This is a genomic window from uncultured Xanthomonas sp. (genome assembly GCF_964278005.1).
GTDB lineage: Bacteria > Pseudomonadota > Gammaproteobacteria > Xanthomonadales > Xanthomonadaceae > Xanthomonas_A > Xanthomonas_A sontii.
Map to the genome: position 1 here is coordinate 57,672 of NZ_CAXYKF010000025.1, position 56,533 is coordinate 114,204.

General features: G+C 70.5%; 49 protein-coding genes (1 of these 49 running past the window's edge). 27 read left to right on the top strand and 22 right to left on the bottom strand.

What is annotated here, in order from left to right:
- Positions 1-365 precede the first annotated feature (365 nt).
- The gene (locus tag ACHWVH_RS18425) at positions 366-2,174 is read left to right on the top strand and encodes a DUF885 domain-containing protein (protein ID WP_394687754.1); all 1,809 of its coding nucleotides are present in this window, start codon (positions 366-368) and stop codon (positions 2,172-2,174) included.
- A gap of 57 nt (positions 2,175-2,231) precedes the next feature.
- Here the strand turns inward: ACHWVH_RS18425 and ACHWVH_RS18430 are convergent, their stop codons facing one another.
- The 4 genes from ACHWVH_RS18430 to ACHWVH_RS18445 are packed head-to-tail and all read right to left on the bottom strand — an operon-like array spanning position 2,232 to position 8,275.
- Entirely contained in the window at positions 2,232-5,441 is a 3,210-nt protein-coding gene (locus ACHWVH_RS18430) for an efflux RND transporter permease subunit (RefSeq protein ID WP_394687722.1), read from the bottom strand.
- A gap of 10 nt (positions 5,442-5,451) precedes the next feature.
- The gene (locus ACHWVH_RS18435; RefSeq protein WP_394687723.1) at positions 5,452-6,630 is read right to left on the bottom strand and encodes an efflux RND transporter periplasmic adaptor subunit; all 1,179 of its coding nucleotides are present in this window, start codon (positions 6,628-6,630) and stop codon (positions 5,452-5,454) included.
- Positions 6,627-7,880, bottom strand: coding sequence for a TolC family protein (locus tag ACHWVH_RS18440; protein WP_394687724.1), 1,254 nt, complete (start codon positions 7,878-7,880; stop codon positions 6,627-6,629). Before ACHWVH_RS18440 ends, ACHWVH_RS18435 begins: the two co-directional genes overlap by 4 nt.
- 56 nt (positions 7,881-7,936) lie before the next feature.
- Positions 7,937-8,275: a hypothetical protein gene (locus tag ACHWVH_RS18445; RefSeq protein ID WP_394687725.1), complete on the bottom strand. Its 339-nt coding sequence runs from the start codon at positions 8,273-8,275 to the stop codon at positions 7,937-7,939.
- A gap of 300 nt (positions 8,276-8,575) precedes the next feature.
- Between ACHWVH_RS18445 and rpmB the strand changes: the two genes are divergently transcribed.
- From rpmB to ACHWVH_RS18465, 4 genes are all read left to right on the top strand, one after another.
- Positions 8,576-8,812 (top strand): 50S ribosomal protein L28, encoded by a 237-nt coding sequence (gene rpmB, locus ACHWVH_RS18450; protein WP_010342733.1) that lies wholly within the window; start codon positions 8,576-8,578, stop codon positions 8,810-8,812.
- 10 nt (positions 8,813-8,822) lie between these two features.
- Positions 8,823-8,990 carry a 50S ribosomal protein L33 gene (rpmG, locus tag ACHWVH_RS18455; RefSeq protein WP_169411268.1) on the top strand — a complete coding sequence of 56 codons (168 nt, stop codon included), beginning with the start codon at positions 8,823-8,825 and terminating at the stop codon, positions 8,988-8,990.
- Between the two features lie 159 nt (positions 8,991-9,149).
- Positions 9,150-10,568: a cardiolipin synthase gene (gene cls, locus ACHWVH_RS18460; RefSeq protein ID WP_010342732.1), complete on the top strand. Its 1,419-nt coding sequence runs from the start codon at positions 9,150-9,152 to the stop codon at positions 10,566-10,568.
- A 111-nt stretch (positions 10,569-10,679) separates the two neighbouring features.
- A complete protein-coding gene (locus ACHWVH_RS18465; RefSeq protein WP_394687726.1) occupies positions 10,680-12,104 on the top strand; it encodes an FAD/NAD(P)-binding protein in 1,425 nt (474 codons plus the stop codon).
- A gap of 192 nt (positions 12,105-12,296) precedes the next feature.
- On the opposite strand, the gene ACHWVH_RS18470 is transcribed toward ACHWVH_RS18465, so the two are convergent.
- Positions 12,297-13,814 (bottom strand): MFS transporter, encoded by a 1,518-nt coding sequence (locus ACHWVH_RS18470; RefSeq protein WP_394687727.1) that lies wholly within the window; start codon positions 13,812-13,814, stop codon positions 12,297-12,299.
- Between the two features lie 115 nt (positions 13,815-13,929).
- On the opposite strand from ACHWVH_RS18470, the gene ACHWVH_RS18475 reads away from it, so the two are divergent.
- The 4 genes from ACHWVH_RS18475 to ACHWVH_RS18490 all read left to right on the top strand — a co-directional run bounded on the left by ACHWVH_RS18475 (position 13,930) and on the right by ACHWVH_RS18490 (position 18,881).
- A complete protein-coding gene (locus ACHWVH_RS18475) occupies positions 13,930-14,811 on the top strand; it encodes a LysR substrate-binding domain-containing protein (RefSeq protein ID WP_267084001.1) in 882 nt (293 codons plus the stop codon).
- A gap of 70 nt (positions 14,812-14,881) precedes the next feature.
- Positions 14,882-17,083 carry a DNA helicase II gene (gene uvrD / locus ACHWVH_RS18480; protein ID WP_267126171.1) on the top strand — a complete coding sequence of 734 codons (2,202 nt, stop codon included), beginning with the start codon at positions 14,882-14,884 and terminating at the stop codon, positions 17,081-17,083.
- 194 nt (positions 17,084-17,277) lie between these two features.
- Positions 17,278-17,595 carry a helix-turn-helix transcriptional regulator gene (locus ACHWVH_RS18485; RefSeq protein WP_223875660.1) on the top strand — a complete coding sequence of 106 codons (318 nt, stop codon included), beginning with the start codon at positions 17,278-17,280 and terminating at the stop codon, positions 17,593-17,595.
- Positions 17,596-17,597: 2 nt separating this feature from the next.
- Positions 17,598-18,881: a type II toxin-antitoxin system HipA family toxin gene (locus ACHWVH_RS18490; protein ID WP_394687728.1), complete on the top strand. Its 1,284-nt coding sequence runs from the start codon at positions 17,598-17,600 to the stop codon at positions 18,879-18,881.
- Between the two features lie 218 nt (positions 18,882-19,099).
- Here ACHWVH_RS18490 and ACHWVH_RS18495 read toward each other — a convergent pair whose 3' ends face one another.
- From ACHWVH_RS18495 to ACHWVH_RS18525, 7 genes are all read right to left on the bottom strand, one after another.
- Complete coding sequence (locus tag ACHWVH_RS18495) at positions 19,100-19,378, bottom strand: hypothetical protein (RefSeq protein ID WP_295924298.1); 279 nt, start codon at positions 19,376-19,378, stop codon at positions 19,100-19,102.
- Complete coding sequence (locus tag ACHWVH_RS18500; protein ID WP_394687729.1) at positions 19,330-19,593, bottom strand: hypothetical protein; 264 nt, start codon at positions 19,591-19,593, stop codon at positions 19,330-19,332. Before ACHWVH_RS18500 ends, ACHWVH_RS18495 begins: the two co-directional genes overlap by 49 nt.
- Before the next feature lie 181 nt (positions 19,594-19,774).
- Positions 19,775-20,740: a lysylphosphatidylglycerol synthase domain-containing protein gene (locus ACHWVH_RS18505; protein ID WP_295924302.1), complete on the bottom strand. Its 966-nt coding sequence runs from the start codon at positions 20,738-20,740 to the stop codon at positions 19,775-19,777.
- Positions 20,737-21,942: a cardiolipin synthase ClsB gene (clsB, locus tag ACHWVH_RS18510; RefSeq protein ID WP_394687730.1), complete on the bottom strand. Its 1,206-nt coding sequence runs from the start codon at positions 21,940-21,942 to the stop codon at positions 20,737-20,739. The genes ACHWVH_RS18505 and clsB overlap by 4 nt, the downstream gene beginning before the upstream one ends.
- Positions 21,939-22,679 (bottom strand): endonuclease/exonuclease/phosphatase family protein, encoded by a 741-nt coding sequence (locus ACHWVH_RS18515; RefSeq protein ID WP_394687731.1) that lies wholly within the window; start codon positions 22,677-22,679, stop codon positions 21,939-21,941. The genes clsB and ACHWVH_RS18515 overlap by 4 nt, the downstream gene beginning before the upstream one ends.
- A gap of 118 nt (positions 22,680-22,797) precedes the next feature.
- Positions 22,798-24,735 (bottom strand): M61 family metallopeptidase, encoded by a 1,938-nt coding sequence (locus ACHWVH_RS18520; protein ID WP_267098847.1) that lies wholly within the window; start codon positions 24,733-24,735, stop codon positions 22,798-22,800.
- Positions 24,736-25,214: 479 nt separating this feature from the next.
- Entirely contained in the window at positions 25,215-25,511 is a 297-nt protein-coding gene (locus ACHWVH_RS18525; protein WP_295924308.1) for a hypothetical protein, read from the bottom strand.
- A gap of 220 nt (positions 25,512-25,731) precedes the next feature.
- Here ACHWVH_RS18525 and ACHWVH_RS18530 point away from each other — a divergent pair, with 220 nt between their 5' ends.
- Together ACHWVH_RS18530 and ACHWVH_RS18535 are read left to right on the top strand one after the other, a co-directional pair.
- Positions 25,732-26,292, top strand: coding sequence for a sugar O-acetyltransferase (locus ACHWVH_RS18530; RefSeq protein WP_394687732.1), 561 nt, complete (start codon positions 25,732-25,734; stop codon positions 26,290-26,292).
- Between the two features lie 84 nt (positions 26,293-26,376).
- Positions 26,377-26,823 (top strand): universal stress protein, encoded by a 447-nt coding sequence (locus ACHWVH_RS18535; RefSeq protein WP_148828883.1) that lies wholly within the window; start codon positions 26,377-26,379, stop codon positions 26,821-26,823.
- Positions 26,824-27,069: 246 nt separating this feature from the next.
- Here ACHWVH_RS18535 and ACHWVH_RS18540 read toward each other — a convergent pair whose 3' ends face one another.
- Positions 27,070-27,363, bottom strand: coding sequence for a DUF2782 domain-containing protein (locus ACHWVH_RS18540; RefSeq protein ID WP_017910345.1), 294 nt, complete (start codon positions 27,361-27,363; stop codon positions 27,070-27,072).
- Between the two features lie 464 nt (positions 27,364-27,827).
- On the opposite strand from ACHWVH_RS18540, the gene polA reads away from it, so the two are divergent.
- Positions 27,828-30,599 carry a DNA polymerase I gene (polA, locus tag ACHWVH_RS18545; RefSeq protein ID WP_394687733.1) on the top strand — a complete coding sequence of 924 codons (2,772 nt, stop codon included), beginning with the start codon at positions 27,828-27,830 and terminating at the stop codon, positions 30,597-30,599.
- A 520-nt stretch (positions 30,600-31,119) separates the two neighbouring features.
- Here polA and ACHWVH_RS18550 read toward each other — a convergent pair.
- The 4 genes from ACHWVH_RS18550 to ACHWVH_RS18565 form a co-directional block, all read right to left on the bottom strand.
- Entirely contained in the window at positions 31,120-31,386 is a 267-nt protein-coding gene (locus ACHWVH_RS18550; protein ID WP_017914139.1) for a DUF2164 domain-containing protein, read from the bottom strand.
- Positions 31,383-32,282 carry an oxygen-dependent coproporphyrinogen oxidase gene (gene hemF, locus ACHWVH_RS18555; RefSeq protein ID WP_394687734.1) on the bottom strand — a complete coding sequence of 300 codons (900 nt, stop codon included), beginning with the start codon at positions 32,280-32,282 and terminating at the stop codon, positions 31,383-31,385. The genes ACHWVH_RS18550 and hemF overlap by 4 nt, the downstream gene beginning before the upstream one ends.
- A 75-nt stretch (positions 32,283-32,357) precedes the next feature.
- Entirely contained in the window at positions 32,358-32,918 is a 561-nt protein-coding gene (locus ACHWVH_RS18560) for a hypothetical protein (protein ID WP_295924317.1), read from the bottom strand.
- A gap of 516 nt (positions 32,919-33,434) precedes the next feature.
- On the bottom strand, positions 33,435-35,819 hold the full coding sequence (locus ACHWVH_RS18565) for a prolyl oligopeptidase family serine peptidase (RefSeq protein WP_394687735.1): 2,385 nt from the start codon (positions 35,817-35,819) through the stop codon (positions 33,435-33,437).
- Between the two features lie 267 nt (positions 35,820-36,086).
- On the opposite strand from ACHWVH_RS18565, the gene ACHWVH_RS18570 reads away from it, so the two are divergent.
- From ACHWVH_RS18570 to ACHWVH_RS18595, 6 genes are all read left to right on the top strand, one after another.
- Entirely contained in the window at positions 36,087-36,446 is a 360-nt protein-coding gene (locus ACHWVH_RS18570) for a hypothetical protein (RefSeq protein ID WP_394687736.1), read from the top strand.
- A 177-nt stretch (positions 36,447-36,623) separates the two neighbouring features.
- Positions 36,624-38,027: a cytochrome ubiquinol oxidase subunit I gene (locus ACHWVH_RS18575; protein WP_017910339.1), complete on the top strand. Its 1,404-nt coding sequence runs from the start codon at positions 36,624-36,626 to the stop codon at positions 38,025-38,027.
- Positions 38,027-39,043, top strand: a complete 1,017-nt coding sequence (gene cydB / locus ACHWVH_RS18580; RefSeq protein ID WP_150410631.1) for a cytochrome d ubiquinol oxidase subunit II — start codon at positions 38,027-38,029, stop codon at positions 39,041-39,043. Before ACHWVH_RS18575 ends, cydB begins: the two co-directional genes overlap by 1 nt.
- Before the next feature lie 103 nt (positions 39,044-39,146).
- Complete coding sequence (locus tag ACHWVH_RS18585; protein ID WP_394687737.1) at positions 39,147-40,508, top strand: AMP-binding protein; 1,362 nt, start codon at positions 39,147-39,149, stop codon at positions 40,506-40,508.
- A 289-nt stretch (positions 40,509-40,797) separates the two neighbouring features.
- Positions 40,798-41,364 (top strand): hypothetical protein, encoded by a 567-nt coding sequence (locus tag ACHWVH_RS18590; protein ID WP_267124408.1) that lies wholly within the window; start codon positions 40,798-40,800, stop codon positions 41,362-41,364.
- A gap of 14 nt (positions 41,365-41,378) precedes the next feature.
- The gene (locus ACHWVH_RS18595) at positions 41,379-42,866 is read left to right on the top strand and encodes an XVIPCD domain-containing protein (RefSeq protein ID WP_394687738.1); all 1,488 of its coding nucleotides are present in this window, start codon (positions 41,379-41,381) and stop codon (positions 42,864-42,866) included.
- A gap of 245 nt (positions 42,867-43,111) precedes the next feature.
- Here ACHWVH_RS18595 and ACHWVH_RS18600 read toward each other — a convergent pair whose 3' ends face one another.
- The 3 genes from ACHWVH_RS18600 to ACHWVH_RS18610 are packed head-to-tail and all read right to left on the bottom strand — an operon-like array spanning position 43,112 to position 46,009.
- Positions 43,112-43,615 carry an AAA family ATPase gene (locus ACHWVH_RS18600; RefSeq protein ID WP_394687739.1) on the bottom strand — a complete coding sequence of 168 codons (504 nt, stop codon included), beginning with the start codon at positions 43,613-43,615 and terminating at the stop codon, positions 43,112-43,114.
- A gap of 22 nt (positions 43,616-43,637) precedes the next feature.
- Complete coding sequence (locus ACHWVH_RS18605; protein WP_017908313.1) at positions 43,638-44,654, bottom strand: pteridine-dependent deoxygenase; 1,017 nt, start codon at positions 44,652-44,654, stop codon at positions 43,638-43,640.
- Positions 44,651-46,009, bottom strand: a complete 1,359-nt coding sequence (locus ACHWVH_RS18610) for an NAD(P)/FAD-dependent oxidoreductase (RefSeq protein WP_394687740.1) — start codon at positions 46,007-46,009, stop codon at positions 44,651-44,653. The genes ACHWVH_RS18605 and ACHWVH_RS18610 overlap by 4 nt, the downstream gene beginning before the upstream one ends.
- 131 nt (positions 46,010-46,140) lie before the next feature.
- On the opposite strand from ACHWVH_RS18610, the gene xanC reads away from it, so the two are divergent.
- The 9 genes from xanC (at position 46,141) to fabG (ending at position 53,664) form a co-directional block, all read left to right on the top strand.
- Positions 46,141-46,410 (top strand): xanthomonadin biosynthesis acyl carrier protein XanC, encoded by a 270-nt coding sequence (gene xanC, locus ACHWVH_RS18615; RefSeq protein WP_003470209.1) that lies wholly within the window; start codon positions 46,141-46,143, stop codon positions 46,408-46,410.
- Complete coding sequence (locus ACHWVH_RS18620) at positions 46,385-47,116, top strand: ketosynthase (protein WP_267098836.1); 732 nt, start codon at positions 46,385-46,387, stop codon at positions 47,114-47,116. The genes xanC and ACHWVH_RS18620 overlap by 26 nt, the downstream gene beginning before the upstream one ends.
- 55 nt (positions 47,117-47,171) lie before the next feature.
- Positions 47,172-47,921: a 1-acyl-sn-glycerol-3-phosphate acyltransferase gene (locus ACHWVH_RS18625; RefSeq protein ID WP_152235939.1), complete on the top strand. Its 750-nt coding sequence runs from the start codon at positions 47,172-47,174 to the stop codon at positions 47,919-47,921.
- A gap of 9 nt (positions 47,922-47,930) precedes the next feature.
- Entirely contained in the window at positions 47,931-48,218 is a 288-nt protein-coding gene (locus ACHWVH_RS18630; RefSeq protein WP_267093112.1) for a hypothetical protein, read from the top strand.
- Complete coding sequence (locus ACHWVH_RS18635) at positions 48,215-49,189, top strand: acyltransferase (protein WP_295924339.1); 975 nt, start codon at positions 48,215-48,217, stop codon at positions 49,187-49,189. Before ACHWVH_RS18630 ends, ACHWVH_RS18635 begins: the two co-directional genes overlap by 4 nt.
- Positions 49,113-49,760, top strand: coding sequence for a LolA-related protein (locus ACHWVH_RS18640; RefSeq protein ID WP_394687741.1), 648 nt, complete (start codon positions 49,113-49,115; stop codon positions 49,758-49,760). Before ACHWVH_RS18635 ends, ACHWVH_RS18640 begins: the two co-directional genes overlap by 77 nt.
- Before the next feature lie 97 nt (positions 49,761-49,857).
- Positions 49,858-52,215 carry an MMPL family transporter gene (locus ACHWVH_RS18645; protein WP_394687742.1) on the top strand — a complete coding sequence of 786 codons (2,358 nt, stop codon included), beginning with the start codon at positions 49,858-49,860 and terminating at the stop codon, positions 52,213-52,215.
- A gap of 4 nt (positions 52,216-52,219) precedes the next feature.
- Entirely contained in the window at positions 52,220-52,651 is a 432-nt protein-coding gene (locus ACHWVH_RS18650) for a phosphotransferase (protein WP_394687755.1), read from the top strand.
- Between the two features lie 275 nt (positions 52,652-52,926).
- A complete protein-coding gene (fabG, locus tag ACHWVH_RS18655; RefSeq protein WP_394687743.1) occupies positions 52,927-53,664 on the top strand; it encodes a 3-oxoacyl-ACP reductase FabG in 738 nt (245 codons plus the stop codon).
- 61 nt (positions 53,665-53,725) lie between these two features.
- Here the strand turns inward: fabG and ACHWVH_RS18660 are convergent, their stop codons facing one another.
- Positions 53,726-55,402, bottom strand: a complete 1,677-nt coding sequence (locus tag ACHWVH_RS18660) for a tannase/feruloyl esterase family alpha/beta hydrolase (protein WP_394687744.1) — start codon at positions 55,400-55,402, stop codon at positions 53,726-53,728.
- A gap of 207 nt (positions 55,403-55,609) precedes the next feature.
- On the bottom strand, positions 55,610-56,533 hold the 3' portion of the coding sequence (locus tag ACHWVH_RS18665) for an NAD(P)/FAD-dependent oxidoreductase (protein WP_394687745.1). Its footprint extends 702 nt past the window's final position; only the last 924 of its 1,626 coding nucleotides appear in the window; its start codon lies beyond the right edge, outside the window; its stop codon occupies positions 55,610-55,612.

A 56,533-nucleotide genomic window follows, 5' to 3' on the forward strand; every position in this document is an offset into this window, starting at 1 on the left:
GCAGACCGACGTTGAGGATTGCGGTCGCATGGTCGATGTCGGCACCAGCAGGCCTGCGACCGCTGCAATGGCTGCAGTTGCTGCTGGATGCCGTCGCAGGCGGAGCGACCGCGCGTCGGGACTGAAGTCCCTCCCACAATGGGAAGCCATCCTGCGCAGCGGCAGCGGCAGCGGCAGCCAGCCAGAGCTACAGCTATAGCTAAGCCAGCGATGCAGTTCCTGAGTTGCAGCCCGGTACAACACAACCGCTGCGAGGTGCGTTTCCGTTCCCTGCATCGCCCCACACAGGACTTCCGGCCCACCCGCCAGGCAGGGTGGTGGTGCGATCATCGACGATCCGTTCCCGCCGTGTGCCGCCCATGCCGATGCTCGCCAAGACCCCGCTGGCCATTTCCCTGCTGATCGCGTTCGCCGTGGCCGCGCCCGTACTGGCCGCACCGCCGGCGTCGGCAGCGTCCAGTGCAACACCGGCCACGGCCAATGCCAGCGCCGCCGATGCGCGCTTCCAGGCCATCTACGAGAAGGAGTGGGCCTGGCGCCAGGCGCAGCTCGGCCAGGCCGACGAGGACAGCGACAGCAGCGGCGACAACACCCATCTGCCCGACGTCGGCGCGGCGGCGCAGGCGGCGCGCCTGAAGGTGTGGGAGGACGTGCTGCGGCAGCTGGACACGCTCGATGCGGCCCAGCTTTCGCCCGAGAACCAGGTCAACCTGGCGGTGTACCGGCCGCAGGTGGAGAACCTGGCCGCGGCGGTGCGCCTGCGCGCCTACGAGATGCCGTTCAACTCCGACAGCGCGTTCTGGTCGGACCTGGCGTTCATGGCCCGGCGCACGCTGCGCACGCCCGACGAGTACCGCGCCTACATCGCGCGGCTGGAGGACGTGCCGCGCTACTTCGCGCAGCAGACCGACAACATGCGCGCCGGGCTCAAGCGCGGCTTCAGCGTGCCGCGCGCGGTGCTCGACGGTCGCGACGGCGCCATCGCCACCGTGGCCGAACTGAAGGATCCGACCGCGGCGGTGCTGTACACGCCGTTCAAGCAGATGCCGGCGCAGATTCCCGCCGCCGAGCAGGCGCAACTGCGCGCGCAGGCGCAGGCGACGCTGCGCGACAAGGTGATCCCGGCCTACGCGCAGCTGCTGACCTTCTATCGCCAGGAGTACATGCCGCAGGCGCGCACCACGCTGGCGGCCGAAGCCCTGCCCGACGGCAAGGCCTACTACCGGCAGCAGATCCGCGAGTACACCACGCTGGACATGGACCCCGAGCAGATCCATCAGCTCGGCCTGCGCGAGGTGGCGCGGATCCAGAAGGAGATGGACGCGATCATCCAGCAGGTCGGCTTCCACGCGCCGGCCGGGCAGAAGACCTTCCCGGCGTTCCTGCAGTTCCTGCGCACCGATCCGCAGTTCTACGTGAAGACCCCGCAGGAACTGCTCGATCGCGCCGCGTGGATCGCCAAGCGCGTGGACGGCGAGGTCGGCAAGTTCATCGGCACGCTGCCGCGCGGGCGCTTCACCATCGTGCCGGTGCCGGCGGACATCGCCCCGTTCTGGACCGCCGGCCGTGGCGGCGTCGGCACCTACTGGCTCAACACCTACGACCTGCCGTCGCGGCCGCTCTACAACCTGCCGGCGCTGACCCTGCACGAGTCTTCGCCGGGCCATTCGCTGCAGGGCGCGCTGGCCGAGGAGCAGGGCGCGCAGCCGGCGTTCCGCCGCGAGAACTACATCTCCGCCTACGGCGAGGGCTGGGCGCTGTACACCGAGAAGCTGGGCAAGGAGATGGGCATCTACGCCACGCCCTACGAGGACTTCGGCCGGCTCAGCTACGAGATGTGGCGCGCCTGCCGCCTGGTGATCGACACCGGCGTGCACCACAAGGGCTGGACCCGTGCGCAGGCGCAGGCCTACCTGCGCGAGCGCACTGCGCTCAGCGAGCACGAGGTCACCACCGAGGTCGACCGCTACATTTCCTGGCCGGGCCAGGCGTTGAGCTACAAGCTCGGCGAGCTGACCATCCTCGATCTACGCGCCGAGGCCGAGCGCGAACTCGGCGCTGACTTCGACATCAAGTCCTTCCATGACGCGGTGCTGCAGCAGGGCTCGGTGCCGCTGCCGGTGCTGCAGCAGCAGATCCGCGCCTACATCGCCGCGCGCAAGAAGAAGGCCTGACCGCCGCCGCGCAGGCCGGCGCCACTTCCTGCGGGAAGGGCGCCGGCCTGCGCCGGATCAGCCGGCGTGGCGTGGCCCGGCCACGCGTGCGGCGAAGGTCGGCAGCACCAGCAGGGTCAGGGCGGTGGCGGTGATCAGTCCGCCGATCACCACCGTCGCCAGCGGTTTCTGCACCTCCGCACCGGAGCCGCTGGCGATGGCCATCGGAATGAAGCCGACGATCGCCACCAGCGCGGTGGTCAGCACCGCGCGCAGGCGGCTGCCCGCGCCGTCGATCGCCGCCTGCAGCGGCAGGTCGCCGGCCTCCAGGCGCTCGCGGATCGCCTGCATCAGCACCAGGCCGTTCAAGGTGGCCACGCCGGAGACGGCGATGAAGCCCACCGCGGCCGACACCGAGAACGGCATGCCGCGCAGCAGCAGGGCGAGCAGGCCGCCGACCAGCGCCAGCGGCACGCAACTGAACACCAGCACCGCTTCCTTGACGCTGCGCAGGGCCATGAACAGCAGGCCGCCGATCAGCAGGAACACCACCGGCACCACGGTCGCCAGCCGCCGCTCGGCACGCTGCAGGTTCTCGAACTGGCCGCCCCAGCTCAGGTAGGCACCCGGCGGCAACGGCACGTCGGCCACCGCGGCCTGCGCCGCGCCGACGAAACCGCCCAGGTCGCGGCCGCGTACGTTGGCCTGCACCACCACGCGGCGGCTGCCGTTGTCGCGGCTGATCTGGTTCGGCCCTTCGCTGACGGCGATGCGCGCCACCGACGCCAGCGGAATCACCTGTCCGGTCGGCGTGGCGATCGGCAGCGCGGCCAGCTGATCCGGATCGTTGCGCGCGGCATCGTCCATCCGCACCACCACGTCGAAGCGGCGGTCGCCCTCGAAGATCTTGCCGGCGGCGCGGCCGCCGATGCCGGTGGCCAGCGCGTCGCTCACGTCCGCCGCGCTCAGTCCGACCTGCGCCGCCGCCGTGTGGTCGATGGTCACATCCAGCGTGGGCAGGCCGGAGATCTGCTCCACCCGCACGTCGGCCGCACCTTCCACCGCGCGCAGCTTCGATGCGATCTGCTCGGCCACCTTCTGCAACTGGCCGAAGTCGTCGCCGAAGATCATCACCGCCAGGTCGGTGCGCACGCCGGAGATCAGTTCGTTGAAGCGCAATTCGATCGGTTGGCTGAACTCGAAGCTGTTGCCGAGCTGCTGCCCCGCCAGCGCCTCCAGGCGGGCCACCAGCCGCTCCTTGTCCAGCGCCGGATCGGGCCAGTCTTTGCGCGGCTTGAGCACGATGACGCTGTCGGAGATGTTGGTCGGCATCGGGTCGATCGCCGCCTCGGCGGTGCCGGTCCGCGAGAACACCGTTGCCACTTCCGGCTGCATGGCGATGGCCTTTTCCAGCGCCAACTGCATCGCCAGCGACTGTTCCAGCGAGGTGGACGGCACGCGCAGCGCCTGCATCGCCACATTGCCTTCGTCCAGCGTCGGCATGAACTCGCGGCCCAGCAGCGCGAACGCACCGACGCCCGCCAGCAGCATCGCCACCGCACCGCCGGCGACCGTGCGCGGATGCGCGACGGCGGTGCGGATCACCGGTGCGATGCGCGTGCGCAGCGCGCGGAGCAGCCGCGTTTCGTGCGCCCCCCCGGCCGCATGCCCCGCGTCGTCCGGCAGCGGCGGCTCGCGCACCAGCAGTGCCGCCATCGCCGGCACGAAGGTGAAGGAAAACAGGAACGCACCGACCAGGGCCAGCATGAAGGTGGCGGCCATCGGCTGGAACGTCTTGCCCTCCACGCCTTGCAGGGTGAGGATCGGCGCGAACACCAGCAGGATGATCAACTGCCCGAACGCGGCCGGCCGCGCCATCTTGCGCGCCGCCTCGGCGGCCACGCCCAGGCGCTCGGCGGCGGTCAACCCGCGGCCCAGCGCGGCGCGGCGCTGGCCGAGCATGAGCAGGGTCGATTCGACCACGATCACCGCCCCGTCCACCAGGATGCCGAAGTCCAGCGCACCCAGGCTCATCAGGTTGCCGCTGATGCCGAAGCGGTGCATGCCGATCACCGCGAACAGGAACGACAGCGGAATCACCAGCGCGGTGATCGCGGCCGCGCGCAGGTTGCCCAGCAACAGGAACAGGATCACCACCACCAGCAGCGCGCCTTCGGTGAGGTTCCTGGCCACCGTCTTGATGGTCGCGTTGACCAGCACGCTGCGGTCCAGCACCGGTGCCGCGACGATGTCCGGCGGCAGCGACGTGTTCACCTGCGCCAGCCGCGCGGCCGCGGCCTGCGCCACGGTGCGGCTGTTGCCGCCGGCGATCATCAGCGCGGTCCCCAGCACCGCCTCGTGGCCGTTGCGGCTGGCCGCGCCCAGGCGTGGCGCCCGTCCCGGCGCGACCTCGGCCACATCGGCCACGCGCACCACGATGCTGTTGCGGATGGCCACCGGCGCCTGCGCGAGATCGTCGGCGCTCAGCGCCAGGCCATCGGCACGCACCACCAGGCCTTCGCCGGCACGCTGCACGAAGCCGGCGCCGGCCTGCACGTTGGCGCGCTGCAGGGCGGTGACCAGGTCGGCCAGGTCCAGGCCGTGCGCGGCCAGTCTGGCGGTGTCCGGATGCACCCCGTATTCCTTGACGTAGCCGCCGACCGTGTCGACGCCGGCCAGGCCGGGGCTGGAGCGCATCTGCGGCGCGATGATCCAGTCCTGCACGGTGCGCAGATAGGTGGCGCGCTCCTGCGGCGTGCGCAGCAGCTCGCCGTCCGGCGTGCGGTAGACCTCCCCGGCCTGCCAGCCCGCCGCACCCGGTCGTGCCAGCCGGGACGGGTCGAACGCGGTGAAGTCCACCGTCCACATCAGCACCTCGCCCAGGCCGGTGGTCACCGGCGACAGCCGCGGCGTCACGCCGTCGGGCAACTCCTCGGCCGCCTCGCGCATGCGTTCGGCCACCTGCTGGCGCGCGAAGTAGAGGTCGGTCGCATCGGTGAAGATCGCGGTGACCTGCGAAAAGCCGTTGCGCGACAGCGAGCGGGTGGCGGTCAGGCCGGGGATGCCGGCCAGCGCGGTTTCCAGCGGGTAGGTCACCTGCCGTTCGATCTGCTCCGGGGTCAGGGCCGGTGCCACCGTGTTGAGCTGCACCTGGCGGTTGGTGATGTCCGGCACCGCGTCGATCGGCAGTCTGCCCAACTGGAACAGGCCCACGGCGGCGAGCAGCGCGGCCAGGGTCACCACCAGCCAGCGGTAGCGCACGGCGGTGTCGATCATGAGGTTGAACATGGTCGCCTCCTCAGTGGCCGTGTTCGGCATCGCCCTTGGCCAGTTCGGCCTTGAGCAGGAAGGCGTTGGCGCCGACGACGCGCTCGTCGCCGCGCAGTCCGCCGAGGATCTCGATGCGGTCGCCGGCGCGCCGCCCGACCAGCACCGGCTGCGCCTTGAAGCCGCCCGCGACCGCCACGAACACCGCGTTGCGGCCCTCGACGGTCTGCACCGCATCGGTGGGGACGCTGAGCGCGCTGTCCTGGCCGTCGGTGACCAGCACCGCCGAGACCGGCGAGCCGGCCGGCGGCAGGGGGGTATCGACCGGCATCGCGCGGATCACCGCGGCACCGCCCGGCTGGCGCAGGTCGGCCGCCGCCGCCGTGACCCGGGCGGCGAAGCTGCCACCCGTCCCGCGCACCTCCAGCGCCATGCCGGGCGCGACCTGCGCCGCCAGCGCCGGCGGCGCGCTGAACACCAGCTCGTTCAGCGCCGGATCGGCGACCTCGGCCACCACGCTGCCGGCCGCGACCACGCTGCCGGGCGTGACCTGCACGTTGCCGACGATGCCGGCCATCGGGCTGACGATGCGCACGCGGCCGCTGGCATCGGGGGCTCCGCTGGCCGCGGCCTGGGCCTGCGCGGCGGCGGCCTGGGCCTGCGCCGCCAGCGCCCGCGCATGCGAGGTTTCCAGCTCCTGGCGCGCGACCACGCCCTGTTCGACCAGGGCGCGGTCGCGGGCATGCGCCAGTCCGGCGGCCTTGGCCTCGGCCGCGGCCGCCAGCGCATTGGCACGGAACACCGCGGCCTCGCCGCTGACCACGATGGCCAGCGGCTGCTGCGCCTGCACCTCGGCACCCGGCGCGACCAGCACGCGCTCGACCCGCCCGGTCACGGTGGAGGCCACCGAGGCGCGCGCGCCCACTGCCGGTTCGACCCGGCCGGCCAGGCGCACCGAGGCGCCGCCGCCGCGGCCGACCGCGACCACGTCCAGGCCGGAGGCGGCGATCTGTTGCGGCGTCAGCCGCACCACGTCGCCGGCATCGGCAGCGGTCTTGGCCACCGGTGCGTGGGCTGTGTCCTTGCCCTCGGCGCCATGGTCGTGGGCGTCGTCGGCCGCCGGGGCGGCCTGCTTGTCGCCGGCGCAGGCGGCCAGCAGGAGCGCCAGCAGCACGCTGCCGGCAAGGGAGATCGAACGGGACAGGTTCATTGTGCCTCCATGAACGGCGCGCGCCCTTCCAGGCGGGCCAATGCGATTTCCGCCGCGACCCGCGCCAGGCGCGCGTCCACCGCGGTGCCGCGCGTGGCGATGAGCGCCGCGCGGGTGCTGCGCAGCTCCAGTTGTGCGATGCGTCCGGCGTCGACGCCGATGCGGGCCAGGCGGTAGGCCTCCTGCGCGGCGGCCACGCTCGCGTCGGCCGCGCGCGTGCGGCTGTCGGCGGCCTTCAGCGTGGCGAGTGCGGACAGGCGGTCGGCGGCGCTGGCGCGGCGTTGCTGCTCCAGCCGCGCCTCGGCTGCGCGCCGTTCGGCGCTGGCGGCACGGATACCGCCGCGGTTGCGATCGAACAGCGGCACGCTGAGGCTGAGACCGAGCGTGTAGGCGTGGGCGCGGTCTTCGCGCAAATGCGTCTGCGCGGCGGTCAGGCTCAGCTCGGGCAGGGCGCGCTTGCGCTCCACCTCGACCTGGCGATCAGCAGCTTCGGCTTCCGCGGCGGCGATGCGTACCGGCAGCGCTGTCGCCTCGGTCGCGCGCGGCGACGGCGGCGCGCGGTCGAGCAGGCCACCGTCGAGGGACTGCACCGGCGTGTCCAGCAGGGCGATCGCGGCCAGGCGCGCCAGCGCCGCGTCGCGGAACGCCTGCGCCTCGTCCAGTGCCGCGGTGGCCTCGGCCACTTCGCTGCGCGCCTGCACTGCGCGCAATTGCGGCTCGCGGCCCTGCGCGACCATCGCCTCGACGGCGGCCGCATCGTCGCGGATCAGGCCCAGCGCTTCCTCGGCCAGCGCATGACGGCGCAGCGCGCTTTCGGCCAGCGCGTAGGCCGAGGCCATCTCGCTGGCGGCCTCGCTGCGATGCTGCGTGCCGCGCATGGCGGCTGCGACGGCGTCGGCGCGGGCCGCGCGGATGCGCGCGCCGCGTTGGCCCCACAGTTCCAGTGGTTGCGACAGGGTCAGCGAGGTTTCGGCGCGGCCGGTGCCCGCATAGGTGCCGCTGCCCCAGGCGTTTTCGGTGGACCAGGACAGCGACGGGTTGGGCAGCGCCCGGGCCTGTTCGGCGCGCGCATCGGCGGCCTCGGTCAGCGCCGCGCCGACGCGGCTGCCGGGCAGTTGGTCGAGGCGTTGCAGCAAGGTGTCGTAGGAAGGGGCGGTCTGCGCCATCGCCAGCGCGGCCGGGACCAGGCCCAGCAGCACGGCGACGACCCGCCCGGCCGCGCGCGGCGGCCGACGTGTCGGAGTCGACATGAGCAAATTCCAGAGATGAGGGAAACGGAACCCCGCGATCGCGGGACACGCTCAACTCACGCTCTGGGCGGGCGCTTCAATCCGTCCTGGACGACGCCTGCAGGGGAGGCGTCGACGGCCTTCATCCAGCGCGCCGGTCGCGGCGCGCCGAACACGGCGAGGGCGCTCGCCGGCAGGCTCAGATTCGAGTGGTGGCAATGGTTGTGGCTGCAGGCGCCGGCATGCTTGCCGTCGCTGTCCTCGCCATCGGCATGCGCCGCGGCGGGCGCGTGCACCGCGTCGGCCGATTCCGGCTCCAGCGCGCAGGCCAGCGCATCGGCCACCGGCACGACCAGGAACGCCGCCAGCAGCAGCATCATCAGGGAGGTACGCAGTGGACGGAACAGGCGGCGCATGGTCTGGACGAGGCTAGCAAGCGGCTTGCGCCGGATACAATAGCAACGCCCGCCTGGTCCATCGGCCCGGGCCTGCGCGCGGCGCCTGGTCCTGTGGACAACTTGCACAAGCCCTTGATCGCCTGCATAATGCGCGGCTCGCTGTGCCCGACGAGGTCGGGGCCGGCGGCCGGATGCGCGATCTCCGGCCGGCCTCTCCCAGCGTAACCGTTTGATTTCCCACGTCGCGTGGTGGCCGCAGGGCTGCCGGGGCCGCCGTCTCCCAGGCTATGGGCGACCAAACTACTATCGAGGTGCGCAATGTCCCGCGTATGCCAAGTGTCCGGCAAGCGTGTGCAGACGGGTAACAACGTCTCCCACGCCAACAACAAGACCCGCCGTCGTTTCCTGCCCAACCTGCACGAGCGCCGTTTCTGGGTCGCCAGCGAGAACCGCTGGGTCAAGCTGAAGGTTTCCGCGCACGCGCTGCGCACCATCGACAAGAACGGCATCGACACCGTTCTGGCTGAGCTGCGTGCGCGCGGCGAAAAGGTCTGAGGAGTAGAGCATCATGGCAGGCAAGCGCGATAAGGTCCGTATGATTTCCTCGGCCGGTACCGGCCACTTCTACACCACGGACAAGAACAAGAAGAACACCCCGGGGAAGATGGAATTCCTCAAGTACGATCCGGTCGTGCGCAAGCACGTCCTGTACAAGGAAGGCAAGATCAAGTGATCGGCTGATCCTCGGATCGCTGTTCACGCTGGACACGGAACCCGCCGCAAGGCGGGTTTCGTGCGTCTGGGGGATGGAAAACCCCGCCGCCGCTGCGGCCATGGTTGCGTTTGCCGGCGCAGTCCGCAGAATCGGGCGACCTGGGTTGCGAGGATCGCGATGCTGCCGGTCTGGTTGGAAGGCACGTGGCTGCTGGCGCTGGACTGGCTGATCCGGCTGGTGGCGCTGTTGTGGATCCCCACCCGCACCACGCCCGGCGCGGCGCGCAGCTGGCTGCTGCTGGTGGGCTTCGTGCCGTTGCTGGGGCTGCCGCTGTACCTGCTGCTCGGCCACCCCTGGCTGTCGCGCGAGCGTATCCGCCGCCAGGCGCTGGCCTCGCAGGTGATCCGCGAGCAGCAGGTGCCGTTGACCGCGCTGCGCTGGGCGCCGCCGGCCGACACCGTGGTCGCCGAAGTGGTGCCGCTGGTCGAGCGCCAGGGCGACTTCATGCCGACCCACGGCAACAGCGTGGAATTGCTCGACCGCTACGCGCCCTCGCTGCAGGCGCTGATCGACGACATCGACGCGGCGGTCGAGCGCGTGCACCTGCTGTACTACCTGATGTTCGACGACGCGGTCGGCGATGCGGTGAGCGCGGCGCTGCTGCGCGCCGCCGCGCGCGGCGTGCAGTGCCGGTTGTTGCTGGATGCGCGCGGCGGCCGCCGCGGCCTGCGCCGCTACCGCAAGCGCCTGCATGCGGCCGGGGTCGAGGTGCAGGCGCTGTTGCCGGGCGGGCTGCGCTGGCGCCGCAGCGGCCGCATGGACCTGCGCAACCACCGCAAGATCGCGGTGATCGACAACCGTGTCGGCTACATCGGTTCGCAGAACCTGGCCGAACCGCAGTTCGTGCCCGGCCATCCCAACCGCGAGCTGGTGGCGCGCGTGCAGGGGCCGGTGGTGGCGCACCTGGAGGCGGTGTTCGCCAGCGACTGGTTCATCGAGACCGGGCAGCGCCTGAGCGTGGTCGCGCCCGCCTCCATCCACGGCGGCGGCGTCGCCGCGCAGTTGTTGCCCAGCGGGCCGGCGTATCCGTTCGAGAACGCGCGCGACACGGTCAACGCGCTGATCCATCTGGCGCGGCGGCGCATCGTCATGGTCACGCCGTACTTCGTGCCGGACGAGGCCACGCTCAGCGCGCTGCGCATCGCCGCGCTGTCCGGGGTGGACGTGCAGCTGATCCTGTCCGAGAGCAACAACCAGCGGCTCACCGCCTGGGCGCAGGAAGCCTATTACGACGAGTTGCTGCGCAGCGGGGTCAAGATCGCGCTGTACCGGCCGTGCTTCCTGCACGCCAAGCACCTGAGCGTGGACGAGGGCATCGCCCTGGTCGGCTCGATCAACCTGGACATCCGCTCGTTCGCGTTGAACGCCGAGGTCGGCATGCTGTGCTACAGCGCCGCGGTGGTGCAGCGGCTGCGCGCGGTGGAGGCCGACTACCTGGCCGACGCGCGGGTGCTGACGTTGCAGGACTGGCGCAAGCGGCCGGCCTGGCGGCGCAGCCGCGAAGGCATCGCGCGCCTGGCCGATGCGCTGATGTGACGCACGCCGATGACAGGCGCATGACGCGCTCATGCGCGATCGGTGCCGGCACATGCGCGACGGTTCTCAGTCGCGGGCCGGGCCGGTGGGGGCTTCCCTTACAATCGCCGCATGAATGAGCTTGTGCCCAGCGAACCGGTCGACGACGACTGCGACATCGCCATCGTCGGCGGCGGCGCGGCCGGCGTGCTGGTCGCCTTGCACTTGCTGCGCCAGGCCGGTACGGCGCTGCGCGTGCAACTGATCGAATCGCAGCCGGCACTGGCGCAAGGCGTGGCCTATGCGACGCCCTGCGCCGAGCACCTGTTGAACGTGACGGCCGGGCGCATGAGCGCCTTCGCCGAGACGCCCGACGATCTCCTCGACTGGCTGCAGCAGCAGGCGCTGTATCCACAGCTGTCGCGCGCCGCACTGGCCGAGGCCTATGTGCAGCGCCGGCATTACGCCGCCTACCTGCGCGCGCGCCTGCTGCAGGCGCAGGCCGCCGGGCCGGCGCGCCTGCAATGGCGCCAGGCGCGCGTGCTGGCGCTGCACCCGCAGCCGACCGGCGGGCAACGCCTGCAATTGCACGACGGTGGACAGCTGCACGCCGGTGCCACGGTGCTGGCGCTGGGCAACAGCCTGCGTCCGCTGCCGGCGCGCGGTGCCCCCAGTCTCGACGCGCCGTCGCGGATCGAGGCCTGGGACTATGCGCAGTTGCAGGCGATTCCGCGCGAGGCCACGGTGTGCATCGTCGGCTCCGGGCTGAGCATGGCCGACAGCGTGCTGACCTTGCTGGCCAATGCGCACCGCGGCCCGGTGCACGTGGTCTCGCGGCACGCCTTGCTGCCGTTGCCGCACGCCGCGCATGGCGCGCCGGCCGACTTCGATGCGCAGGCGTTGCTGGCGATGCCGCTGCGCCAGCGCGTGCGCGCGCTGCGTCGCCATGCCGCCGCGGCACAGGCGCAGGGCCGGCCCTGGCAGAGCGTGATGGACCGGATACGCCCGCTGAGCCAGGCGCTGTGGCAATCGCTGTCGGTCGTCGAGCAGCGCCGCTTCCTGCGTCATGTGGTGCGCTACTGGGACGTGCACCGGCACCGCATCGCCGCGCCGGTCTTCGCGCAGCTGCAGGCGATGCGCCAGGTCGGCCAGTTGCGCCTGCACCGCGCGCGGCTGGACACGGTGTTCCCGGTCGGCGCCTGCGTGCAGGTCAACGGCATGGGCGCCGACGGCGTGCCGCTGCAGCTCGACGCGCACTGCGTGATCAACGCCACCGGCGTCGAACTGCGCGCACAGACCATGCGCAATCCGCTGCTGCACCAGTTGCTGGGGTGCGGCCATGCACAGCCGGGGCCGCACGGCATCGGCGTGGGCAGCGCCGCCGATGGTGCGCTGCTCGACGCCGATGGCCACGCCACGCCGCGTATCCGCGTGCTCGGCAGCCTGCGCATCGGCAGCCTGTGGGAAAGCCTGGCGATCCCCGAGCTGCGGGTGCAGGCGCAGCAGACCGCGCAGGCGCTGCTGGCGCTGGAGTTGTCGGTGTCTGCGGTGCATTGAGCGCCGCGGCGCATGCCGGCCGCGGTTGCGCGCGGTGCAGCCGTGACCTTCTTTGTAGGAGAGGCTTTAGCCGCGACCGGGATGTCGGCAAGGCCTGTCGCGGCTGAAGCCGCTCCTACGGCGACAAGATCTTTGCGACGTTTCTAGCCGCGGCCGGCATTGCCGCTCCTACAGGCGGGGCGCCCGTCGCGATCAGCGGCCCCCATCCACCGCGTTCTGCGGCGTGCGCCCAAGCAGCACGCAGATCGCGATCGCCGCCAGCGCGGTGATCGCCGCCAGCACCCGGGTGAGCGTGCCGAAGGCCGCCGCGTAGGCCAGCCGCAGTTGCGTCGCGGACAGCGCGCCCTCGGCCATGGAGGCGGACAGATCGCCGGCGACCAGCCGCTGCGCGGTCTCCGCCAGGGCCGCGTGCGGCAGCAGCGGCGCGACCGCGGCCAGCCGCACCTGCACCAAGGCCGCGAGCAGGGCCGCCACGCTGGCCAGGGCGATGCCTTCGCCGGCCACGCGCAGCGTGCCGAACAGGCCGGCGGCCATGCCGGCGCGTTCGATCGGCACCACGCTCACCGACAGCGCATCCATCAGGCCCCAGGGCAGGGCGGTACCGGCACCGATCAACAACAATGCCGGCAGCGCCTGCGCCGGGGGCCGCGCGCCGAGCCAGCACAGGCCGGCCGCGGCCGCCGCCAACCCGGCTGCCGACAGCCAGGCTGGGGCGATGCGCTGCGCCAGTACCGCGGCCAGGCTCGGCACCAGCAGCATCGGCGCCGACAACGCCAGCAGCGTCAGGCCGGCACTGGCCGCCGGCGTGCCATCCACGCCGATCATGCGCAGCGGCAGCAGCACCAGCAGCACCACGTAGCTGGTGCAGGTGGCGACCGGCAGCAGCTGCACGCCGACGAAGCGCCGGTAGCGGAACAGGCTCAGGTCCAGCAGTGGATGCCGGCGGCGCCGTTCGATCCACACGAAGCCGAGCAGCAGCAGGGCCGCGGCACCGAGCAGGGCCAGCGTCGCGGCGCTGCCCCAGCCGCTGTGCGGCCCCTGGATCAGGCCGGCGGTGAACAGCGCCAGCGCCGCGCTGAAACACAGCGCGCCGGCGCGGTCGGGCGGACCGCCGGCCGGAGCGCGCGAGGCCGGCAGCCAGCGCGCGGCCAGGGCCCACGCCAGCGCCGCGATCGCGGCCACGCCGAAGAAGATCGCGCGCCAGCCCAGCCGTTCGCTCAGCGCGCCCGCGGCCAGCGGGCCGAACGCCAGGCCGTTGCCGAAGGTGGTGCCGAGCAGGCTGAACGCGCGCGTGCGCGCCGCGCCGGTGTACAGCTGGGCCAGCGCCGCGGTGCCGGCGGCGAGCGCGGCGGCGGCACCGACGCCCTGCAGCGCCCGCCATAGGTCGATCGCCGCGACCGAGCCGGCCACGGCCACGCCCAGGCTGGCGCTGGCGAACAGCGCCAGACCGCCGAGGAACACCCGGCGCCGCCCATGCCGATCGGCGAGCGCGCCGGCGGCCAGCAGCAGGCTGCCGAAGCTGAGCATGAAGGCGTTGGTGATCCAGGCCAAAGCCAGCGCGCTGCCGCCCAGGGCCGCGCCGATCGCCGGGGTGGCGACGGCACCGCCGGAGAAGTTCAGCGGCAGCGCCAGGGCGGCCAGGCACACTGCGGCCAGGGCGGCGCCGCGGCGCGGCAGGACAGTGGAATCGGGAGGCGAAGCGGAGGTCATCGGAGCGGCTCTGGCGGCGGATGTCGGAAAGCCACTAGAGATACCGAGGCGGCAATTCGCGAAAAAGGCCGCGATCCTCCGCACTTTGCGGAATGGAACGCTCTAATATCGCGGCATGGACCGCCTCACCGGCATCGTCGCCTTCGTCCGGGCCGCCGAACAGCGCAGCTTCGTCGGCGCCGGCCGCGTGCTCGGCATCTCGGCCTCGGCGGTGGGCAAGAGCGTGGCCGGGCTGGAGCGCGCGCTCGGCGTGCGCCTGCTGCAGCGGACCACCCGGCGCATCGCGCTGACCGCCGAGGGCGCGTTGTTCCTGGAGCATTGCCAGCGCGTGCTGGCCGACCTGCGCGAGGCCGAGGACGCGCTGGCGCAGACCCGGCAGGCGCCGCGCGGGCGGCTGCGGGTCGGCCTGCCGACCATCGGCTACCGCTTCCTGGTGCCGCTGCTGCCGGAGTTCCGCCAGCGCTATCCGGACGTGGCGCTGGACCTGGAGTTCGACGACCGCGTGGTCGATCTGCTCGAACACGGCCTGGATGCGGTGATCCGCAGCGGCGTGCAGGCCGACTCGCGGCTGCTGGCGCGGCGCCTGGGGCCGTTCCGCTTCTGCCTGTGCGCGGCGCCGGACTACCTGCGCCGCCGCGGCGTGCCGCAGACCCCGGCGGAGCTGGCCGCGCACGATGGCGTGCTGTTCCGCGTTCCCGATACCGGCAAGCCGCAGGACTGGCCGCTGGCCGAACCGGCGCCGCTGCCACCGGCGGTGCTCACCTGCAACAACATGGAAGCGGTGCGCGCCGCGGCGATCGCCGGCCTGGGCATCGCCTGCATGCCGGCGTTCCTGGCGCAGGACGCGTTGGCCGACGGCCGCCTGCAGCCGGTGCTGGACGCGCACATGGCCGACGGCGGCGCGTTCTTCGTGGTGTGGCCGTCGCGTCGGCAACTGTCGCCGAAGCTGCGCGTGTTCGTGGATTTTCTCGCCGAACGGCTGTTCCGCACCGATTGACGCCACGTCGTGTGCCGGGTGGCGCGCGCTGTCGCAGCCGCTGCGCCGCCGCACCGGCTAAAATGCGCGGGTGGATGTCTCTCATTTGCTCGACGATCTGAACCCCGCCCAGCGCGAGGCCGTTTCCGCAGCGCCCGGCCACTACCTGGTCCTGGCCGGCGCCGGCTCCGGCAAGACGCGCGTGCTCACCCATCGCATCGCCTGGTTGCACCAGGTGCATGGCGTGCCGGTGCACGGGATCCTGGCGGTCACCTTCACCAACAAGGCCGCGGGCGAGATGCGCCACCGGGCCGACCTGCAGCTGCGCAACGGCAGCCGCGGCATGTGGATCGGTACCTTCCACGGCCTGGCGCACCGCCTGCTGCGCCTGCACTGGCAGGACGCGAAGCTGCCGGAGAGCTTCCAGGTGCTCGATTCGGACGATCAGCTGCGGCTGGTCAAGCGCGTGGTGCAGCAGCTGGAGCTGGACGAGGGCAAGTACCCGCCCAAGCAGATCGTGTGGTGGATCAACCAGCAGAAGGACGAGGGCCGCCGCGCCCAGCACATCCAGCCGGAACCGCGCGACGAGTGGGTGACCACCCTGCGCAACGCCTACGCGCTGTACCAGGAGCGCTGCGACCGCGCCGGCCTGGTCGACTTCGCCGAACTGCTGCTGCGCGCGCACGAACTGTTGCGCGACACCCCGGCGCTACTGGCGCATTACCGCGCCCGCTTCGGCGAGATCCTGGTCGACGAATTCCAGGACACCAACGCCATCCAGTACGCGTTCGTGCGCGTGCTCGCCGGCGACAGCGGTCACGTGTTCGTGGTCGGCGACGACGACCAGGCGATCTATGGCTGGCGCGGCGCCAAGGTCGAGAACGTGCAGCGCTTCCTCACCGATTTCCCCAGCGCGCAGACCATCCGCCTGGAGCAGAACTACCGCTCCAGCGCCAACATCCTCAACGCCGCCAACGCGGTGATCGCGCACAACCCCGACCGCATCGGCAAGCAGCTGTGGACCGATTCGGGCGACGGCGAGCCGATCGACCTGTACGCGGCCTACAACGAGGTGGACGAGGCGCGCTACGTGGTCGAGCGCGTGCGCCAGTGGGTGCGCGACGGCGGCAGCTACAGCGAGGCGGCGGTGCTCTACCGCAGCAACGCGCAGTCGCGCGCGTTCGAAGAGGCGCTGATCGCCGAGCAGGTGCCGTACCGGGTCTATGGCGGCATGCGCTTCTTCGAGCGCGCCGAAATCAAGGACACCCTGGCCTACCTGCGCCTGGTCGCCAACCGCGCCGACGATGCGGCGTTCGAGCGTGCGGTCAACACGCCGCCGCGCGGCATCGGCGACCGCACCCTGGACGAAGTGCGGCGCCTGGCGCGCGCGCAGTCGCTGTCGCTGTGGGCGGCGGCGCGACAGGCCGCGCAGCAGGGCGGCGACCTGGCCGCACGCGCGCGCAACGCGCTGGGCCAGTTCCTCGGCCTGATCGAGCAACTGGCCCTGGACGTGGCCGGGCTGCCGCTGCCCGAACAGATCGACCAGGTGCTGGCGCGCTCCACCCTGCGCGAGCACTGGGGCAAGGAAAGCCGCGGCGGGCTGGATTCGGAATCGCGTACCGACAACCTCGACGAACTGGTGTCGGTGGCCTCGCGCTTCGTCCGCGCCGACGGCGACGAGGACGCCGACGAAGGCCGCCAGGCGATGACCGAGCTGGTCGCGTTCCTCGCCTACGCCTCGCTGGAGGCCGGCGAAGGCCAGGCCCAGGCCGGCGAGGAGGGCGTGCAGTTGATGACCCTGCACTCGGCCAAGGGCCTGGAATTCCCGATCGTGTTCCTGGCCGGCATGGAAGACGGCCTGTTCCCCAGCGCGCGTTCGCTGGAAGAGAGCGGGCGCCTGGAGGAAGAGCGGCGCCTGGCCTATGTCGGCATCACCCGCGCCCGCCACAAGCTGGTGCTGAGCTATGCCGAGTCGCGGCGCATCCACGGCCAGGACAACTACAACGTGCCCTCGCGCTTCCTGCGCGAGATCCCGCGCGAACTGCTGCACGAAGTGCGGCCGAAGGTGCAGGTGTCGCGCAGCGCGTCGCTGGGTGCGCCGCGCAGCCTCGGGCACAGCGTGATCGAGGCCCCGGCGATCAAGCTCGGCGCCAACGTGCAGCACCCCAAGTTCGGCGGCGGCGTGGTCATCGACTACGAAGGCAGCGGCGCCCACGCCCGCGTGCAGGTGCAGTTCGACGAGGCCGGCGCCAAGTGGCTGGTGATGGCGTACGCCAATCTGACCCTGTTGTAGGTGCGCTCTTCGGTCCCGTCTGCGGACGCGGCGGGATGGCGAGATGCTCGACGTTCTAAATGTCTTCAATAGAAGACTTAAAGCGGCATAAAATTCATAATTGAAGACTATTCTTCGATTTGCGGCCGATGTCTGCCGCGGTATGATGTATCCGATTAGTTGCATAAACGCTGTTTGCGTATCGGATTGAAGACATGGCTGCTTACGACAGGTTGTCGCCATTGGCGAGCTCGGCCATCACGTCGCTGGGAGACGTCATTCGTCGCGGCCGTAGAGCCCGGACGATGACCCAGGAGGAACTGGCCGAGCGTGCCCGGGTCAGCCGTCTGACCGTCCTCAAGATCGAATCGGGCAATCCCGGCGTCGCCATCTGGGCGTGGGTCAGCGTCATGGAAGTGCTGGGCCTGCTCGGCACATTGCAGGCATTGCACGATCCGGTGGCGCAGGCCATGGATGCGGCGCATGGACGCCGGGTGCGCAAGCGCGATCTGCGCAAGAAACTGGATTTCTGACGATGCCTGTCCACGAACGTTACGTCATGATCCGCCTTGAGGGAGCCGATCAGGACGTGCCCGCAGGGCTGCTGACGCTGGTGGAAACGCACGCCGCATCAGTCGGTAGCCGGTTTGCCTATGGCATGCGCTATTCCCGCCGCCCCGGCGCCATCGACGTCGATCCCCGCAGCCTGCGCCTGGACGAAGTAGCGCCCGGTATCGAGGTCGCCCCGCCGGGCGATCTCGCCCTGTTCGGCGCCATCCGCGATGCCCTTCCCGATGCCTGGGGCCGGCGCGTGCTTGCCAACACGCTGCGCATCCAGGAAGGCCAACTCAACGACCGGGTGCTGATCGACAATTCCAGTCCCAACCGCAGCGGTGCCCTCGACTTCCGTCGCCGTCCCGAAGACGCGCCGCGCGACAGCGGTCTGCTGCGGCCGATGCATCTGGATCACCTGCTCGATGCCGCCGAGCGAATCGAAGAGGGCGAGTCCGTTCCGCAACACTTGCTCGAGCTGCTGGGCGAGGCGCCCACGCTCGGCGGCATGCGGCCCAAAGCGGTGCTGGTCGATCAGGGACGGCAGTGGTTGGCCAAGTTCCCGACCCGGCGCGATCCGTTCGACATTCCCTTGATCGAGCACGCCACGCTGGAACTGGCCCGTCTTGCCAAGATGGATGTTCCCGACACCCGGCTGATCGATGTGCCAGGTCGCGGGACGGTGATGATGATTGCGCGCTTCGATCGCGGCACGGAGGCCGAGGGCTATCGCAAATGGCATATGGTCAGTGCGCTGACGGCGCTGGGCGTGCATGAAATGGATTCGCCGAAGATGGCCTATGCAGACATCGCCGACGCGCTGGGCCGGCTGGGTGCGGCGGGACAGGTGACTGCCGATCGCCACGAACTTTTCCGGCGCATGGTGTTCAACATTCTGGTCTGCAACGATGACGACCATCTCCGCAACCACGCGCTTGTGTACCGTGGCGACCTCGGCGGCTGGCGCCTGAGCCCGCTCTACGACGTGGTTCCCAGGCCGAGCGGCGGCAGCGAGCGCTTCCTGCACCTGGGGATCGGCGCACAGGGGCGCCTGTCCACGCTCGACAACGCGCTCACGCACTGCGCGAGGTTTGCCCTCACCACCGCGGCCGCGGCAGCGGTGATCGATGAGGTGGCGGGCGTGGTGCGCCAGTGGAAAGGCCACTTCGAGGCGCAAGGCGTACCTGGTTCGCAGATCGACAAGGTGCAGAACGCATTCCGGCGGCCATCGCAGATCGGCCTGGCGCAAGTGAACCGGTTCCTGTAACGCGGTCTGCCGCTCGCGGCGGGCTGGCGCGACTGGCCGGGCAGGGCGGGCATCTACGCAGGGAGCATCCATGGTCTTGCTTCATGGTCCCTACGTCAGCGACCGCGGCCGCGCCAGGACGCCAGGCGATGACCGAGCTGGTTGGGTTCCTGGCCTGTACCTCGCTGGAGAGCTGCGTAGGCCAGCACCGGTCTGACATGCCGCGACCGGCGCATGCGTCAGCGTGGCGACGGCGCGGACGATGCCGCGACGCGGGTGAAGTAGTTGGTGCGCATCGTCGGTGTGCCGTCCGGCGCGAACGCGGACACGGTTTCGGTCATCGAGCGGCCGTCCGCGGCGACGGTGTAGATGCGGGTCGAGGCCACGCTCCTGTCCTTGGACAGCATCATCACCAGCACGTTGGGCGCGGGCATGTGCAGGACGAAGACATCGGCCTCGAAGTTGTTCTTCACCGGCGTGGCGCGGCCATCGAGCGCGGCGACGCCTTCGGCATGCATGGTGCCGCCGCCCTGTTCGGCAATGTCGACCTTGACCACTTGCCCTTGCCCGCCTCGCTGAAGCGCAGGGTGACGGCCTTGGGCCGGTCCTGGGGTGCCTGATCCAGGCGCGCCACGTCCACGGCCCAGTTGCCCAGCAGGGGCGAGGGCGCAGCGGATGCGTACAGACACGGCGACAGCAGCGCCGCGAGCGCGACGGCGAATAGCAGTTTCATGCGACCTCCCGGGAATGGTGTGCGGCGATGAGGACAGCCAATGGTGTGCGCTGCGCGCGTTCGCTCGGTCGACCGTGCCGGGGTGCCGAAGAGCGCATCCGTGCGGCGGCATGACCGCCCTGCTCCGGGACGCGTGCGCTGCGACGCTGGCACCGCAGGCGCAGCGCAACAGGTCAGGTGGTCACGGGTCTGGGTTTGCTGCGCACACGGTCTCGCTCAGGCCGCGCCGCCATCGCGCTTCCAGCAGCGCATAGCCGGCACAGGCCAGCAGCAGCGGGCCGAGGTAGTAGAAGGCGCGATAGGCCAGCAATGCCGCCAGCAGTTCCGCTTGCGGCGCTTGAGCGCCGAGCAGCGGCAGCACCACCGCTTCCAGCACGCCGATGCCGGCCGGCACGTGGGCGATGGCGGTGGCCACGGCCGCCGCCAGCAGTGCGCCGAGCGCCGCGGTATAGGCCACGCCGGCCGGCATCAGCACGTACAGCAGGGCGCCCATCAGCGCCCAGTTGCCGGTGCCCAGGCCGAGTTGCAGCAGCGCCAGCGGCAACGGCGGCAGGTGCAGGACGTGGCCGCGCACCTGCAGCGTGCGGCCATGCGCGCGCTGGCAGGCGATCAGGTAGCCCACCACCAAGCCCAGCATGGCGGCGCCGACCCATGGCAGCACCGCGCCGCTCAGCGGCCACTGCGCCGGCGTGCGCAGGCGGCCGCTGACCAGCAGCACGCCGGTCAGCAGCAGATAGCCCATCCAGTTGGTGGCGATGGCGAAGCCGACCACGCGGCTGATCGTCGCCAGGCCCAGCCCGGCGCGTCCGTACAGCCGGTAGCGGATCGCGGTGCCGCCGATCAGCGCACCGACATTCAGGCTGAAAGCGTAGGCGATGTCCGCGATCGCCATGACCCGCGGCGTCGGCACCGCATGCGTCGCGTAACGTCGCGCGGCCAGGTCGTAGCCGGCATACAGCACGTAGCTGGCCAGGCTCAGGCCTGCGGCGGCGGCCAGGGTGCCGGCACCGTAGCCCGCCAGGGTGGTGCCGACCTGCGCCCAGTCCACGGTGCGCGCCGCGCGCACCAGCAGGACCGCCACCAGGACCAGGAAGGCCAGATAGGCGAAGCGGCGCAGCATGCGCCAACGCGTGCGCGGATGGTTCATGGCGCGTGCCGCTTGCGCCGCAGCACCGCGGTGCGCGGCGTGCGCTTGGGCAGGCGGCTGGCCCACTGCGGCACGTTGCGCAGCACATGGAACAGCAGCGGCCGCAGCAGCGGTTGCCAGAAGCGTCCGTGTGGCACCTGCGCCGGCACGACTTCGCGGCAGTGCCGTTGCATCAGTCGCTGCAGGCGCCCGTGCAGGTCGCGCGCGAAGGCGGCATCGCGGATCACCAGATTGGCTTCCAGGTTCAGCGCCAGGCTCAGCGGATCGAGATTGCTCGATCCCACCGTGCTCCAGTGGCCGTCGATCACCGCGACCTTGCCGTGGAACGGGCGCTCGCAGTACTCGAAGATCTGCACGCCGGCATCGACCAGATGCCGGTACAGCGCGCGTGCGGCGAGCAGCGCCAGCGGCGTGTCCGGTTGCCCCTGGAAAATCAGCTTCACCGCCACCCCGCGTCGCGCGGCAGCGCACAGGTCGCGCAGGAAGCCGTAGCCGGGGAAGAAGTAGGCGTTGGCGAGCATGATCTGGTGCCGCGCGTTGCGGAATGCCTGCCGGTAGGCGCGCTCGATGCTGCGTGATCGGCCGGCGTTGTCGCGCGGCAGGAAGCACACCTCGGCCGCGCCGGCGGGCGGCACATCGACGTTCTCCTGCGGCACCCACCCCGCGCCGGTACCGTGGGTGGCCAGGGCCCGGCGCATGAACGCGACCATGTCCGCCACCACCGGGCCTTGTACCTCCACCGCGTAGTCCTGTTTCGCCTCCGGGCCGAAATCGGCCAGGTGATCGGCCGACCAGTTGATGCCGCCGATCATGCCGATTCGCCCATCCACCACCAGCAGCTTGCGGTGATTGCGCCGGAACACGTTCAGGCGCACGCCGAGCAGGGTCGGCTGCTGGTCGAACAGGCGCAGTTCGGCGCCGGCCTCGGTCAGTTCGCGCACGAAGCCGGGCGAGAGATCCGGCGAGCCGAACGCGTCCACCAGCAGGTGCACGCGCACGCCGCGGCGCGCGGCCGCGACCAGGTGGTCCTTCAGCGCCAGGCCGACCTTGTCCTCGAACCAGATGAAGGTCTCCAGCAGCACAGCGTGCCGGGCCGCGTCGATCGCGGCGAAGGCGCGCGGGAAATACGCATCGCCGTTCTCCAGCAACTGCAGGCGGTGGCCCTGGCGCCAGCGCGTGTCGCGGTTCGCGGTCCGGTTCACAGCACGATCCTGGCGTGCAGCGGGGCGTGGTCGGACAGGTGCGACCACGGCCGGCCGGTCAACACCCGTGCGGCCTCGATGCGCACGTTGCGCACATAGATGCGGTCCAGCGGCAACAGCGGCCAGCGCGCCGGGAAGCTGCGCGCCACGCGTCCGTGTAGCTGCGCAAAGGCCTCGGTCAGGCCATGCCGCTGCAGCAGCGGATGCCCGCGCTGGCGCCAGTCGTTGAAGTCGCCGGCGACGATCAGCGGCGCCTGTGACGGCAGTTCGGCGATCAGCGCGCCGAGCAGGCCGATCTGCCGTCGCCGGTGCGCCTCGCGCAGGCCCAGATGCACGCAGATCGCATGCACCGCCACCGCAAGCCCAGGGATCTCCAGCACCGCATGCAACAGCCCGCGATGCTCGTGGCCGGCGATGGAGACGTCGCGGTTGACGAAGGAGGCGATCGGGAAGCGCGACAGCAGCGCGTTGCCATGGTGTCCATGCGGATACACCGCATTGCGGCCGTAGGCGAACTGCGGCCACAGCGTATCGGCGAGGAATGCGTACTGGCTCTGCGCCGGCCAGTCGGCGTGGCGGCCGGCGTGCAGCTGATGCTCGCCCAGCACCTCCTGCAGGAACACCAGGTCCGCGGGCAGGGCGCGGATCGCCGCACGCAACTCCGGCAGCATGAAGCGCCGCTTCAGCGCGCTGAAGCCCATGTGCGCATTGATGGTCAGCAACTCGATCGCAGGCATGCCGGGACAGGACGGAAACCACGCCTGCCATTGTCGTCGGCGTCCGCGTGCGGCGCGTGACGGTGCCGCGTCGCGCATCTGCCGCCGCTGCGTTGTCGGCAGCGGCGGCGGTGTCGGCTCAGTGCCGTGCGGCGATGATCTTGCTCAGGTAGTCCGGCGTGCCCTCGACCCGCACCAGGTGCGGGTACTGCAGGCCGTCGTGGTAGTTCACCGGCACGTCGCACACGCCGCCCTGGTACTTGAGCGTCAGCACGATCGGCGCGCTGCCGCCCTTGGCGTCGGCGATCGCCTGCTTGAGCGTGTCGCGCGAGTAGTCCTGGCCATTGACCGCGAGCACCGTGGCACCGCTGCTGACCCCGGCCTTGAACGCCGGACCGTCCCACAGCACGTCGTTGATGCTGGCGTCGTCGTTCATCACCAGGCCGATCGACCAGGCGAAGTTGTAGCGGTGCCGCGCCGACTGGTGGCGGCCGTCGTACTGCTTTTCGAATGCGCTGGGCTGGTCGGTGTACACCAGCTTCCAGCCGCTGGCCTGCAGGCCTTCCAGCAGCGGCGGGTCCACCTGGTAGACGCGGCGGTTGATGTAGTCGGCCCAGTCGTAGTGGACCACATCGTCGAGCGCGGCGACGACGTCGTCGAAGGTGTAGGTCTTGACCGCGAAACTGCCGTCGTCGATGCCGAAGAACGCCTTGGCCACGTCGTCCAGCGACTTGCGCCCGCCGCTCATCGCGCGCAGCTTGGCATCCACCGCCAGCCACACCATCTGCCCGCCGCTGTAGTAGTCCTCGCTCATCTGCCAGCTGCGGTAGGGCAGCGGGGACCGGTGCGCGGCGGTGGGGTCGTTGGTGGTGTCCTCCAGCGAGCGCCAGCGGAAGCCGGCGCGGTTGCGGTCGTAGTTGGCGGCGGTCATCGCCAGCGCGTCGCGGAACTGCTGCGGCGTCCACATCCCGGCGCGCGCGGTCAACACATAGCCCCAGTACTGGGTCTGGCCCTCGTAGACCCACAGCAGCGAGTCGCCCATCGGCACGTTGAAGGTCGGCGTCCACAGGTCGGCCGGGCGCCGGAACTTGCCGTTCCAGGAGTGCGTGTACTCGTGCGCCAGCAGGTCGCGGTCCGGCGCGTTCTCGTCCCAGGCGCTGAAGTAGTCGGCAGCCAGTCCGTTCTCGCTGGACTGGTGGTGTTCCAGGCCGTTGCCGCCGAGCACGTCCGACAGCGAGAACAGGAAATCGTAATGGGCGTAGTGGTGCGAGCCGAACAGCTTGATCGCCTGCACCGGCAGGTTGCGGTGCGCCTGCAGCTGCTCGGCGCTGATGTCCAGGAACCGCGGCGCGTCGGCGACCACGTCCAGGTGCACCGGCGCGCCGCCGGCCGGGGTCAGGTCCACGCGCTTGAAGTAGCGCCCAGCATAGATTGGCGAGTCGACCAGGGTGGTGAAGTCCACCGGCTTGAAGGTGGTGGTGGCGCCGTTGCGGCTGGCGGTCTCCAGCGCGGTGCCGAACTCCCAGCCGGCCGGCAGGGTCACGCTCGGCGCCACGGTGATGCCGCGGGTGTCGTGGCCGGCCGGGTACAGCGCCACCTTGTTCCACTCCAGCTGCAGCATCTTGTCGGTCATCTCGAAGCCGTCGTCGCGCGGCGACAGGTACTGGAAGCTGGCGTCGATCGCGCTCACGCCCTGCGGCACGTCGACGTGGAAGCTGTACACGTCGAAGGTGTCGCGGCGCCACGGCAGCGGCTTGCCGTTGGCGGTGAGGGTGAGGCCGGCCAGCATCGCCACCGGCCCGCTCGGCGAATGGTCGCCGGGAATCCACTGCGGGTACTGCAGGGTCAGCCGTCCGGCGCTGACCGGGATGGTCTCGTGCACCCGGTAGATACCCTGGCGCACATCGCCGGCGTCCACCTGCAGGGTCAGGGTGCCGGGGTAGGGCGTGTCCTGCGGCGCCGGCACGTCCGGTGTGCGCACCACCTGCGCCTGCGCGGCGCCGGCGAGCGCCAGGCCGATGCCGAGGACCAGCGCCCGACGGGCGCAACGGGAGGCGGGGAAAGCAGTGGCGGACATGCGCGGCTCCGAGGGCGATGGGTGCGGAAACGCGGAACGTTAGCACCTGCCGCCATCGCTGGCGTACCGTGTCTGTCTGGCCTAGGAACGCCAAGCGATGACGTTCATGCGGGAGCCGTGTGGCTTGTGGCGGTCGGGGTGCAGGGCGCAATGATGACCTTGGCGACCTGTTCCATCGCAAGCGACTGGAGTGTTCCTGGTCCGCAGTGGCCATCGCGGCGCCGGTGGGCGATCCGATCGCCCGGATCGCGCAGACGGGGAGGCCATCCGCGATGCCGACCTTGCCCTTGTGGGAGCGGCTTCAGCCGCGACGCGCGGTGATGGAACTCGCGATGACGCGCTCAATGAACCGGTGTCTTGATCGCGGATGCAGGCATCCAGGCCAGGGCATGCCGTTTACAGGCGCCAACCGTCGGCCGACGATGCCAGGGCGGCGCAGTCGATCGCCTATACGCCACCGTGCACGTGTCGCCGCGCGGCTAGTCCTTCAGCGCCCCGTCGCTCGGATCGCTGGCGGCATAGGTCGAGGTTGGCAACTCCGCATCATGCGGATGCCGCAACGCCTCGCGCAGCGGCGCAGGCAGGTGCTCGACCGCCAGGATCACCTTGCCGAAATGCACGTCGCGCACCGCGCTTGCCGGCACCACGAAATCGCCGCCGTTCTCGATATTGACGACGAACGTGGCGCCGCCGTCGCGGACCTCGCGCACCGCCCCGACACCGACCTCACCATCGGCGACGAACACCAACTGGCCTGCTTCCACACGTTCGGACATCGCGCACCGCCTTTGTCTGGGGAGAGCCCACGCGGGCTGGAATGCGCCGGCATGGGCGTTCGATGATCGGACGCATAGGCGTTGCTGGACGGTGAATGCGACGTGGTCTGTTGGTCACGACGTCGCCGTGGCTGCGGCTTGCGCGTCACCGCCAGGGACACGCGCCGTGACGCAGCGCGATGCGATCATTCCCGTTCGACCACTGCCTGGGAGGGCAAGGATGCGAAGCGAAAAAGAGAAGATGCTGGCCGGCGAGGCGTATCGTCCCAACGACGCGCAACTGCAGGCCGAGCAGGACGCGGCCAGTGCCTGGATGCAGCGCTACAATGCGGCGCTGGCCGAGCCACCGGCGCGGCGGCACGCGCTGCTGGTCGAAGGACTGGGTTCGGTGGGACGCGGCGCGGTGGTGCGGCCGCCGTTCCATTGCGACTACGGCTACAACATCCATCTCGGCGAGGACGTGTTCCTCAACTTCAACTGCGTGATCCTGGACGTGGCACCGGTGCACATCGGCGCCGGCACCCAGATCGGGCCGGCGGTGCAGCTCTATGCCGCCGATCATCCGCGCGATGCTGCGCAGCGCGCCGAGGGGTTGGAGTTGGGGCGGCCGGTGACGATCGGGCGCAACGTCTGGATCGGCGGCGGCGCGATCGTACTGCCCGGTGTGACCATCGGCGACGACGCGGTGGTCGGCGCCGGCAGCGTGGTCACCCGCGACGTGCCGGCCGGCGCGCGCGTGGCCGGCAATCCAGCACGCCTGCTGAAGCCGCACAGCGACTGAATTTGATCCGGGTCAAGGCAGGCGCCGCGCAATGGGTGTGCAATGCTGTCCAGGCCGCCGTGTGCGGCGTCACCGGAGCATCCCATGTACCAGCGCATCCTGATCGCCATCGATGGTTCCGAGTTGTCCGCCAAGGGTCTGCAGCAGGGGCTGGCGCTGGCCGCCGAGCTCGGCGCGGACGTGGATATCGTCACCGTGTCCGAGCCGTGGGCAATGGGCATGTACGACGCGATGGGCTGGAGCGTGGGCTACGAGGCCAGCCCCGAATACCGCCAGGACCGCGAAGCCGGCGCGCAGAAGATCCTGGCGCCGGCGCTGGCCGCCGCCGCGGCCACCGGAGTGACCGCGCACGGTCGCCACGTGCTCGACCGCTACGCCGCCGAGGGCATCATCGACATGGCCGTGGCCTGCAACAGCGATCTGATCGTGATGACCTCGCACGGCCGCCGCGGCATGAGCCGGGTCCTGCTCGGCAGCCAGACCGCGGAAGTGCTCGCCAACAGCCAGGTGCCGGTGCTGGTGATCCGCTGAGGCGCTGATCGGCCCGCGCCGGCGTCGGCGCGGTGCGGAACACGTTCGAGGCCGGCATCCGGCCGCTGGCCGCAGCGACCTATCGCTTTGCCGATACGCTTCGGCCTGTCACGCGGCTGCGGCTAGAGGCGACGCCGCGACAGGGGGCCGGCATCCGGCACGGGCGTGCATTCGTCCGTCTGGGCAGATCGGGGACGCGAGCACGCCCGCGCGCCGCCATCGTTGGGCGACGCGCCGGGCGCGCCGTCACCAGCTGTACAGCTTCCAGTACACGGGCGACACATTGTCCTTGCTGCCATCCACTTCCATGTGGCCGTCGCCGTTGCGGTCGTACAGATAGTAGGCCGGGCCGCGCGCCGGGGTCACCTTGACCATGCGCAGTTGGCCACCCACGCGGTATTCGTCGACGGTATCGCCGTTGTCCATCTTGCGCTGGGTCGTTTCCGCGCCGCGCACGTCCATCGGCGCGCCGTCCGGGCCGAGGCCGGTGGAGGCGCAGCCCGCCAGCAGCAACAGCGGGACCAGGATCAGGGCTTTCATTGCGGTGTTCTCCACGGGCAGGACATGCGCAGAGTATGCGCCGAGTGTCTGCATGCGGTGTGGGAATGGTGCGGGCGGATGGCTGCTTAGTGGATCAGGTCAGCGCGTCGCTGCGCGCCGTACCCTCACCCCAACCCCTCTCCCAGTGGGAGAGGGGCTCCTGGCTGTTCCCTTCTCCCTCCGGGAGAAGGTGCCCCGCAGGGGCGGATGAGGGTGCGTGCGCAGCCTCGTGGATTTAGGTCGGCGCGTCGCTTCGCGTCGTACCCTCACCCCAACCCCTCTCCCGGTGGGAGAGGGGCTCCTGGCTGTTCCCTTCTCCCTCCGGAGAAGGTGCCCCGTAGGGGCGGATGAGGGTACGTGCGCAGCCTCGTGAACCAGGTCAGCGGGTCGCTTCGCGCCGTACCCTCACCCCAACCCCTATCCCGATGGGAGAGGGGCTACACGCCGCAGCGTAGAATTGGCCGATGAGCCGATTAGTCCTGATCGACGGGTCCAGTTACCTGTATCGCGCGTTCCACGCGCTTCCGCCGCTGACCAATGCCGCCGGCGAGCCCACCGGCGCGCTGTTCGGCGTGGTCAACATGTTGCGCGCCACCCTCAAGGAGCGCCCCGAGTACGTGGCCTTCGTGGTCGACGCGCCGGGCAAGACCTTCCGCGACGACCTGTACCCGCAGTACAAGGCCAACCGCCCGCCGATGCCCGACGAGCTGCGCGCGCAGGTCGAGCCGATGTGCCAGATCGTGCATGCGCTGGGCATCACCATCCTGCGCGAGGACGGGGTCGAGGCCGACGACGTGATCGGCACCCTGGCCCTGCAGGGCGCCGGCGACGGCCTGGACGTCACCATCTCCACCGGCGACAAGGATTTCGCCCAGCTGGTGCGCCCCGGCGTGCAACTGGTCAACACCATGAGCGGCAGCCGCATGGATTCGGATGCGGCGGTGATGGAGAAGTTCGGGGTCTGGCCGCACCAGATCGTCGACCTGCTGGCGCTGATGGGGGACGCCATCGACAACGTGCCGGGCGTCGAGAAATGCGGACCCAAGACCGCGGCCAAGTGGCTGGCCGAGTATGGCTCGCTGGACGGGGTGATCGCCCATGCCGACTCCATCAAGGGCAAGATCGGCGACAACCTGCGCGCGGCGCTGCAGCGCCTGCCGCTGAACCGCGAGCTGGTCACCATCAAGACCGACGTGACGCTGCCCGGCGGCCCGCGCACCCTGGGCCTGCGCGAACAGGAGCCGGAGCAGTTGCGCGGTCTGTACCAGCGCTACGGCTTCACCCAGGCGCTGCGTGATCTGGACGGCGGCGTGGCTGCGCCGGAGGCCGCCAGCGAGGCGACGCCCAGCCTGCGCGGCACCGCCGCCGGCTATGCCCGGGCCGCGGCGCCGGCCGCCGATACGGCGCTGGACCCGGCGCTGGCCGCCAAGGGCGACTACACCGCGGTGACCACACCCGAGGCGTTCGAAGAATTGCTGGTGCGCCTGCGCGCCGCCGACGGCTTCGCCTTCGACACCGAGACCGACGCGCTGGACGCGATGCGTGCCAACCTGGTCGGGCTCAGCTTCGCCACCGAGCCGGGCCGCGCCGACTACCTGCCGCTGGGCCACGACTATCCCGGCGCGCCGGTGCAACTGGATCGCGCGCTGGCGCTGGAGATGCTCAAGCCGCTGCTGGAGGACCCGGCCAAGGCCAAGGTCGGCCAGCACGGCAAGTACGACCTGCACGTGTTGCGCCGCCATGGCGTGGAGGTGCGCGGCTACGCCGACGACACCATGCTCGAGAGCTTCGTGCTCAACTCCACCGCCAGCCGCCACGACATGGACTCGCTGGCCCGGCGCTACCTGGGCTACGACACGGTCAAGTACGAGGACGTGGCCGGCAAGGGCGCCAAGCAGATCGCGTTCTCGCAGGTGGCCATCGACGACGCCACCGGCTACGCCGCCGAGGACGCCGACATCACCCTGCGCCTGCACCGCACGCTGTCGGCGCAACTGGACGCCGAGCCGGCGCTGGCGCGGGTCTACCGCGAGATCGAGATGCCGCTGGTGCCGGTGCTGGCGCGGGTCGAGGCCAACGGCGTGTGCGTGGACATCGCCGAGCTGCGCAAGCAGAGCCAGGACCTGAGCCAGCGCATGCTGGCCGCGCAGCAGAAGGCCACCGCGCTGGCCGGGCGCAGCTTCAACATGGACTCGCCCAAGCAACTGCAGGCGGTGCTGTTCGACGAGCTGAAGCTGCCGGCGGTGCTGAAGACCCCCAAGGGCCAGCCCAGCACCAACGAGGAGGCGCTGGAGGCGATCGCCGACCAGCACGAGCTGCCGCGGGTGATCCTGGAGTACCGCGGCCTGGCCAAGCTGCGCAGCACCTACACCGACAAGCTGCCGGAGATGGTCAACCCCGACACCGGTCGCGTGCACACCAGCTACCACCAGGCCGGCGCCGCCACCGGGCGGCTGTCCTCCTCCGATCCCAACCTGCAGAACATCCCCATCCGTACCGACGACGGCCGCCGCATCCGCCGCGCCTTCGTCGCCCCGCCCGGGCGCAAGCTGATCGCCTGCGACTACTCGCAGATCGAGCTGCGGATCATGGCCCACCTGTCCGAGGACCCGGGCCTGTTGCGCGCCTTCGGCAGCGGCGTGGACGTGCACCGCGCCACCGCCGCCGAGGTGTTCGGGCGCAAGCTCGAAGAGGTCACCGGCAACGAGCGTCGCGCCGCCAAGGCGATCAACTTCGGCCTGATGTACGGCATGAGCGCGTTCGGCCTGGCCCGCAACCTGGGCATCGGCCGCGGCGAGGCGCAGGACTACGTGGCGCTGTACTTCAGCCGCTACCCGGGCGTGCGCGACTTCATGGAGCGCATGCGCGAGCAGGCGCGCACCCAGGGCTACGTGGAGACCCTGTTCGGCCGCCGCCTGTACCTGAACGACATCAACGCCCGCCAGCAGGGCCTGCGCGCCGGTGCCGAGCGCGCCGCGATCAACGCCCCGATGCAGGGCACCGCCGCCGACATCATCAAGCGCGCCATGGTCGGCGTGGACGCGTGGCTGCAGGACCACCGCGACCGCGCGTTGATGATCCTGCAGGTGCACGACGAACTGGTGTTCGAAGCCGATGCCGGCTTCGTCGACACCTTGCTGCCGGAAGTGACCGGGCGGATGTCCGCCGCGGCGGAGCTGAAGGTGCCGCTGGTGGTGGACAGCGGGGTGGGCGACAACTGGGACGAGGCGCATTGAGTGCCCGGGTTCCGGGCATGCACCCGGGACCCGACCTGGCGCTGCGGTGTCTTGCGTAGACATCGCATGCGCATGCACGCCGGATATCGCAGAGGGTTTTCCGAAGGATTATCCCGCCCGCGATTTTCGCTTTCCCATTCGCGTTGGTTTTTTGACCCCATCGGGCGCGACAAGCCGCAAAACTCCTACTGGCGTCACACCCCGGGGCGTGCAGGATCGCTTTGATTGAACGGAATTTTGACGCGGTTTATTTGCGCGGATTTTCGGGAATGAATCCGTCCTTAATCTGACAAATTTTTAACTTAAATCTTCACGAACGAGCAAGGTGGGGAATGTTCTTATATCCCTCGACAGGCGCAATACCTGTCGCGGATCTCCTCCCATCCCCTGGAGCAGATCCAGGAACGGCGACTCCTCCCCAAGTCTCCGTTCCCTGGCCCCGCCGACCTCCCCCTGGTCCGCGGGGCTTTTTTATGCCCGCACGTTCGTGATGCCGCGCTGGCGGCGCGCGCGACCCGGCTCAGCGGCGCGCGTCGGTGGGCTGTTGCAGTTGGTAGAGCGCGTCGTCCAGGGTGTCCAGCTGCGTGGCCAGCAGCGCGCGGGCATCGTCCAGGCCGCGGTTGTAGTAATGCGCGCCGATGCGCTCGGCGACGAAATCGAGCAGGAATTCGGCCTCGAACGCGCCGACCTGCTGCTGCAACTCGGTGCGCAGGTAGGCCTGCAACTGTTCGGCGATGGCGCGCTTGTCCTCGCGGCCCAGCACGGCGGTGCGCGCTGGCGCGCTCATGCCAGCCATTCGCGCGGCACCAGGTACTCGGCCAGGCGCGCCTCGGCGCTGCCCGGTTCGGGCTGGAAGCCGTACTCCCAGCGCACCCGCGGCGGCAGGCTCATCAGGATGCTCTCGCTGCGGCCGCCGCTCTGCAGGCCGAACAAGGTGCCGCGGTCGTAGACCAGGTTGAACTCGACGTAGCGGCCGCGCCGGTACAACTGGAACTCGCGCTCGCGCTCGCCCCAGGGCAGGCCGCGGCGGCGTTCCACGATCGGCAGGTAGGCGTCGAGGAAGCCGTCGCCGACCGCGCGCTGGTAGGCGAAGTCGCGCTCGAAATCGGCATGCAGGTCGTCGAAGAACAGGCCGCCGACGCCGCGGGTCTCGTTGCGGTGCTTGAGGAAGAAGTACTCGTCGCACCAGCGCTTGTGCGCCGGATAGCGGTCTTCGCCGAACGGCGCGCACAGGTCGTGCGCGGTCTGGTGCCAGTGGTGGGCGTCCTCGTCGAACGGGTAGTACGGGGTCAGGTCGAAGCCGCCGCCGAACCACCAGGCCACGGTGGCGCCGTCGCGCTGCGCCTCGAAGTAGCGCACGTTGGCGTGGGTGGTGGGGATGTACGGGCTGAGCGGGTGGAACACCAGCGACACCCCGACCGCGCGCCACGAGGCGCCGGCCAGTTCCGGGCGGTTGGCGCTGGCCGAGGGCGGCAGGCGGGTGCCGGCGACGTCGGAGAAGCCGATGCCGGCCTGCTCGAACAGCGCGCCGTCGCGCAGGATGCGGGTGCGGCCGCCGCCGCCCTCCGCGCGCTGCCACAGGTCTTCGGCGAAACGGGCCTGGCCGTCGGCGGCCTCGACCGCCGCACAGATGCGGTCTTGCAGGCCAGTGAGATAGTCGCGAACACGGTCGAAGGTATGCATGCCGCCATTCTAGAAGCTGGCTGTGTCAGGCGTCTGCGGCGGGCTGCCCGGACTGCGCGGGCCGGTCGGTGTGCGTCAGCGGCGGAACTCGGCGCGCAGCGCGGGGCGGCACAGCTGGTAGACCAGCCAGCCGTGCAGGCCGGCGAAGACCAGGGCGGTCAGCGCGCCGCTGACCATGAGCGTGATCCGGCCCAGCGCCAGATCGTGCTGGAGTTGCTGCGGGTCGAAGGCGTGCTGTGGCGCCCAGACCTGCAACAGGTCGAGCAGTTGCCACAGCAGCGGCAGCACCGCGAAGTTGGCCGCGGCGGTGACCACCAGGAACACGATGAACGCCCGCCGCGCCCAGTCGCGCCGCTGCAGCAGCGCCCACGACGCCGCGCACAGGCCCGCCGACAGCAGCGCCGACAGCCAGGACAGCGCCAGCGCATGGGCGACGCACCACTGCAGCAGCGGCGGCAACGGCAGCCCGGCCTCGCGCAGCACGCCCTCGATCGCCCCGTCCGGCAACGCCATCAGCAACAGCGCCTGGCCCAGCGAGTACAGCAGCGACAGCACCCCGATCAGCAGCGAGAGCTTGGCCATCGCATCGATGTTCTTGTTGCGGGCGGCGGTGAGGGGCAGCGGCGGAGGCGGCATCGGCGGTCCTTCGGGGCGGGGCGGCGCTGGCGGCGCCGCACCGGCGGCAGTCCGGCAAGGATAGGGATGGCGGAGCAGGGCGCAAGCCGGCGTGGCGCGCGAGGGGGGCGCGCCTATGCCGGTGCGCGGCCTCTGGTCAGGGCGCTGCCGATCCGGTGTCGCGAGGAGCGGGGCTACGCCAAGGTCGTGCCGATGCCGTCTGCGTCCGGACGGCCTAGCTGCGGGCGCTCGCGTTCAGCCGCGACGCGCCTTACCGGGAAAGCCTCGTCGCGACCGAAGTCGCTCCCACAGGGGCTTGCGGCGAGCCCGCCGGGTGCACTGTGGGAGGGACTTCAGTCCCGACGCATTGCGCCATCGGAAGGCTCACCACCTCGCGCGTCGCGGATGCATGACCGTTGACTCCTGCGGAACGGCGCGATGCGTGACGGACACCGGTGGTTGGCGCTGTCCCGAAGGCGCCCCGCGGGCGCTGCGCCTGCCATACGTCGACGGCAGGCGCCTCGGTATGCGGCCGGCTCAGCGCAGCTCGCGTTCGAACAGCTTGAGGATGCGCTTGTACTCGTCCAGCCAGGAATCGGCGCGGGTGAAGCCGTGCTTCTCCAGCGGGTACGGCGCGATCTCCCAGTTGTCCTTGTGCAGCTCGATCAGCTTCTGGGTCATGTCGACCGAGTCCTTGAAGAACACGTTGTCGTCGACCATGCCGTGGGCGATCAGCAGGTGGTCGCGCAGGCCGCTGGCGTATTCGATCGGCGAGGAGGTGCGGTAGGCCTCCGGGTCCAGGTCCGGGGTATTGAGGATGTTGGAGGTGTACTCGTGGTTGTACTGGCTCCAGTCGGCGACCGGGCGCAGCGCGGCGCCGGCCTTGAACGTGCCGGGGCTGCGGAACAGCGCCATGTAGGTCATGAAGCCGCCGTAGGAACCGCCGTAGATGCCGGCACGGCCACGGTCGCCCTGCTTGCTGTCGACCAGCCAGTCCAGGCCGTCCAGGTAGTCCTCCAGCTCCGGGTGGCCCATGTCGCGGTAGATCGCGGTGCGCCAGTCGCGGCCGTAGCCGGCGCTGGCGCGGTAGTCCAGGTCCAGCACGATGTAGCCCTTCTGCACCAGCAGGTTGTGGAACATCTGCTCGCGGAAGTACGGGGTGTAGCGCGCCGACACGTTCTGCAGGTAGCCGGCGCCGTGCACGAACATCACCACCGGATAGCGCTTGCCCGGCTCCGGCTGCGCCGGACCGTAGTACTTGCCCCAGACGGCGCCGGCGCCGTGCTTGGACGGCACCTGCACGAACTGTGGCTGTACCCACGGGCGCGCCTTGAACGCGGCACTGCGGGTGTCGGTGAGCACGCGCGCGTTGCCGCCGGCGGCCGGCAGCACCGCCAGTTGCGGCGGCAGATAGGGGCCGGAGTAGTGCACCAGCAGTTGCTGGCCGTCCGGCGACAGCGCGAAGTCCTCCACGCCGTCCAGCGAGGTCAGTTCGGCGACGCTGTCGTTGCGCAGGTCGAGCTTGCACACCTCGTAGTCGCCCGGCCACTTGCGGTTGCACAGGAACAGGAAGCCCTGGCCGTCGGCGCTGACCACCGGCGCGGACACTTCCCACTTGCCGGAGGTGCGCTGGCGCGGCTTCTCGGTGCCGCGCTGGGTGTACAGGTGCGAATAGCCGGACTGCTCGGACAGCAGCCACAGCGTCTGGTTGTCCGGCATCCAGCCGAAGTCGTTGAAGCTCCAGTTGATCCAGGCCGGATCGGTGAGGCGGTGGCGCGGCTGCAGCACCGCCTTGTCCAGGTCGACGCTGGCGATCCAGCGATCCTTGTTGTCCACCGCGCGCAGCAGCACGGCGACATTGCGGCCGTCCTCGCTCCAGTGCATCGAGGCGCCGCTGCCGTCGCCGTCGGTTTCCACGCGCACCGCGCGCGGGCCCTGCAGCGGCTCCTGCTTGGCGGCCTTGCGCAGCGCCGCCAGCGGATCGGTGCCGATGCCGGGCAGCACCGACAGGTCGAGCTTGCGCGCGCTGCCGGCCACCGCATCGACCAGCCACAGGGTCTGCGCCACCGGCGAATTGCGTCCGACCAGGGTGCGCGCCTCCTGGAATTCGGCGTAGCCGGACTCGGTCACGTACTTGGGCATCTTGCTGTCGCGGCCTTCCTCGGCGCCCTTGGCGTGGGTGACCACCAGCAGGTGGCGGCCGTCCGGCGACAGCGCGCTGTCGTCGACCACCACGTCGTCGCCCAGGTACACCGGCGCCGGCGCGCGGCTGCTGTCGGCGCGGCGCCAGGCCTGCTCCTGCTGGCGCAGCAGCTCGCGCTGGGCGCGGTCGCGGGCCAGGGTTTCCAGGGTGCGCAGCTGCTGGTCGCGCAGCACGTCGGGCTTGGGCGCGGCATCGGGATCGCGCTCGGCCTTGAGCACCGCGGCCTGCTGCACACCGCCGCCGGGGCTCCAGCGGTACCAGTCGTTGCCGACCCGCCACAGCGCGCCGCCATCGGTGGTGAACTGCGGCCGCGCGGCGGCCTGGTTGCTGCGGGTCAGCTGGGTCAGCGCGCCGCTGCGCAGGTCGCGAAGGAACACGTCGCCGTTGCGCACGAACAGCATGCGCTGGCGGCGTGCGTCGTAGACCGGGTTGGCCGCGTCCAGGGTGCTGCGCTGCGCGTCCTCGACCCGCTGCGCGGCGCCGCCGTCGACGCCCTGGCGGTAGGTGTCGCGCACCGGGCTGCCGGTGCGCTTGAGCTGGTACTGCACCTGGTGCCCGTCCCAGGCCCACCACGCGTCCTCGACCGGCGGCCCGATCCAGTCCGGATCGGCCATGGCCTGCTCGATGGTCAGCGGGGCGGCGACATCCTGGGCCGCGGCCAGCGGCGGCAGGCAGGACAGGGACAGCAACACAACAGCGCTCAGGGCGAGACGACGCATCTGGAATTCCGGGCGAACGGCAAACCGCAAGCGTAGCAGCCGCCAGGGTGGTGGCGATTGCGCCGTTGGTCATGGGCGCCACCGGGAGCAGAGGCCTTGTAATCTTGGCGAGGGTGTTGGCGGACCCGCATCGGGTAAGTCGGCGCACGCGGTGGCTGCGCCATGATTGCTTGTCACACCGCGCGTCGCTTCAGGTTACGACGGCCTGGAATGACGCAGGTCAGGGTCGACACGCCACTGAGCAAGCATGCAAACGCTGGGGGAACCATGAAAAGTGTGCTTGTGTGGGCGGCGCTTGCAACAATTGGCGGACAGCAAACGCACGACTTGCCGAAGACCGACTGCGCCTCCAGCTTGCGCCCGCTCGAAACCATTCAGCCAGCGCTGCCAGGGCGCACGGGAAGCCAGTTCATCGGCTCGATCTACGTCGCGATCGTGATCGAAAGGAACGGTGACGTATCGGTTGCCGAAATATCGAGGGTCGATATCAAGCAGTTGGAGAGAAGGAGATTCCCCGATTCAGGATACGCTGAAGCGGTGCTTGATGCTGTCGGACAGTGGACGTTTCCCGAGGTGAGCATGCGATGCAAAAAGGAAGTCAAGGTGGAGTTGGCGTTGTCTCATTGATGGAGGCGCCGGGCTTGAGACGTGGCCCGATCAACTGAGCCTGGAACAGAGCCCTCTTTCCGCTATCGCGGTTGCGCCAACCCTGCGGCAATGGCGGCGCTGCGACAAACCGTCACATCCCATTTCGCCGCGCTGCACCAACAATAGGCATCGTTTCCGCTGCCTCAGGCGCTGCCCATGGACGCCCTGCTGCTGTCGCGCATCCAGTTCGGATTCGTCATCAGTTTCCACGTGCTGTTCCCGGCCTTCACCATCGGCCTGTCGAGCTGGCTGGCGTTCCTGGAGTGGCGCTGGCTGCGCACCCGCGACACGGTGTGGCGCGATCTGTACTTCTTCTGGCTGAAGATCTTCGCCGTGTCCTTCGGCATGGGTGTGGTCAGCGGCATCGTGATGAGCTTCCAGTTCGGCACCAACTGGGCGGTGCTCAGCGAACGTGCCGGCAACATCCTTGGTCCGCTGCTCAGCTACGAAGTGCTGACCGCGTTTTTCCTGGAAGCCTCGTTCCTGGGCGTGATGCTGTTCGGCTGGCACAAGGTGCCGGAGAAGCTGCACTTCCTGGCCACCTGCCTGGTCGCCATCGGCACGCTGATCTCCACGTTCTGGATCCTGTCGGCCAATAGCTGGCTGCAGACGCCGGCCGGCTATGCGGTGGTTGAAGGCGTGTTCCATCCGGCCAACTGGCGCGAGGTGATCTTCAATCCCTCCTTCCCGTACCGGCTCACGCACATGGTGCTGGCCGCATTCATCACCACCTGTTTCGTGATCGGCGGGGTCAGCGGCTGGTACCTGCGCCGCGGCGAGCACCTGGATGCAGCCGGGCGCATGCTCAAGCTGGCGGTGGCGTTCGCCGCGATCGCGCTGCCGTTGCAGATCGCCGCCGGCGATGCGCATGGCCTGAACACGCTCGAGCACCAGCCGATCAAGGTGGCGGCGATGGAAGGGCATTGGCATGGCGAGGCGAAGGGGCAGGGCGTACCGCTGGTGGTGTTCGCGGTCCCCAACGAGGCCGCCGAGCGCAACGATTACGAAGTGACCATCCCGCGCCTGGGCAGCGTGATCCTCACCCACACGCTGGATGGCGAGATCACCCCGCTGACCGCGGTGCCGCGGGACGAGCGGCCGCCGGTGAAGCCGGTGTTCTACGCGTTCCGGGTGATGGTCGGGCTGGGCATGGCGATGCTGCTGCTGGCGCTGGTGTCGCTGTTCTTCTGGTGGCGCGGCACCTTGCTGCGCCGGCGCGCGCTGCACCTGGCGTGGAACGCGATGCTGCCGGCCGGGTTCGTGGCCCTGGTCGCCGGCTGGTTCGTCACCGAGATCGGGCGCCAGCCCTACGTGATCTATGGCCTGCTGCATACCCGCGATGCGGTCAGCCCGACGCTCAGCCCGGCGATGGTGTGGATCTCGCTGAGCGTGTACGTGCTCGCCTACGCGCTGGTGTTCGGCTTCGGCAGTTGGTACATCCTGCGCATGCTGCGCCATGGGCCGCTGCCGCACGAGCCGGCGCCGCGCATGCAGGAAGGCGATAAGACCCCGGCGCGGCCGCTGTCGGCGGCCGACGACGACATCGAGGAGACCCGCTGATGGACATGGCGACCGTATTGCCGGTGATCTGGTTCGGCGTGATCGGCTTCGGGGTGCTGATGTACGTGCTGCTGGACGGCTTCGTGCTCGGCCTCGGCATCCTGGCGCCGTTCGCCGAGGACGAGGACCAGCTCGATCTGATGATGAATACCGCCGCGCCGATCTGGGACGGCAACGAGACCTGGCTGGTGCTCGGCGGCGCCGGCCTGCTGGCGGCCTTCCCCAAGGCCTACGCGGTCGTGCTGTCGGCGCTGTACCTGCCGGTGCTGCTGATGCTGATCGCGCTGGTGTTCCGCGGCGTGGCCTTCGAGTTCCGCTTCAAGGCGCGCAGTTCCAAGTACCTGTGGGGCTGGGCGTTCGCGCTGGGCTCGCTGTGCGCGGCGTTCTGGCAGGGGGTGATCCTGGGCGCGCTGGTGGAAGGCATGCCGCTGCAGGACGGCAAGTATCTGGGCGGGGTGCTGGGCTGGTTCAGCCCGTTCTCGATGCTCACCGGCGCGGCGGTGGTGTTCGGCTATGCGTTGCTCGGCGGCAGCTGGCTGATCCTCAAGACCGAGGGCGCGATGCAGCGCATCGCCCGCACCCTGACCCGGCCGCTGGTACTGGTGGTGGTGGTGTTCATGGGCCTGGTCAGCGCCTGGCTTCCGTTCCTGGACTCGCGGATCATGGCGCGCTGGTTCCACGACGGGAATTTCTGGTGGCTGTCGCCGGTGCCGCTGCTGGTGCTGGTCAACGCGCTGGCGCTGTGGCGGGCGGCGATGGCGCAGGGCCGCGATGCGCGTCCGTTCGTGCTGACCCTGTGCTTCTTCGTGCTCGGCTTCTTCGGCCTGGTGCTGGGCATCTGGCCGAACATCGTGCCGCCCGGGCTGACCATCTGGGAAGCGGCCTCGCCGCCGTCCTCGCAGGGTTTCGTGCTGGCCGGGCTGGCGGTGCTGCTGCCGGTGATCCTGGGCTACACCGCGTGGTCGTACCGGGTGTTCCGCGGCAAGATCACCGCCGACACCGGCTACCACCACTGACGGCGGCCGCCGCGGCAGGCCGGCTTGCCAGCGGCGGCGGTGGCGGCCAAGCTACCGGCTCCCGCGCCGTGCGGGTCATCGCCCGCCCGAGCCGCCGCCCCGCATGTCCGCCGTTTCCTCCGAGATTCCCGCCGCGCCCCTGTTGCATCCGCTCGCCGTCGGCGACGCGCGGCGACCGCTGGCCTTCGCCAACGGCGAACACATCGACCTGGCCACCTTCCTTGGCCACGTGCGCGGACTGGCCGCGGTGCTGCCGGCCGGCCGGCACGCGCTGAACCTGTGCGAGGACCGCTACCGCTTCATGGTCGCGTTCTGCGCGGTGGCGCTGCGCGGGCAGACCTCGCTGCTGCCATCCTCGCGCGCGCCGGCGGTGGTGGCCGAGGTGCAGCGCAGCCATGCCGATTGCTACTGCCTGGGCGACCTGGCGCTGGCCGAGCCGCCGCCGCGCTACTGGCAGTTGCCGGACGCGCTGCCGTCGCTGGACGGGCCGATGCCGCAGCTGGCCGACGACGCGCTGGTGGCGATCGGCTTCACCTCCGGCAGCACCGGCGCGCCCAAACCCAATCCCAAGACCTGGGGGAGCTTCCTCACCAGCACCCGCCAGGACCTGCTGGCACTGGTCGGGCTGTGGCCGGACACGGCGGTGCCGCAGGTGGTGGCGACGGTGCCGCCGCAGCACATGTACGGCATGGAGCTGTCGATCCTGTTGCCGCTGGTGACGCCGCTGGCGGTGCACGCCGGGCGGCCGTTCTTTCCCGAGGACGTGGCCCGCGCGTTGGCGCAGCTGCCGGCGCCGCGGCTGCTGGTGACCACGCCGGTGCATCTGCGTGCGCTGGTCGAATCCGGCGTCGCCCTGCCGCCGCTGGCCGGCATCGTCTCGGCCACCGCGCCGCTGGCGCAGGAACTGGCCGCCGCCGCCGAGGCGCGCTTCGGCGGTGAGGTACGCGAGATGTTCGGCTCCACCGAGACCTGCGTGTTCGCCAGCCGCCGCACCGCCTGCGAAGCGCCATGGACGCCGCTGCCGGGCGTGCGCGTGGCGCCGCAGCCGGACGGCACCCTGGTGCACGCGCCGCATCTGCCGCAGGCGGTGCTGCTGGCCGACCTGATGGAAGTGGATGCCGACGGTCGTTTCCAGGTGCGCGGGCGCCAGGCCGACCTGCTGGAGATCGCCGGCAAGCGCGCCTCGCTGGCCGACCTCACCCGGCGCATGCTGGCCCTGCCGGGCGTGGTCGACGGCGCGATGCTGCAACTGGATCCGGAACCGGGCCAGGCGGTGGGCCGCATCGCCGCGGTGGTGGTGGCGCCGACCCTCGACGAGGCCGCGATCCTCGCCGCGCTGCGCCGCGAACTGGATCCTGTGTTCCTGCCGCGCCGCCTGCGCCTGCTCGACGCCCTGCCGCGCAACGAGACCGGCAAGCTGCCGCGCGATCGGTTGCTGGCGTTGCTGGCGGCACGCGAGGACTGACGGGGCGGTCGAATCGCACCGGGATCGGGATCAAGCCGGCTTGGCAAGCGGTCAATCGACCGCTGCTGGTGAAACGCCGAGCCTGCATCGCTGCAGATGGTTCAGTGGGCGGCTTGCTGTGGGGCCTGCCGGTGTTCGTATACTGCGCTCATCGCTTCGCGCCGCAAGGATGTGCCGCATGCCCCATCGGGCTTCTCTCGTCCTGATCGCCTCGCTGCTGTGCGGGGCCTGCACCCATGCGCCCGCGCGGACGCCTGCCGTTGCGCCTCCTGCCAAGGAATCTCCCGCCATGACCTCGTCCCCCTCGTCCGGCGCCGCCGATCAGGCCGCCGCGCCCGTGTCGCCCAAGCTGAGCGCCGAGCAGATGCTCAGCCGATTGCTGACCTTGATCCGGACCAGCAGAAGCGTGGCCGAATTCACGCCGGAGCGCTTGCATGAGGTGATGGGGGTGGAGATGGACTATGCGCGTGATGGGTCGGGACGTTATGGATTCGGGGAGAAGGTCAGCCGGGACTGGGTGCATGGCTTCGAGGTCAACATGAAGAAGGCCGATCCTCGGTTGATCTTCAGCTTCGATCCGGTTGTACCGGGCGCCTCGCCCGCGATGCGCGATCTCTGCCGCGTGGATTTCGATCAGTTCACCAGCGAATTAGAAGAAATGGGTTTTGTGCGTGAGCGCTACTACGACTCTCCCCCGGCGGCGCCGAACGGCGGGCCAAAGCCGTCTCACGGACCCTGGATGTACGATTCGTTCGAGCGCCCCGGCATGTGGTTGCAGGTTTACCCGCGTGACGAAAGCATCGGGTCCGATGACGCAGTCCGTCACTCCTGTGTTCAGATGGTGATAGTCGGATAAAGGGAGGCGCAGGGATGCCACTCACGCCACAAGCTCAAGCTGTCATTACCGACTTTGGTAGCCAGCCAAGTGTCGGTCCTGATCACGTGCGGAATCTGCGCGCGATCATCGAAGCATCGCCCGCCTTGGTCGATCAGCTAAACGACGCTGTACGTCAGGGCCAAGTGTCACGCATCGTTCCGCTGACCAATCCCAATGCTGGCGGCGAGTACGATTCTGAAAACAAGGCTGTGCGGGTCCCATTGGCCAGGCTTCAAGCTTCGCCGTCTGGGAGGGCACCCAACGCGGGCGAACTCACCTATGTCCTGGGACATGAGTTGCAGCATGGCGCCAATGCCGCGGACACCAAGCGAGCACTCACCGAATTTGCCGCTGGCGTTTCCGCAATCTCACAGCGACAAAGTCCACGCGACTACACCGAACCTCTGGCGTCTCTCCTTGTACAGAATCGCCGCGATGAAGCCGGAGCCCAGATCGCCGCCTGGAATGCGATGGTCAGCAGGGTCCGCACGGCGAATCCGAACGCAACCCTTGAAGATATATACAACGAACAGCCAGGACGTATGGCTGATTTCATCGACAAGTCGGGCGCGCGACCTCACTTCGACTACACGCTCAAGCCGAATCTAAGCATTAATGCGGATATGACGATGCCCCAGAGTCCGGCCAATTTGGAGGGAATGGGGCAGAATTTTTTCGACAAGGCTTCCGAGATCAGCAAGCTCGGTGCTCTCGGCAGCTCCGATTATGCCAACTACTACGCTGCCAATCCGGTCAGCCACATCGCCCAGGTCGAGCACCGGCAACATCCGCCACAACCCGGCAACGACACCCCGCAGATCGCGCTGAACCTGTCGCGGCTGCATCTGCGCGAGTCGCTGCTGGAAGAGAACGGGCTGGATCTTGGCAGGGATCGACGTCCTCTGCCGTACTTCGACAGCAGCACGCAGCCGCCGGTTGCGGGACTGCTGCAGCACACCGCCGACACCCATCGGCACGTGTCGCCCCTGGCCAACGGGTTGCCCGAACCTTCGACGCTTCCCGCGCGAGGCACGGAGGCGCACCGGAGCGATGATCCCTCGCTGCCGGGGCATCCGGATCACGCGTTGCTGGAACAGATCCGAGCAGGCATGCGCAGGGTCGACGCAGACCTGGGCAAGGCCTACGACCACGACAGCGAGCGGCTCAGCCGCAGCCTGCTGGCGGCCTGCAAGGACAACCGCGACATGTATCCGGGCACGGCCGGCTATTCGTTGTCGGGCAATGCGCTGGAGCGGGTCGACCACGTGGTGTTGGGGAAGACCGGGAACCTGATCGCCGTGCAGGGCGCACTGGACGACCCGGCGATGAAGCGCGCGGTCGTTCCGGTGGAGCAGGCGTTGGCCACGCCGGTGGAACAGTCCGACCAGAAACTGGCGCTGGCCAATCAGGCGCTGGGGCAGGAGCAACAGCGCACCACACAGCCGGAATTGGACCGTCACCTGACCGCGCCGACGCGTTAGTGCATGTCGCCACTACGTGGCCGGCGAGGGGGGATGGTCATGCGTGGGAGGAAGGCAGCGGCGCGAAACATCGACGCATACGCGCTTGCTGCGGTGCGCTCTGCCACGTCCGGCGTCCAACGTGATTTGCGCCGGGCAAGCAGCGACACGGCATCCGTCCCGCACAGACCGCACTTGGGCGCAAGTCCAGGCACAGCGCGTCGCGAGGACGGAACCGGCGCGGCAGCGCCGGTGCCGGTACCCGCTCAGGAAAGCGCGGCGGCGACCTGCGCGAACAGGTGCGGCAGATCCACCGGCATGCGGGTGTCCACGTCGATCACCGTCCCCAGGCCGATCGGACCGGGATAGTCGGCAAGCAGGTCGGGCGGCAGTTCCCGCAGGGGGTGTGCCGCGTGCTGCGTGCCCGTCGTGGCGCGCGCGCGGAAGCGGCGCAGGGTCTCGTCATGGCCGCAGTGGCAATGGACTTCCACCAGCCTCGCCTCCAGTGCGGCGATCCTGCCGCGCTCGTAGTCGCTGCGCGGTCGGAAGTTGGCTTCCAGCACCGCGTGCGGACTGCGCTGTGCCAGCGACCAGAGCATCTCCATCGCGGCGGCGCCGAGACGGCGCGACGCGGCGAGATCGCCGCCGCCATCGCCCAGGGCGTCGGTCAGCGTCTCCTTGATGAAATCCTTGCAGAACAGCGGAAAGCCCAGGTGCGCCGCCAGCGGGACCGCCAGCGTGGTCTTGCCGGCGCCGGGGGCGCCGGACACCAGGACGATCTTGCGTCGCCGTTCAACCATGCACGCCGTCGATCTCCACCGCCAGTTCGTCGCGGCAGATCACCGCGTGCAGCAGCAGGCGCGGGACGCGGTCGCCGAAGCGGGTATCGAGGGCGGCGGCGACCAGCGGCAGGTCGCCGGGCTCGCGCACGTAGACCTTGAGGCGGGTGCCGTCGCCGAACTGCGGCGGCAGGTCCGGGGCGTGTTCGCGCGCGGCCGCCAGCAGGGCGTCGAAGTTGGCGAAGGTTTCCTCCAGCTGCGCCAGCAACTGGCCCTGATGCATGGAGGCGTGGCCGACCACGCTGGCGGTGCCCGACAGCAGCAGCGGCATGTCGCTGCCGGCCGGCGGCAGCATGGCGCGGGCGAAGCTGGGCGGCTGCGGGCCGTACTGGCGCGGGTAGCGGTAGGCGCTCACCTGGCGCGGGTTCTCCAGCGGGGTGCCGGCCTGCGCGGCGGCCAGCCAGTAGATCTGCATCACCCGCGCATCGTCGCAGCGGCCGACCGCGGTCGCCGCCGGCAGCTGGGTGGCGTCGAAATCGCCCAGCCCGCGCGCGCGGCCGACGCAGAAGCGCCGGTAGCGCTCGCGGTCGCCGCTGCCCAGGGTGATCGCGTCGAGGTAGTTCCAGATGCGCAGCAGGCGCGGGGTGGCGCTGCCGGCGACGAAGGCGCTGATCTGCGCGTAGGCGAGCGCGGCGGCTTCCTCGATGTCCAGGTCGACCTGGCGCTCGTCGATCTCGATGACGCCGAACTGCAGGCGGCCGTCGCTGGCCCAGGCGATGGCGCCGTCGCGGCCGCTGTGCACCGGGGCGTCGGTGCGCCACACCTCGAGCATGCGCGGGCCGTGCGGCTGCAGCGGCACGCGCAGGTAGCGCGGGTCGTCGTGGTAGGGCGCGGTCTCGCCGAAGCCGAATACCGCCAGGACGCGATCCTCGGCCAGCCACTGGCTGGGGTCGGTTTCGGCGACGTAGTCCACCTGCAACTGCGGATGGCCCTGCGTGTGGTGCGGAAACTGCAGGTGCGGGCGGCTCATGGGGTGTCTCCGTGCAAGGTGTCGCCGTGGAACTGTTCGCGGGCCTGGCGGCGGCGGTGGCGCCAGGCGCGCCACGCCCGCGGCAGCATCGCCACCGCGGACAGCGCATAGATGGCGCGGAACACGCGCAGGCGGCGCAGCACCGCACGGTTGTCGAAGACGTCGCCGGCGAGCATCGCCACCACCGCCTGTTCCACCTGCAGCACGTTGCGCGGCTGCGCGAACAGCTCGCGCATGGTCGGCGAGGTGAAGCGGTAGATGAACCACTTGAACTCGTCCAGGCCGCCGCGCAGGTGCCGCTCCAGGCGCCGCTGCAGCCGCGCCTCGCTGGCCGGGTCGCGCAGCGCCGCGTCGACCACGGACGCGCCGCGCTCGGCGCTGTGCATGGCCAGGTACACGCCGGAGGAGAACATCGGGTCGACGAAGGCGTAGGCGTCGCCGAGCATCAGCCAGCGCGGCCCGCTCATGCGCGTGCATTCGTAGGCGTAGTTGCCGGTGGCGTGCACCGGCGCCACGCGCTGCGCGCCGGCCATGCGCGCCACCACGTCCGGATTCAGCGCCAGCGTGCGCAGCAGGAACGTCTCGCTGTCGCAGCCCTTGCGGGTCTTCATGTACTCCGGGTCGCACACCGCGCCCACGCTCATCACGTCGTCGGGCAGCGGGATCAGCCACATCCAGCCGTGCGCGTGGCGATAGATGCTGATGTTGCCGGCGTCCTCGCCGGCGCGCCGCGCCACGCCGCGGAAATGGCTGAACAGCGCCGCCGACTGGTGCCGCGGATTGGCGCGCTTGAGCTTGAGCGTGTTGCCGAGGAAGGTGTCGCGGCCGCTGGCGTCGATCAGGTAGCGAGGCCGGTAGTGGCGCACGCCGTCGGCGCCGCGTGCCTGCACCGTCGGCGTCTCGCCGTCCAGCTGCACCGCCTCGACGCGCACGCCCTCGTGCACGTCGGCGCCGACCGCGCGCGCATGCGCGAACAGCACCCGGTCGAAGTCGGCGCGCGGCACCTGCAGCGCGAAGTCGGACTGCGCACCCAGCGCATGCGCGAAACGGAAGGTGTTGTAGCCGCCGGCATCGTTGGGGAAATCGGCGCCGAGCTTGAGCACGCCGATCGCCCGCACCTGGTCGAGCACGCCCAGCCGCTGCAGGATCGGCATGTTCATCGGCAGCAGCGATTCGCCGATGTGGAAGCGCGGGTGGTAGTCCTTTTCCAGCACCGTCACCCGCCAGCCGCGTTGCGCCAGCACGATCGCCGCCGCGCAGCCGGCCGGCCCCCCGCCGATCACCAGCACGTCGGGCGTGTCTGCCGCGGCGTCGCGTGCGGTGGAGGGAGGGGAAGCAACAGCGGCGGACGTCATCCTGAGGGAACCTGCGGGCGCAACGGCGGGGCGAAACGGCATGATAGCGTGCCGTTCGCGGGCCGATGGTTGCGCCGCAGCGCCCGATGCACCATCTTGTCGCACCCGTCCTTTCGCCTGGAAGCCCCTGGATGTCTTCGCAAACCGCCGCCGAACGTGAACTGGCCGAGCTGCTGGTCGAGAGCCTGAACCTGGAAGACGTCCAGCCCGGCGACATCGATCCGGAGGCGCCGCTGTTCAATACCGGCCTGGGGCTGGACTCGATCGACGCCCTGGAACTGGCGCTGGCGATCAGCAAGCGCTACGGCTTCCAGCTGCGCTCGGACAACGACGAGAACCGCCGCATCTTCGCCTCGCTGCGCGCGCTGTCGGCGCATGTCGAAGCCAACAAGACCAGCTGAGCCGGCCGACGCCGCGCCCTGGGCGCTGGCCCTGGGCGTGCTGCTGGCGCTGGCCTACTCTCCACTGGCGCACTGGGCCAATGCCGCGCACCGCCCGGACCTGGCGGTGCTGGCCGGCGCGGCGCTGGTGCTGATGGTGCTGGTGGAGCCGATGGCGCGCTGGCGGCCCTGGGCCTGGGCGCTGGCGATCGCCGCGACCGCGGCGCTGGTGCCGCTGTGGCGCTCGCCGCACGCCCTGCTGCTGCTGGCCGCGCCGCCGGTGCTGTTCACCGCCTGGGTGGCCTGGTTCTTCGGGCGCAGCCTGCAGCGCGGGCGCACGCCGCTGATCACCCGCATCGTCGAGGCCCTGTACCGGCAGGCCGGCATGCCGATCACCCCGGACCAACTGCGCTACACCCGCCGCCTGACCCTGGCCTGGACCCTGCTGCTGGTCGGGCTGACGCTGCTCAACCTGGTGCTGGCGCTGTGCGCCCAGCCCAGCGGGGTGCTGGCGCAGCTGGGCCTGGCCTCGCCGCTGCCGATCAGCGATGCGCGCGCCTCGCTGTTCGCCAATCTGCTGGGCTACGGGGTCATCGGCGGCTTCTTCGTCGGCGAGTACCTGCTGCGCGGGCGCTGGTTTCCGCAGCGTCCCTACCGTAATCTGCCCGACTTCCTGCACCGGCTGGCGCGGCTGGGGCCGGTTTTTTGGCGCGATCTGTTGCGCTGACGCGCGAAGTGCAGGGGACGCAAGGGTCGTGCAGATCATCAAGGAAAACAGCAAGTTGTCGCGGGCTGGGATGCCTTCGCGCATGGCCTGGGCCGTGTGGAACGCCCTGCAACTGGCATTCACCCTGGCGCACACCGCGCTGGGCATCGTCGTCGCACTGGTGCTGCTGCGGCTGACCGGGCCGCGCCTGCCGCTGCGCATGGGCGCGCGGTTCTGGGCGCCGGTGCTGCTGTTCGGCGCCGGGGCGCGGCTGCAGGTGGAGGGCCGCGAGCGGGTGGACTGGTCGCGCAACCACCTGTTCGTCAGCAACCACCAGTCGATCATCGACATCTGCGCGCTGTTCATGGCGCTGCCGGTGCCGCTGCGCTTCCTGCTCAAGGACGAGATGCTGAAGGTGCCGTTCGTGAACTGGTATGCGCGCGCGACCGGCATGCTGTTCCTGGACCGCGACAGCCGCCGCGCCGGGGCGATGATGCGGCGCGAGGCGGCGGCGCTGCTGCGCCGTGGCCAGGACCTGTGCCTGTTCCCGGAAGGTACCCGCAGCCGCAGCGGCGCGCTGGCCGAGTTCAAGGCCGGGCTGCTGCAGGCCGCGATCGACGCCGGGGTGGACGTGGTGCCGGTGGCGCTGGACGGGGCGGGCAAGGTGCTGCCGCCGACCAGCCTGTTCCGGGTCCGGCCCGGCGTCATCCGGGTGCGGATCGGCACGCCGATCCGGGTGAACGGCGAGGACGGCCCGCTGAACCGCCAGCAAGTGACCCAGCGCGCGCACCAGGCCGTCCGTGCCATGCTCGAACCCAGGATATGAGTCGCCCGTATGCAATTCGTCGTACCGCATGATCATCCCAGCCTGCCCGGCCACTTCCCGGGCCGCCCGGTGGTGCCCGGCGTCGTGGTGCTGGACCACGTGCTGCAGGCCGTGGAGGCGGCGCACGGCGCGCGCGCGCCGCTGCGCCTGCCGCAGGTGAAGTTCGTGCAGCCGCTGTTTCCCGGCCAGCCGGCGCGGGTGGAACTGGATGGCGCCGCGCCGCGCTGGCGCTTCCGCGTGCTGCGCGGCGAGGACCTGCTGGTCAGCGGCGAACTCAACGCCGAGGCCGTGCCGTGAGCGCCGGCTGGAAGCAGCGCCCGGAAGGCGGCGGCCGCTTCGCCCTGTGGCTGATCCGCAGCATCGCCCGCTATGGCGGCCGCGCCGTCGGCCGCCTGCTGCTGTACCCGATCACCCTGTACTTCCTGCTGGTGCGCGGCCCGGAGCGGCGCGACTCGCGGCACTACCTGAGCCGTGTGTTCGATCGCCCGGCCACGCTGCTGGAGGTGGCCCGGCACATCCACACCTTCGCCTCCACCATCCTCGACCGGGTGTTCATGCTGTGCGGGCAGATGCACCGGTTCCGGGTGCAGATCCGCGGCCTGGACCAGTTGCACGCGCAGATGGACCGCGGCCGCGGCGTGCTGATCTTCGGCTCGCACCTGGGCAGCTTCGACGCGCTGCGGGTACTGGCCACCGAGCGCCCGGACGTGCAGGTCAAGGTGGTGCTGGACAAGGCGCACAATCCGGCGATGACCGAACTGCTGGGCGCGCTGAACCCGCAACTGGCCGCCAACATCATCGACGCCGGCATGGACAGCACCTCCATCGTCATGGCGATCAAGCAGGCCACCGACGAGGGCGCGCTGGTCGCGCTGCTGGTGGACCGGCCGCGCCCGGAGGATCCGGCGCTGCCGGCCGCGTTCATCGGCCAGGGCGCCATGTTCCCGACCTCGCCGTGGCTGATCGCCGCCGCGCTCAAGGTGCCGGTGGTGCTGGCGTTCGGGCTGTACCGCGGCGGTAACCGCTACGAGCTGGTGTTCGAGACCTTCAGCGAAGGCCTGGACCTGCCGCGCCGGCAGCGTGCGCCGGTGCTGGCCGCGCTCATCCGCGATTACGCCGCCAGGCTGGAGCATTACACCCGCTCCGCGCCCTACAACTGGTTCAACTTCTACGACTTCTGGAACAACCGCCATGCCGATGCGCCGCACCTTGCCGTGGATGCTGATACTGCTGTGCAGCGCCGCACCGCTGAGCGCCGCATCGCCTGAGGCGCCGGACGCCGACTGGATCCTGCAGAAGCTGGCGCGGCCGGCACCGGTCAGCACCGCCTTCGTCGAGCTGCGCGGCTCGGCGCTGCTGAAGGCGCCGCTGCGGGTGCAGGGCGAGTACCGCCGCCCGGACGCGCAGACGCTGGTGCGCGAGGTCACCGCGCCGTACCACGAGACCACCACCCTGCGCGGCAGTGAAGCCACGCTGGAGCGCGACGGCAAGCCGCCGCGGCGCTTCTCGCTGGCGCGCGTGCCGGAACTGGCCGGCCTGCAGAGTGGCTTCGGCGCGCTGCTGTCCGGCGACCGCGCACTGCTGCAGCAGCAGTACACCATCAGCAGCTCCGGCACCCGCGAGCGCTGGCAGCTGCAGCTGCAGCCCAAGGACCCGGCCATGGCCGGGCACGTGCGCAGCCTGCGCCTGTACGGCCGTGGCGCCGAACTGCGCTGCATCGAGACCACCCCGGCCAAGGGCGACGTGCAGCGCACCCTGCTGGCCGGTGCCGCGCAGGCCGCCGGCGCCCTCGCCGACGGCGCTGCGCTGACCGCGCTGTGCCACGGCGACGCGGCGTGATCCCCGCACGAGGCGCCCGCCGGCAGCGTGCTGCCGGCCTGACGGCTGCGCGCGCGGCGGCTGATCGCGCGGTGCAGGCAGGCCTGAGGACGTGGCGATGAAGCGCGTCCTCAGTTCGAAGATGCGCATCTCGCTGGCGCTGCTGTGGCTGGCACTGCTGACCGTGGCCGGGATCTGGCTGGGCAATGCGCTGCAGGTGTCGGGCGATCTTCGTAAATTCATGCCGGAAGCCCGCACTCCCGCGCAGAAACTCCTGCTCGACGAACTCGGCGAAGGCCCTGGCTCGCGGCTGCTGCTGATGTCGCTGTCCGGGGCCGATCCGGCCACGCTGGCCAAGCAATCGCAGGCGCTGCATGCCGAACTGGCCGCGCAGCGCGACGTGTTCGAACTGGTCGCCAATGGTGCCGACGCCGGCCTGGACGCGATCCCGCCGCGCCTGCTGCCGTACCGCTATCTGCTCAGCGACAGCTTCGACGCCAAACCGCTGGATGCGCCGACCCTGCGCGATGCGCTGCAGGCGCGGCTGCAGGACCTGGGTTCGCCGGCGGCGGCGATGGTGGAGCCGCTGCTGCCGCGCGATCCGACCCTGGAAGTGCTGCACCTGGCCGAGAGCCTGCAGCCGGCCGGCGGCCCGCAGCAGCGCGACGGGGTGTGGTTCGACCGCGCCGGCAAGGACGCGCTGCTGGTCGCGCAGACCCGCGCCGCCGGCTTCGATCCCACCGGCCAGCAACGCGCGGTGGATGCGATCCACACCGCCTTCGCCAAGGTCAGCGCCGGCACCGGCAGCACGCTGACCCTGACCGGCCCCGGCGCGTTCTCGGTGGAGATCGGCGGGCGCACCCAGAACGAGGCGCAGTGGATCGGCACCCTGGATACGGTGGGGCTGATCGTGCTGCTGCTGGTGGCCTACCGCAGCTGGAAGATTCCGGTGCTGGGCGTGCTGCCGCTGGCCAGCGCCGGCTTGGCCGGCCTCGGCGCGGTGGCGCTGCTGTTCGACGGCGTGCACGGGATCACCGTGGCGTTCGGCTTCACCCTGATCGGCGTGGTCCAGGACTACCCGATCCATCTGTTCAGCCATCAGCGCCCGGGCCTGGATCCACGCGAGAACGCGCGCCATCTGTGGCCGACGCTGGCCACCGGCGTGGTCTCCACCTGCATCGCCTACGTCACCTTCCTGTTCTCCGGCGTGGACGGCCTGCGCCAGTTGGCGGTGTTCACCATCGCCGGCCTGCTGGTGGCGGCGCTGACCACGCGCCTGCTGCTGCCGGCGCTGATCGACCCCTCGCCGCGCGACCATGCCGATTCGCCGATGCTGGAGCGGCTGTGGCGCGGCATCGCGCGGCTGCCGCGGCCGCGCTGGTCGCTGCTGCCGCTGGCCCTGCTGGCGGCCGCGGTCATCGTGTTCGCGCCGGGCCCGTTCTGGCAGAACGACCTGTCCAAGCTCACCCCGGTGCCGGCCGACGGCCTGGCCCGCGACGCGCACCTGCGCCAGGAACTGGGCGCGCCCGACGTGCGCTACGTGCTGGCGCTGCCGGCGGCTTCCGCCGAGGCCGCGCTGGCCGCGTCCGAACGCCTGCGCCCGCGCCTGGATGCGCTGGTGGCGCAGGGCGAACTGGCCGGCTACGACATGGCCGCGCGCTATCTGCCCAGCGCCGCCACCCAGCGCCGGCGCCAGGCCGCTCTGCCCGATACGGCACAGGCGCAGGCGATCACCGCCGCCGCGGTCGCCGCCACGCCGTTCCGCGCCGATGCCTTTGCGCCGTTCCTGGCCGACCTGCAGGCCGCGCGCAGTGCGCCGCTGTTGACCGCGCGCGACCTGCACGGCACGCCGCTGGCGACCCCCGTCGGCGGCCTGCTGCTGGAGCGCGCGGACCGCACCACCGCGCTGGTGTCGCTGACCGGGCTGCGCGATCCGGCGCAGCTGGCGCGGGCGGTGCAGGGCAGCGGCGCGCAACTGCTGGACCTGAAGGACGCCTCCGAGTCGCTGGTCGCCGCCTACCGCGGCCGCGTGCTCGCCGCGCTGGGCGTGGCCGCGGTGCTGCTGGCGCTGACCGTGGCGATCGCGCTGCGCACGCCGCGGCGCATCGTGCGCGTGCTGCTGCCGATGGCGCTGACCACGCTGCTGATCCTGGCGATCCTGCGCGGCTGCGGGGTCGAGCTGAACCTGTTCCACCTGATCGCGCTGATCCTGGCCGCCGGCCTGGGCCTGGACTACGCGCTGTTCTTCGACCACGCCGGCGACGACCGCGCCGATCAGTTGCGCACCCTGCATGCGCTGATCGTGTGCAGCCTGATGACCCTGCTGGTGTTCGCGCTGCTGGCCGCCTCCAGCATCCCGGTGCTGCGCGCGATCGGCAGCACCGTGGCGCTGGGCGTGCTGTTCAATTTCGTGCTGGCGCTGCTGATTTCGCGCGAGACCGCCAGCGAGGCCCGGGAGAGCCGCCATGCACACTGAACCCTTGCACGGACGCAACGCCATCGCCGCCCTTGTCCCGCACCAGGGCCTGATGTGCCTGTGGGAAGAGGTGGTGGCCTGGGACGCGCAGCGCGTGGTGTTGCGCAGCGTCGCGCATCGCCAGGCCGCGCATCCGCTGCGCAGTGGCGATCGGCTGCGCGCGCTGCACCTGTGCGAGTACGGTGCGCAGGCGATGGCGGTGCACGGTGGCCTGCTCGGTCGCGCCGCGGGCACGCCGGTGCGGCCGGGCATGCTGGTGGCGCTGCGCGGGGTGCAGTTGCACGTCGCCGAACTGCAGGATCTGCCGGGTCCGATCGAAGGCGAGGCCGAGGTGCTGCTGCAGGCCGAGGACAGCCAGCAGTACGCCTTCCGCATCAGCCATGCCGGGCAGTTGCTGGCCGAGGGTCGCGCGACGGTGATGCTGGGCGCGGCGTGACTGCGTAGGCGTCGACGGCCCTGCAGGCGCGGCGAGCGCCGCTTGCCGAAGAGCCCGGCGTGGAAGGCGTCGGGACTGAAGTCCCTCCCACAGTGCACCCAGGCAATGCACGGGCACGTTCCTGCAGGTGTCGTTTCGCGGTGTCGTGTGTCATCGATCGCGATAGGTTTCCACGATAACGTCCGCCCGAGGCTGCTGCGGCGTCGGACGGGGTGCCCGCGGTGCGCGACGAGTCGTTAGGATGGCGGCCCTGTCCCTCCGCCCAAGGAACCACGATGTCCCAGCCTGCTTCCCCGCGTCGCGCCCTGGTCACCGGCGGCAGCGGCGATCTCGGTGGCGCGATCTGCCACGCCCTGGCCGCGCAGGGCCTGCACGTGATCGTGCACGCCAATGCCAACGTCGCACGCGCCGCGGCGGTGGTGGAGGCGATCGTCGCCGCTGGCGGCAGCGCCGAGGCGGTGGCGTTCGACGTGGCCGATGCGCAGGCCAGCGCGCAGGCGCTGGCGGCCTTGCTGGAGGCCGGCCCGATCCAGGTGCTGGTCAACAACGCCGGCATCCACGACGACGCGCCGATGGCGGGCATGAGCGCGGCGCAGTGGCACAAGGTCATCGACGTTTCGCTGCACGGCTTCTTCCACGTCACCCAGCCGCTGCTGCTGCCGATGGCGCGCACGCGCTGGGGCCGCATCGTCAGCGTGTCCTCGGTGTCGGCGGTGCTGGGCAACCGCGGGCAGACCAACTACGCCGCGGCCAAGGCGGCGCTGCACGGCGCCAGCATGTCGCTGGCGCGGGAAATGGCCAGCCGCGGGATCAGCGTCAACGTGGTCGCGCCGGGCGTGATCCAGGGCGCGATGGCCGAGAGCGCGTTCCCGCCGGAGGCGATCAAGCAGATGGTCCCCGCCGGGCGCCCGGGCAAGCCGGAGGAAGTGGCCGCACTGGTCGCGTTCCTGTGCTCGGACGCGGCCGCCTACATCAACGGCCAGATCATCGGCATCAACGGCGGCATGGGCTGACCGCCTCGAAAACGACGCGGCCGTTGCACCGCCATGCCGGCGGCGCAACGGCGGCGTGCGCTCAGCGGCAGACGAAGCTGGACGCCGCCTCCACGTCGCCGCCGACGTAGCGCGCCACCTGCGGATACGGGCACAGCGGCCGGCTGCGCTGGCTGCTCCAGCTGGCCGGCACCTCGTTGTTGGGCGCGGCGCTGCCGCTGCCGCGTGCGTTGGCGACGATCGCATCCGGTGCATGGCCCTGCTCGACCCAGGCCACCAGCGGGGTCAGCGCATCGAACTGGTCGGTGGCCGGTCCGCCGGCGCAATGCGCCATGGCCGGCACCGCGAACAGGCGCGCGTAGCTGGCGGCATCGGCGTCGGCCGTGCGCATGCGGTCGTACCAGGCCGCGGTGTCGGCGAAGGAGAAGATGCCGTCGCCGGTGCCGTGGTAGATCAGCAGCTTGCCGCCGCGCTTCTTCAGCGTGGTCAGCCGGGTCTCGTTCGGCGGGGTCATGTACGACCACGCGGATTCGCCAAAGGCGCCGGCCGTGGCGAAGATCTTCGGCGCGTCGCGGTCCATGTCGAACTGCAGCGCGTAGCGCTTCAGGTCCTGCAGCACCGCCGGATCCTCCGGCGGGGTGACGAAGCCGAAGGCCACCGAGCCGGGCACCAGGGTCAGCGAGGCGTCCTGCCGCCAGCCGGCCCAGTCGCCGCTGGCGATGCCCGGGTCGTAGGGGAAGGGCGCGTACAGCGGCGTGCCGGCGCTGTTGCGCGCGCCGGCGTGGATGGCGCCGAGCGCGCGCTTCTGCGCCGGGGTCAAGCATTGGCCGGTGCGCCCGGCGCTACCGCAGGTGGCGACGTCGCGGTTCAGGTCGAAGCGGCGCTGGCAGGCGAGCACGTCCTGCACCATGCCGTCGCGCACGCCGTCCAGCGCATCGCAGGTGGCGACGATGCGCTCGGCCACCAGGCTGCGCTCGGCGGCGGTCAGGCCGCTGCGCGTGTCGCTGCCGCCGGCCAGCGCCGCCAGTTGCTGGGCCGCGGCCAGGTCGGCGATCGCCGCCTTGGGCAGATGGAACCCGGGGTCGCCGACCAGGATGCCGTCGTAGTCCTGTGCGTCGCGCGCGGCGGCGACCATGCCGTGGCGGCCGCCGTTGGAGCAGCCGCCGAAGTAGCTGTAGTCCGGCGCCTTGCCGTAGGCGATCTGCACCACGCGCTTGGCCATCGGCGTCAGCGCCTGCACCGCCTGGTAGCCGTAGTCCAGGCGCGCCTGCGGATCGCGGCCGAACAGCGGGTTCTGCGCGTTGCTGTGCCCGGCATCGGAGCTGATGACCGCAAAGCCCATGCGCAGCGGATTGTCGCGCTGGCCGCCGCCGCCGATGTCGCCAAGCGCCGGGACCACGTTGCCGTCCAGGCCGCCGTTGGCCTGGTAGAAGAAGCGCCCGTTCCACGCCGCCGGCAGGCGCATCTCGAAGCCGATCGCATAGGACTGGCCGTCGCTGCCGACGCGTTCGTGCATCAGCCCGGTGACCTGGCAGTGTGCGCCGATCGGCTGGCCGGCCACCTGCAGGGCGCCGGCCGCCACGCTGCGTACCGCGGTGAAGCGGGTGCCGGGATAGGCGAGCCGGCTCGCCAGCGCGTCGCAGGATTGTTGCAGCGGTGCCGGGGTGGCCGATGCGCGCGCTGTCGTTTGCGCATGTGCAGTGGAGGGGGCGGCAATAACGGCCATGGGCAGGGCCAGGGCGAGCAGCGTGGAGCGCATGCGGTTCTCTCCTGAAGGGCGCGGGCGCGGCTGGCCTGTGTCGCGCCGTGGGCGTGAGGCGTCAACCCGGGGGCGTGCGAAAACGCGAATGCGCGGGCGATATTCGCCATTTGTGACGCGCACTGCGAAATCGAGGCGGCGATCGGACGCCGCGTGGCGCTGCGCCAAGCGCGCGTTGTTGCAGGGCGGCATGGCCCTGCGCGTGGATCAGGCCGCGTCCGCGTACCAGGCCGGCGACAGGACCGGCAGCGGCGTCGCCGCATCGCGGCAGGCATCCAGCAGGCCGTGGTCGGCCAGCGTGGGATGCTGCTGGCGGGCGCGCGCCAGGATCTCCCCGGCCAGTTCCGCCATGCGCGCGACGTTGCCGTGCAGGCGGGCGACGAAGGCGGCATCGTCCAGCCGGTCGCTCAGGGCGCGGTTGAGTTCGTGGAACCAGCCGATCAGGTACTGGTCCAGCAGGCGACCGTCGGCCACCGCCGCCGCCTGCGCACGGTTGGCCGCGCCCCAGTCGCGCAGCAGCGCCTGCATGCCCAGGTTGAGCGCGCTGGCTTGCTGCAGCGCCGGGCGCAGCCGGCCCAGCACCGCCAGGTCGGCGATGCGGTCGGTGCAGTACAGCGGCGCCAGCAGCGACCAGTAGTAGGTGTAGTCCCAGATCACCTTGACCGGCATCACCTGGGCGTCGCCGAACAGCGGGTACTGGTCCTGATAGAGGGTCAGAGTGTTCTCGTAGAACGAGAAATACAGCTGCTGGTACAGCTCGGCATACGGCGCGATGTCGCGCCCGGCGCGCTCGCGCCCGATCAGTTCGCAGATGTAGGTGTTGCTGATGGCGATGAAGTCGCTGCCCGGCGAATAGAACGGGTCCAGGAACACGCCGGCCTCGCCGGTCAGCGCCCAGCGCTGTGCCGAGAACACCTGCTTGCAGCCGTAGGAGAAGTCGCGCAGGAACAGGAAATCCTGCACCGTGTGCTCGCTGCGCTCCAGCGTGCTGGCTACCTGCGGCTGGTGCGTGCGCAGCCAGTCCATCGCCTTGGCGTGGGTGTTCATGGTCTCCAGCGGATGCAGGGCGGCATCGCAGACGATGCCCAGCGAATGCGCGCCGGAGGACAGCGGGATCAGCCAGAACCAGTA

Coding starts and splice junctions, on each gene's coding strand:
- ACHWVH_RS18500 (WP_394687729.1), bottom strand. CDS start 19,593: ATGAAACTGCTATTCGCCGTCGCGCTCGCGGCGCTGCTGTCGCCGTGT.
- ACHWVH_RS18565 (WP_394687735.1), bottom strand. CDS start 35,819: ATGCGTCGTCTCGCCCTGAGCGCTGTTGTGTTGCTGTCCCTGTCCTGC.
- ACHWVH_RS18490 (WP_394687728.1), top strand. CDS start 17,598: ATGCCTGTCCACGAACGTTACGTCATGATCCGCCTTGAGGGAGCCGAT.
- ACHWVH_RS18560 (WP_295924317.1), bottom strand. CDS start 32,918: ATGCCGCCTCCGCCGCTGCCCCTCACCGCCGCCCGCAACAAGAACATC.
- ACHWVH_RS18535 (WP_148828883.1), top strand. CDS start 26,377: ATGTACCAGCGCATCCTGATCGCCATCGATGGTTCCGAGTTGTCCGCC.
- ACHWVH_RS18620 (WP_267098836.1), top strand. CDS start 46,385: ATGTCGAAGCCAACAAGACCAGCTGAGCCGGCCGACGCCGCGCCCTGG.
- ACHWVH_RS18575 (WP_017910339.1), top strand. CDS start 36,624: ATGGACGCCCTGCTGCTGTCGCGCATCCAGTTCGGATTCGTCATCAGT.
- ACHWVH_RS18605 (WP_017908313.1), bottom strand. CDS start 44,654: ATGAGCCGCCCGCACCTGCAGTTTCCGCACCACACGCAGGGCCATCCG.
- ACHWVH_RS18495 (WP_295924298.1), bottom strand. CDS start 19,378: ATGCATGCCGAAGGCGTCGCCGCGCTCGATGGCCGCGCCACGCCGGTG.
- ACHWVH_RS18660 (WP_394687744.1), bottom strand. CDS start 55,402: ATGCGCTCCACGCTGCTCGCCCTGGCCCTGCCCATGGCCGTTATTGCC.
- ACHWVH_RS18425 (WP_394687754.1), top strand. CDS start 366: ATGCTCGCCAAGACCCCGCTGGCCATTTCCCTGCTGATCGCGTTCGCC.
- ACHWVH_RS18570 (WP_394687736.1), top strand. CDS start 36,087: ATGAAAAGTGTGCTTGTGTGGGCGGCGCTTGCAACAATTGGCGGACAG.
- ACHWVH_RS18470 (WP_394687727.1), bottom strand. CDS start 13,814: ATGACCTCCGCTTCGCCTCCCGATTCCACTGTCCTGCCGCGCCGCGGC.
- rpmB (WP_010342733.1), top strand. CDS start 8,576: ATGTCCCGCGTATGCCAAGTGTCCGGCAAGCGTGTGCAGACGGGTAAC.
- cydB (WP_150410631.1), top strand. CDS start 38,027: ATGGACATGGCGACCGTATTGCCGGTGATCTGGTTCGGCGTGATCGGC.
- ACHWVH_RS18585 (WP_394687737.1), top strand. CDS start 39,147: ATGTCCGCCGTTTCCTCCGAGATTCCCGCCGCGCCCCTGTTGCATCCG.
- ACHWVH_RS18505 (WP_295924302.1), bottom strand. CDS start 20,740: ATGAACCATCCGCGCACGCGTTGGCGCATGCTGCGCCGCTTCGCCTAT.
- ACHWVH_RS18550 (WP_017914139.1), bottom strand. CDS start 31,386: ATGAGCGCGCCAGCGCGCACCGCCGTGCTGGGCCGCGAGGACAAGCGC.
- hemF (WP_394687734.1), bottom strand. CDS start 32,282: ATGCATACCTTCGACCGTGTTCGCGACTATCTCACTGGCCTGCAAGAC.
- ACHWVH_RS18520 (WP_267098847.1), bottom strand. CDS start 24,735: ATGTCCGCCACTGCTTTCCCCGCCTCCCGTTGCGCCCGTCGGGCGCTG.
- cls (WP_010342732.1), top strand. CDS start 9,150: ATGCTGCCGGTCTGGTTGGAAGGCACGTGGCTGCTGGCGCTGGACTGG.
- ACHWVH_RS18595 (WP_394687738.1), top strand. CDS start 41,379: ATGCCACTCACGCCACAAGCTCAAGCTGTCATTACCGACTTTGGTAGC.
- ACHWVH_RS18530 (WP_394687732.1), top strand. CDS start 25,732: ATGCGAAGCGAAAAAGAGAAGATGCTGGCCGGCGAGGCGTATCGTCCC.
- fabG (WP_394687743.1), top strand. CDS start 52,927: ATGTCCCAGCCTGCTTCCCCGCGTCGCGCCCTGGTCACCGGCGGCAGC.
- ACHWVH_RS18485 (WP_223875660.1), top strand. CDS start 17,278: ATGGCTGCTTACGACAGGTTGTCGCCATTGGCGAGCTCGGCCATCACG.
- ACHWVH_RS18430 (WP_394687722.1), bottom strand. CDS start 5,441: ATGTTCAACCTCATGATCGACACCGCCGTGCGCTACCGCTGGCTGGTG.
- ACHWVH_RS18645 (WP_394687742.1), top strand. CDS start 49,858: ATGAAGCGCGTCCTCAGTTCGAAGATGCGCATCTCGCTGGCGCTGCTG.
- polA (WP_394687733.1), top strand. CDS start 27,828: ATGAGCCGATTAGTCCTGATCGACGGGTCCAGTTACCTGTATCGCGCG.
- ACHWVH_RS18515 (WP_394687731.1), bottom strand. CDS start 22,679: ATGCCTGCGATCGAGTTGCTGACCATCAATGCGCACATGGGCTTCAGC.
- ACHWVH_RS18475 (WP_267084001.1), top strand. CDS start 13,930: ATGGACCGCCTCACCGGCATCGTCGCCTTCGTCCGGGCCGCCGAACAG.
- ACHWVH_RS18435 (WP_394687723.1), bottom strand. CDS start 6,630: ATGAACCTGTCCCGTTCGATCTCCCTTGCCGGCAGCGTGCTGCTGGCG.
- ACHWVH_RS18465 (WP_394687726.1), top strand. CDS start 10,680: ATGAATGAGCTTGTGCCCAGCGAACCGGTCGACGACGACTGCGACATC.
- ACHWVH_RS18640 (WP_394687741.1), top strand. CDS start 49,113: ATGCCGATGCGCCGCACCTTGCCGTGGATGCTGATACTGCTGTGCAGC.
- ACHWVH_RS18525 (WP_295924308.1), bottom strand. CDS start 25,511: ATGTCCGAACGTGTGGAAGCAGGCCAGTTGGTGTTCGTCGCCGATGGT.
- ACHWVH_RS18445 (WP_394687725.1), bottom strand. CDS start 8,275: ATGCGCCGCCTGTTCCGTCCACTGCGTACCTCCCTGATGATGCTGCTG.
- ACHWVH_RS18630 (WP_267093112.1), top strand. CDS start 47,931: ATGCAATTCGTCGTACCGCATGATCATCCCAGCCTGCCCGGCCACTTC.
- ACHWVH_RS18540 (WP_017910345.1), bottom strand. CDS start 27,363: ATGAAAGCCCTGATCCTGGTCCCGCTGTTGCTGCTGGCGGGCTGCGCC.
- ACHWVH_RS18610 (WP_394687740.1), bottom strand. CDS start 46,009: ATGACGTCCGCCGCTGTTGCTTCCCCTCCCTCCACCGCACGCGACGCC.
- ACHWVH_RS18590 (WP_267124408.1), top strand. CDS start 40,798: ATGACCTCGTCCCCCTCGTCCGGCGCCGCCGATCAGGCCGCCGCGCCC.
- xanC (WP_003470209.1), top strand. CDS start 46,141: ATGTCTTCGCAAACCGCCGCCGAACGTGAACTGGCCGAGCTGCTGGTC.
- ACHWVH_RS18440 (WP_394687724.1), bottom strand. CDS start 7,880: ATGTCGACTCCGACACGTCGGCCGCCGCGCGCGGCCGGGCGGGTCGTC.